The organism is Blastococcus sp. SYSU DS0552 (assembly GCF_054050815.1).
In genome coordinates, this window is the sequence record NZ_JBJHAB010000027.1 from 1 (window position 1) to 42,197 (window position 42,197).

Annotated in this window: 34 protein-coding genes and 1 pseudogene; 24 read left to right on the forward strand and 11 right to left on the reverse strand. The window is 74.0% G+C overall.

The window, feature by feature from the left end:
* The first annotated feature begins 355 nt into the window (after positions 1-355).
* From ACI8AG_RS19205 to ACI8AG_RS19250, 10 genes are all read left to right on the forward strand, one after another.
* Positions 356-1,930: an ABC transporter ATP-binding protein gene (locus tag ACI8AG_RS19205; protein WP_456590669.1), complete on the forward strand. Its 1,575-nt coding sequence runs from the start codon at positions 356-358 to the stop codon at positions 1,928-1,930.
* Positions 1,927-3,147, forward strand: a complete 1,221-nt coding sequence (locus ACI8AG_RS19210) for an ABC transporter permease (RefSeq protein ID WP_456598291.1) — start codon at positions 1,927-1,929, stop codon at positions 3,145-3,147. Before ACI8AG_RS19205 ends, ACI8AG_RS19210 begins: the two co-directional genes overlap by 4 nt.
* The gene (locus ACI8AG_RS19215) at positions 3,144-4,430 is read left to right on the forward strand and encodes an ABC transporter permease (protein WP_456598292.1); all 1,287 of its coding nucleotides are present in this window, start codon (positions 3,144-3,146) and stop codon (positions 4,428-4,430) included. The genes ACI8AG_RS19210 and ACI8AG_RS19215 overlap by 4 nt, the downstream gene beginning before the upstream one ends.
* Complete coding sequence (locus ACI8AG_RS19220; RefSeq protein ID WP_456598293.1) at positions 4,430-4,855, forward strand: cytidine deaminase; 426 nt, start codon at positions 4,430-4,432, stop codon at positions 4,853-4,855. Before ACI8AG_RS19215 ends, ACI8AG_RS19220 begins: the two co-directional genes overlap by 1 nt.
* Complete coding sequence (locus ACI8AG_RS19225; RefSeq protein WP_456598294.1) at positions 4,855-6,141, forward strand: thymidine phosphorylase; 1,287 nt, start codon at positions 4,855-4,857, stop codon at positions 6,139-6,141. The genes ACI8AG_RS19220 and ACI8AG_RS19225 overlap by 1 nt, the downstream gene beginning before the upstream one ends.
* Positions 6,142-6,157: 16 nt before the next feature.
* A complete protein-coding gene (locus ACI8AG_RS19230; protein ID WP_456590664.1) occupies positions 6,158-7,069 on the forward strand; it encodes an ABC transporter ATP-binding protein in 912 nt (303 codons plus the stop codon).
* A complete protein-coding gene (locus ACI8AG_RS19235; protein WP_456590663.1) occupies positions 7,066-7,887 on the forward strand; it encodes an ABC transporter permease in 822 nt (273 codons plus the stop codon). The genes ACI8AG_RS19230 and ACI8AG_RS19235 overlap by 4 nt, the downstream gene beginning before the upstream one ends.
* A 13-nt stretch (positions 7,888-7,900) precedes the next feature.
* Positions 7,901-8,974: an adenosine deaminase gene (locus tag ACI8AG_RS19240; protein WP_456598295.1), complete on the forward strand. Its 1,074-nt coding sequence runs from the start codon at positions 7,901-7,903 to the stop codon at positions 8,972-8,974.
* A 5-nt stretch (positions 8,975-8,979) separates the two neighbouring features.
* Positions 8,980-9,675, forward strand: a complete 696-nt coding sequence (locus ACI8AG_RS19245; protein WP_456590661.1) for an MgtC/SapB family protein — start codon at positions 8,980-8,982, stop codon at positions 9,673-9,675.
* 264 nt (positions 9,676-9,939) lie between these two features.
* Positions 9,940-11,436, forward strand: a complete 1,497-nt coding sequence (locus ACI8AG_RS19250; protein WP_456590660.1) for a DEAD/DEAH box helicase — start codon at positions 9,940-9,942, stop codon at positions 11,434-11,436.
* Positions 11,437-11,532: 96 nt separating this feature from the next.
* Here ACI8AG_RS19250 and ACI8AG_RS19255 read toward each other — a convergent pair whose 3' ends face one another.
* From ACI8AG_RS19255 to deoC, 4 genes are all read right to left on the reverse strand, one after another.
* A complete protein-coding gene (locus ACI8AG_RS19255) occupies positions 11,533-12,897 on the reverse strand; it encodes a hypothetical protein (RefSeq protein ID WP_456598296.1) in 1,365 nt (454 codons plus the stop codon).
* Positions 12,898-13,005: 108 nt separating this feature from the next.
* Positions 13,006-13,875: an aldehyde dehydrogenase family protein gene (locus ACI8AG_RS19260; RefSeq protein ID WP_456598297.1), complete on the reverse strand. Its 870-nt coding sequence runs from the start codon at positions 13,873-13,875 to the stop codon at positions 13,006-13,008.
* Positions 13,872-15,317 carry an aldehyde dehydrogenase family protein gene (locus tag ACI8AG_RS19265; protein WP_456590657.1) on the reverse strand — a complete coding sequence of 482 codons (1,446 nt, stop codon included), beginning with the start codon at positions 15,315-15,317 and terminating at the stop codon, positions 13,872-13,874. Before ACI8AG_RS19265 ends, ACI8AG_RS19260 begins: the two co-directional genes overlap by 4 nt.
* Positions 15,318-15,322: 5 nt before the next feature.
* Positions 15,323-16,318 (reverse strand): deoxyribose-phosphate aldolase, encoded by a 996-nt coding sequence (deoC, locus tag ACI8AG_RS19270; protein WP_456590656.1) that lies wholly within the window; start codon positions 16,316-16,318, stop codon positions 15,323-15,325.
* 337 nt (positions 16,319-16,655) lie between these two features.
* Here deoC and ACI8AG_RS19275 point away from each other — a divergent pair, with 337 nt between their 5' ends.
* Positions 16,656-19,373, forward strand: a complete 2,718-nt coding sequence (locus ACI8AG_RS19275) for a PIN-like domain-containing protein (RefSeq protein ID WP_456598298.1) — start codon at positions 16,656-16,658, stop codon at positions 19,371-19,373.
* A 335-nt stretch (positions 19,374-19,708) separates the two neighbouring features.
* The gene (locus ACI8AG_RS19280) at positions 19,709-20,029 is read left to right on the forward strand and encodes a hypothetical protein (RefSeq protein WP_456598299.1); all 321 of its coding nucleotides are present in this window, start codon (positions 19,709-19,711) and stop codon (positions 20,027-20,029) included.
* A 449-nt stretch (positions 20,030-20,478) separates the two neighbouring features.
* Here ACI8AG_RS19280 and ACI8AG_RS19285 read toward each other — a convergent pair whose 3' ends face one another.
* The gene (locus ACI8AG_RS19285) at positions 20,479-21,876 is read right to left on the reverse strand and encodes a recombinase family protein (protein ID WP_456598300.1); all 1,398 of its coding nucleotides are present in this window, start codon (positions 21,874-21,876) and stop codon (positions 20,479-20,481) included.
* Positions 21,877-21,907: 31 nt separating this feature from the next.
* On the opposite strand from ACI8AG_RS19285, the gene ACI8AG_RS19290 reads away from it, so the two are divergent.
* The 4 genes from ACI8AG_RS19290 to ACI8AG_RS19305 all read left to right on the forward strand — a co-directional run bounded on the left by ACI8AG_RS19290 (position 21,908) and on the right by ACI8AG_RS19305 (position 24,355).
* Positions 21,908-22,348, forward strand: a complete 441-nt coding sequence (locus ACI8AG_RS19290) for a hypothetical protein (protein ID WP_456598301.1) — start codon at positions 21,908-21,910, stop codon at positions 22,346-22,348.
* Positions 22,349-22,416: 68 nt separating this feature from the next.
* Complete coding sequence (upp, locus tag ACI8AG_RS19295; RefSeq protein ID WP_456590654.1) at positions 22,417-23,040, forward strand: uracil phosphoribosyltransferase; 624 nt, start codon at positions 22,417-22,419, stop codon at positions 23,038-23,040.
* A 2-nt stretch (positions 23,041-23,042) separates the two neighbouring features.
* A complete protein-coding gene (locus tag ACI8AG_RS19300) occupies positions 23,043-23,933 on the forward strand; it encodes a Gfo/Idh/MocA family protein (protein ID WP_456598302.1) in 891 nt (296 codons plus the stop codon).
* Positions 23,930-24,355, forward strand: coding sequence for a DUF805 domain-containing protein (locus tag ACI8AG_RS19305; RefSeq protein ID WP_456598303.1), 426 nt, complete (start codon positions 23,930-23,932; stop codon positions 24,353-24,355). The genes ACI8AG_RS19300 and ACI8AG_RS19305 overlap by 4 nt, the downstream gene beginning before the upstream one ends.
* A 19-nt stretch (positions 24,356-24,374) precedes the next feature.
* Here ACI8AG_RS19305 and ACI8AG_RS19310 read toward each other — a convergent pair whose 3' ends face one another.
* From ACI8AG_RS19310 to ACI8AG_RS19325, 4 genes are all read right to left on the reverse strand, one after another.
* Positions 24,375-24,668, reverse strand: coding sequence for a dihydrofolate reductase family protein (locus tag ACI8AG_RS19310; RefSeq protein WP_456598304.1), 294 nt, complete (start codon positions 24,666-24,668; stop codon positions 24,375-24,377).
* 67 nt (positions 24,669-24,735) lie between these two features.
* On the reverse strand, positions 24,736-26,367 hold the full coding sequence (locus ACI8AG_RS19315) for a phospho-sugar mutase (protein WP_456598305.1): 1,632 nt from the start codon (positions 26,365-26,367) through the stop codon (positions 24,736-24,738).
* Positions 26,364-27,182 carry an NAD-dependent epimerase/dehydratase family protein gene (locus ACI8AG_RS19320; protein ID WP_456598306.1) on the reverse strand — a complete coding sequence of 273 codons (819 nt, stop codon included), beginning with the start codon at positions 27,180-27,182 and terminating at the stop codon, positions 26,364-26,366. The genes ACI8AG_RS19315 and ACI8AG_RS19320 overlap by 4 nt, the downstream gene beginning before the upstream one ends.
* Positions 27,179-27,988: a purine-nucleoside phosphorylase gene (locus ACI8AG_RS19325; protein WP_456598307.1), complete on the reverse strand. Its 810-nt coding sequence runs from the start codon at positions 27,986-27,988 to the stop codon at positions 27,179-27,181. Before ACI8AG_RS19325 ends, ACI8AG_RS19320 begins: the two co-directional genes overlap by 4 nt.
* 115 nt (positions 27,989-28,103) lie before the next feature.
* On the opposite strand from ACI8AG_RS19325, the gene ACI8AG_RS19330 reads away from it, so the two are divergent.
* The 5 genes from ACI8AG_RS19330 to meaB are packed head-to-tail and all read left to right on the forward strand — an operon-like array spanning position 28,104 to position 35,736.
* The gene (locus ACI8AG_RS19330) at positions 28,104-29,309 is read left to right on the forward strand and encodes a glutamate--cysteine ligase (RefSeq protein WP_456598308.1); all 1,206 of its coding nucleotides are present in this window, start codon (positions 28,104-28,106) and stop codon (positions 29,307-29,309) included.
* Entirely contained in the window at positions 29,306-30,649 is a 1,344-nt protein-coding gene (locus ACI8AG_RS19335; RefSeq protein ID WP_456590645.1) for an amidohydrolase, read from the forward strand. The genes ACI8AG_RS19330 and ACI8AG_RS19335 overlap by 4 nt, the downstream gene beginning before the upstream one ends.
* A complete protein-coding gene (locus tag ACI8AG_RS19340; RefSeq protein WP_456598309.1) occupies positions 30,597-32,546 on the forward strand; it encodes a methylmalonyl-CoA mutase subunit beta in 1,950 nt (649 codons plus the stop codon). The genes ACI8AG_RS19335 and ACI8AG_RS19340 overlap by 53 nt, the downstream gene beginning before the upstream one ends.
* Positions 32,543-34,750, forward strand: coding sequence for a methylmalonyl-CoA mutase (gene scpA, locus ACI8AG_RS19345; protein ID WP_456598310.1), 2,208 nt, complete (start codon positions 32,543-32,545; stop codon positions 34,748-34,750). Before ACI8AG_RS19340 ends, scpA begins: the two co-directional genes overlap by 4 nt.
* Positions 34,750-35,736, forward strand: a complete 987-nt coding sequence (gene meaB / locus ACI8AG_RS19350) for a methylmalonyl Co-A mutase-associated GTPase MeaB (RefSeq protein WP_456598311.1) — start codon at positions 34,750-34,752, stop codon at positions 35,734-35,736. Before scpA ends, meaB begins: the two co-directional genes overlap by 1 nt.
* Positions 35,737-35,762: 26 nt before the next feature.
* Here the strand turns inward: meaB and ACI8AG_RS19355 are convergent, their stop codons facing one another.
* Both ACI8AG_RS19355 and ACI8AG_RS19360 read right to left on the reverse strand, forming a co-directional pair.
* The gene (locus ACI8AG_RS19355) at positions 35,763-35,897 is read right to left on the reverse strand and encodes a hypothetical protein (protein ID WP_456598315.1); all 135 of its coding nucleotides are present in this window, start codon (positions 35,895-35,897) and stop codon (positions 35,763-35,765) included.
* A gap of 77 nt (positions 35,898-35,974) precedes the next feature.
* Positions 35,975-36,361: pseudogene (locus ACI8AG_RS19360) on the reverse strand (hypothetical protein); the annotation flags it as partial.
* On the opposite strand from ACI8AG_RS19360, the gene ACI8AG_RS19365 reads away from it, so the two are divergent.
* The 3 genes from ACI8AG_RS19365 (at position 36,342) to ACI8AG_RS19375 (ending at position 42,093) form a co-directional block, all read left to right on the forward strand.
* The gene (locus tag ACI8AG_RS19365; protein ID WP_456598312.1) at positions 36,342-37,745 is read left to right on the forward strand and encodes an NAD(P)H-quinone dehydrogenase; all 1,404 of its coding nucleotides are present in this window, start codon (positions 36,342-36,344) and stop codon (positions 37,743-37,745) included. The pseudogene ACI8AG_RS19360 and the gene ACI8AG_RS19365 overlap by 20 nt on opposite strands.
* A 109-nt stretch (positions 37,746-37,854) precedes the next feature.
* A complete protein-coding gene (locus tag ACI8AG_RS19370; RefSeq protein WP_456598313.1) occupies positions 37,855-39,594 on the forward strand; it encodes a reprolysin-like metallopeptidase in 1,740 nt (579 codons plus the stop codon).
* A gap of 129 nt (positions 39,595-39,723) precedes the next feature.
* Entirely contained in the window at positions 39,724-42,093 is a 2,370-nt protein-coding gene (locus tag ACI8AG_RS19375) for a reprolysin-like metallopeptidase (protein ID WP_456598314.1), read from the forward strand.
* The last annotated feature ends 104 nt before the right edge of the window (positions 42,094-42,197 follow it).

Genomic DNA, 42,197 nt, shown 5'->3' on the forward strand with positions numbered 1-42,197 from the left:
CCCCCCCCCCCCCCCCCCCCCCCCCCCCCCCCCCCCCCCCCCCCCCCCCCCCCCCCCCCCCCCCCCCCCCCCCCCCCCCCCCCCCCCCCCCCCCCCGGAGCGACCCTCCGACGGCGGGTCCGGGCATCCCGCCCGGGCCCGCCGTCGTGGCGAGCGGGCCCCGACCCCGCGCGGGGGGCGCGGTCCCGGTCGCCGCGAGGGTGCGACATCATGCGCAGGGCGGGTGCCCGCACCCCGGTCACCCCGCCCGACCACCGGTCATCCGGGGGACGACGACCCGACCGGCGTCGTCACCGGTGCGCCGGATCGAGACCAGCGCCGCCCGCGCGGCGCACCGTCAGAGAGAGGCCCACCCATGGCCCAGGCTCCAGCCGCCGGCGCCACGTCCGGCGACGAGGCGGCCCGATCGCCCTACGCGGTCCAGCTGCGCGGCATCACCAAGCGCTTCCCCGGCGTCGTGGCGAACAAGGACATCGAGCTGGCGGTCCGCCGCGGCGAGGTGCACGCCATCGTCGGGGAGAACGGGGCCGGCAAGTCCACGCTGATGAAGACGCTGTACGGGGAGCACCGGCCGGACGAGGGCACGATCCTCGTCGACGGACGCCCTGTGCAGTTCCGCAGCCCGGCCGACGCCATCGCGGCGGGGATCGGCATGGTCCACCAGCACTTCATGCTGGCGGACAACTTCACGGTCCTGGAGAACGTGGTGCTGGGCAGCGAGCCCACGAAGGGCGGCCGGCTGGACCGGGACGGTGCCCGCCGCCGGATCGAGGAGATCTCCGACCGCTACGGCCTCGGGCTGCGCCCCGACGCGCTGGTGGAGGAGCTCGGCGTCGGTGACCGCCAGCGGGTCGAGATCGCGAAGGTGCTCTACCGCAACGCCCGCACTCTCATCCTCGACGAGCCGACTGCCGTCCTGGTGCCCCAGGAGGTCGACGAGCTCTTCGGCAACCTCGCGGAGCTCAAGCGCGAGGGCCTCACCGTCATCTTCATCTCGCACAAGCTCGACGAGGTACGCAAGGTCGCCGACACGATCACCGTGATCCGCCGGGGCACCACGGTGGGGGAGGCCGATCCGCGCACGACCACGGCCAAGCAGCTCGCCGAGATGATGGTCGGCGCCGAGCTGCCCACGCCGGAGCTCCGCAGCTCCACCGTGCGCGAGGTCCCGGTGCTCCGGCTGTCGGGCGTCACCGTGGCCTCGGACATGGGGCGGCCGCTGGTCGACTCCGTCGACCTGACCGTCCGCGAGGGCGAGGTCGTGGGCATCGCCGGGGTCGAGGGCAACGGCCAGGCCGAGCTGGTCGACGCGATCATGGGCCTGCGCCCGCTCGCCGCCGGCAGGGTCCGGCTCGGCGAGGACGACGTCACCGGGTGGAGCACGCGGGCCCGCCGCGAGGCCGGCATCGGCTTCATCCCGGAGGACCGCCACCGGCAGGGGATGCTGCTCGACGCCCCGCTCTGGGAGAATCGGATCCTGGGCCACCAGACCCGGCCGCCGGCGGCCCGGGGCCCGTTCATCGACCGGAAGGCGGCCCGCGCCGACACCGAGCGGATCATGCGCGAGTACGACGTCCGCGCGCCCGGCCCCGAGACGCTGGCCGCCGCGCTCTCCGGCGGCAACCAGCAGAAGCTCATCGTCGGCCGCGAGATGAGCGCCGGCCCGCGGCTGCTGATCGCCGCCCATCCCACCCGAGGGGTCGACGTCGGCGCCCAATCGGTCATCTGGGAGCTGCTCAAGGACGCCCGCGGCGAAGGGATGGGGATCGTGCTGGTCTCTGCCGACCTCGACGAGCTGATCGGGCTCTCCGACACCCTCCACGTCATGTTCCGCGGCCGCCTCGTGGCCACCGTGGACCCCCGCCAGGTCACCCCCGAGGAGCTCGGCGGGTACATGACCGGCGCCCGGACCGCGGCGGGCGCCGCGTGAACCGCCTGCGCCGCACCGGCCTGACGCTGCTGGGCCCGGTGCTCGCCGTCCTCGTGGCGCTGGTGATCTCCGCCCTCGTCATCGCCCTCATCGGGGAGAACCCGTTGCGGGCGCTGCAGGTCATGGTCGACCTGGGCGAGCGGCCCTCGCAGCAGGTGCAGTCGATCGTGGTGATCCTCAACCGCGCTGTCCCGCTGTTCCTGGCCGGGCTCGCCGTCTCCATCGCCTTCCGCATGGGGCTGTTCAACATCGGCGTCGAGGGCCAGTACCGGCTGGCCACCGTCGTCGCCGCCGCCGTCGGTGCGGCCGTGGCGCTGCCCGGCCCGCTGCACGTCCTGCTGGTCATCGTCGTGGCCATGGTGGTCGGCGCCTTCTGGGCCGGCATCGTGGGCGTGCTCAAGGTGACCCGCGGTGTCAGCGAGGTCATCAGCTCCATCATGCTGAACTTCATCGCGCTCGGGCTGGCGTCCTTCCTGCTCACCGGCCCGTTCCGGGGCAGCCCGGAGGGCGCGTCGATCATCACCACGACGCCGCTGCCGGAGTCGGCGTGGTTCCCGGGGCTGGGCGGGGTGCTCGGCGCCTTCGGGCTGGCCGAGCCGCGCACGGAGCTGTTCGGCTTCCTCGTCGTGGCCGTCGTGGTGGGGATCGTGATCGCGGTGCTCGTCCAGCGCACCCGGTTCGGCTTCGACCTGCGGGCCACCGGCATCTCGGCGTCCGCCGCCACCGCCAGCGGTGTCGACGCCCGCAGCATGGTCGTCACGACCATGCTGCTCTCCGGTGCCGTCGCGGGGCTCATCGGGTTGCCCGACCTGCTCGGCGAGACGCGCGCCTTCGGCACCGAGTTCACCGCCGGGCTCGGTTTCCTGGGCATCGCCGTGGCCCTGCTCGGGAGGAACAACGTCCTCGGCATCGCGTTGGCGGCGCTGCTGTTCGCGTTCCTCGACCGTGCGGCGCTGCCGCTGCAGTTCGCCGACATCCCCGCGTCGGTGGTGACGATCATCCAGGGGACGATCGTGCTCGCCGTCGTGATCGCCAACGAGGTCGCCCGCCGGCTGGCCCTGCGCTCGGCCGAGCGGTCCGCTGCCGAGGCGACCGGCGCACCGCCGGACCCGGGTGGCGGTGCGGGCCCCGGTGGTCCCGGCCCCGGCGCCGGTCCGGACGGCGGGCACCGGGTCCGCACCGGAGTCCCGGGCTCTTCCGAGGAGGCGCGCGCATGACCACCGCGACCCCGGCCGGCGGCAGCACCGCGACCCGGCCCAGCCGTGGCCCGCTCACCGACCGGCTCACCGGCGGGAGCCGGGGCAGCAGGATACTGTGGCTGGTCGTCGGCCTGCTGTTCGTCTTCTCCGTCACCCGGGCGGTCTCCGGCGAGGAGGCGCTGACCTCGTCGTCGACGATGCGGGCTGCGCTGCTGCTGGCGGTGCCGATCGGGCTCGCGGCGCTGGGTGGCCTCTACTCCGAGCGCGCCGGCGTGGTCAACATCGGCCTCGAGGGGATGCTGATCCTCGGCACCTGGGGCGCCGGCTGGGCCGGCTGGCAGTGGGGCTGGGTCGGCGCGATCATCGGCGGCACCGTGCTCGGGGCCATCGGCGGCCTGCTGCACGCCATCGCGACGGTGACCTTCGGCGTCGACCACGTCATCTCCGGGGTGGCGATCAACATCCTCGCCGCGGGTGTCGTCCGCTTCCTGTCGGAACTGGTCTACGTCCAGGGCACCGGGGGCGGCCCGACGCAGTCGCCGTCGGTGGGCGGCGACCCGCCGAGCTTCTCGATCCCGGTGCTCTCCTCCGGGCCCGACCTGCTGGGCGACCTGGAGGACACCGGCTGGTTCCTGCTGAGCGACCTCGCCGGGGTGCTCCGCGGGCTCACCAGCGGGCTCGGTGTGGTCACCCTGCTGGCGATCCTGCTCATCCCGATCTCGTACGTGATCCTCTGGCGGACGGCGTTCGGGCTGCGGCTGCGGTCGTGCGGCGAGAACCCCGCGGCGGCGGACTCGCTCGGCGTCCCAGTCTACCGGATGAAGTACATCGCGGTGATCATCTCCGGCGCGCTGGCCGGGCTCGGCGGCGTCTTCCTCGTGTTCGTGGCCGGCATCTACCGCGAAGGGCAGACCGGTGGCCGCGGCTTCATCGGCCTGGCCGCGCTGATCTTCGGCAACTGGCGGCCGGGAGGCCTGGCCGCCGGCGCCGGGCTGTTCGGCTTCTCCGACGCCCTGCAGCTGCGCAGCCGGACGGCGGTCGTCGCGCTGCTGCTCCTGGTCGCCCTGCTGCTCGTCGGCGTGGCCGTGTACCAGGCGCTGCGCCGCCGCTGGGTGCCCGCGGGCCTCGCCGTGGTGTTCGCCGCCGTCGCGCTGGTCGGCTTCCTGACCATCGACGAGCTGCCCGACGGCATTGTCTTCTTCACCCCGCACCTGACCACGCTGCTGGTCCTCTCGCTGGCCTCCCAACGGCTGCGGATGCCCAAGGCGGACGGCCTGGTGTACCGACGAGGGGAGCACTAGTGCCCGACCTGCTCGAGCCCGACTGGGACGCCCTCCGGACCGCGGCCCGCGAGGCCATGACCCACGCCTACGCCCCCTACTCGAGGTTCCCGGTCGGGGTCGCCGGGCTGGTCGACGACGGCCGCGTCGTCACCGGGTGCAACGTGGAGAACGCCTCGTACGGGCTGGGCCTGTGCGCCGAGTGCGGGATGGTCAGCGACCTGGCCCGCACCGGAGGCGGCCGGCTGGTCGCGGTGGCCTGCGTCGGCGGGGACGGTCAGCCGCTCATGCCGTGCGGCCGCTGCCGGCAGCTGCTCTGGGAGCACGGCGGCGCCGACATGCTGATCGAGACGGTGTCCCTCGGCATCGTGCCGATGAGCGAGGTGCTGCCCGACGCCTTCGGTCCCGAGGCCCTGACGGCTGCCGCCGAGCGGGGCCAGGGCTGATGGCCGGTCACGACGCCATCGACGTCATCCGCGCCAAGCGGGACGGCGTGCCGCTCACCGCGGAGCAGATCCGCTGGGTGATCGGGGCCTACACCGCCGGTCAGGTCCCCGACGAGCAGATGAGCGCGCTGCTCATGGCGGTGTTCTTCCGCGGGATGACCGCCGACGAGCTCGCGTCCTGGACCCAGGCGATGATCGACTCCGGCGAGCGCAAGGACCTGTCGTCCCTCGGCCGGCCGACCGCCGACAAGCACTCCACCGGTGGCGTCGGCGACAAGATCACCCTTCCGCTGGCGCCGCTCGTCGCCGCCTGCGGGGTGGCCGTGCCGCAGCTCTCCGGCCGGGGCCTCGGCCACACCGGCGGCACGCTGGACAAGCTCGAGGCGATCCCCGGGTGGCGCGCCGACGTGCACGAGGAGGCCTACCTGGCGCAGCTGCGTGACGTGGGCGCGGTCATCTGCGCCGCCGGCCACGACCTGGCGCCGGCCGACAAGCTGCTCTACGCGCTGCGCGACGTCACGGGCACCGTCGAGTCGATCCCGCTGATCGCCAGCTCCATCATGAGCAAGAAGATCGCCGAGGGCGCCGACGCGCTGGTCCTGGACGTCAAGACGGGCTCCGGGGCGTTCATGAAGGACCCCGCCGCGTCGCGCGAGCTGGCCCGCACCATGGTCGGGCTCGGGGAGGCGGCCGGGGTGCGCACCGTCGCCCTGGTGACGGCGATGGACCGGCCACTGGGCCGCGCCGCGGGCAACGCCGTGGAGGTCGCGGAGTCGGTGGAGGTGCTCGCCGGTGGCGGCCCGGCCGACGTCGTCGAGCTGACCCTGGCGCTGGCGCGGGAGATGCTGGCCGGTGCCGGGCGCGACGACGTCGACCCCGCCGAGGCGCTGGCCGACGGGCGGGCCATGGACGTGTGGCGGCGGATGATCGCCGCGCAGGGCGGCGACCCCGACGCCCCGCTGCCGCGCCCGGCCGAGACGCACGTGGTGACCGCGCCGGCCACCGGCACGCTGACCCGCCTGGACGCCTACGCGCTCGGCGTCGCCGCCTGGCGGCTGGGCGCCGGCCGGGCCCGCAAGGAGGACCCGGTGTCGGCCGCCGCGGGCATCACCTGGACGGCCGGCGTGGGGGAGCAGGTGACCGCCGGCCGGCCGCTGCTGGAGCTGCACACCGACGACGCCGCGCGCATCCCGCGGGCGCTCGCGGCGCTCGAGGGGGCCATCGGCGTCGACACCGGTGACGAGCCGCTCCCGCTGGTCCTCGACCGCATCACCGCAGGCTCGTAGGGGACACTGGTCTCTCGTGCAGAAGGACTCCCTCCTCCCCACCACTCGCACGCTCGCGGCGGGCCCCGAGAGGGAGCCGTTGAACCCGGACGCAGCCATCTCCATCCGCGGCCTGGTCAAGCGGTACGGCGACCGCGCGGCCGTCGACGGCCTGGACCTCGACATCCACCGTGGGGAGATCTTCGCCCTGCTGGGTCCCAACGGCGCGGGGAAGACGACGACCGTCGAGATCTGCGAGGGCTACCGCGATCGCGACGGTGGTGAGGTGCGCGTGCTCGGGGTCGACCCGGCGCGCGGCGGGCGCCGCTGGAAGGCCGAGCTCGGAATCGTGCTGCAATCCGGTGCGGGGGACAGCCAGCTCTCGGTGCGCGAGCTGCTGTCGGCGCAGGCGTCCTACTACGCCGATCCCCGCGACCCCGACGAGGTGCTCGAGCTCGTCGGTCTCACGGAGAAGGCGGGCGCCCGCGGCCGCACGCTCTCGGGTGGGCAGCGGCGCCGGCTGGACGTGGCGCTGGGCATCGTGGGCCGGCCCCGGCTGCTGTTCCTGGACGAGCCCACCACCGGGTTCGACCCCGAGGCCCGCCGCCAGTTCTGGGCGCTGATCCGGTCGCTGCGCGAGCTGGGCACCACCATGCTCCTGACCACCCACTACCTCGACGAGGCCGAGGAGCTGGCCGACCGGGTCGGGGTCATCGCTCACGGGCAGCTGGCCGAGGTCGCCGTCCCCACCGCGCTCGGCGGCCGCGGCACCGCGCCGGCCGTCGTCAGCTGGACCGAGGCCGGCGCCCGGCGCACCGCCGAGACCGCCACGCCGACCGCCTTCGTCTCCGAGCTCGCCGCGCGCTTCCCGGGCGAGGTGCCCGACCTCGCCGTCAGCCGGCCGACGCTCGAGGACGTGTACCTGAAGATGATCGGGGACCGCTCGTGACCACCACCGCCCCAGGGCGCGCCGCGCTGCCCTCGGTCGCCCGGGTCTCCCGCACCCGGGCGGGGGTCGAGCTCAAGGAGTTCTTCCGCCAGCGCGAGTCGGTGGTCTTCACGCTGCTGTTCCCGGTCATCCTGCTGCTGGGGCTCGGCGCGGTCCTGGACTACGACCTGGGCTCCGGCGTGGACTTCCCGCAGTACTTCATGGCGGGCGTCATCGCCGCGGGGATCGTCGGGGCGAGCCTGCAGAACATGGCGATCCACATCGCCGGCGAGCGCTCCGACGGCACCCTCAAGGCGCTGGCCGGCAGCCCCATGCCGAAGACCGCCTACTTCGTCGGCAAGGTCGCGCAGGTCGTCGCCGTGACGATCGCGACGATCCTCGCGCTGCTGGTCGTCGGCGTGCTCGTGTTCGGCATCGACCTGCCGACCGGGGCGGACTGGCTGACCTTCGCCTGGGTGACAGTGCTGGGCGCGGCGGCCTGCACGCTGCTCGGCATCGCCGTCTCATCCCTCGCCCGCAACGCGCGGTCGGCCTCGGCGACGGTCACCCCGATCGCGCTGGTGCTGGAGTTCGTCTCCGGCGTCTTCATGCCGTTCGACCAGGTGCCCGGCTGGCTGCAGGACGTCGCCTCGGTCTTCCCGGTGAAGTGGCTGGCACAGGGACTGCGGTCGGTGTTCCTGCCCGACTCCCTCGCCGCCCGGGAGCCGGCGGGCTCCTGGGAGCTCGGCACCGTCGCGCTGGTGCTCGGGATCTGGTGCGTCCTGGGCCTGCTGCTGTGCGTGCGCACCTTCCGCTGGCAGGACCGGGACGGCCGGTAGGTAGCGTTCTCCCGTGCCCGCTCCGCTCACCGCCGACGACGTCCGCCGCGCCCCGAAGGTCCTGCTGCACGACCACCTCGACGGCGGGCTGCGGCCGCAGACGGTGCTCGACCTGGCCGACGAGCTCGGCTACCGCGATCTGCCCGCGGGCGATGCCGACTCCCTCGGCCGGTGGTTCCGCGAGGCCGCGGACTCCGGCTCCCTCGTGCAGTACCTGGAGACGTTCGCGCACACCGTCGCCGTGATGCAGACGCCGGACGCCGTGGCGCGGGTCGCCCGGGAGTGCGCGCTCGACCTCGCCGCGGACGGCGTGGTGTACGCCGAGGTCCGGATGGCGCCCGAGCTGCTCACCACCGGGATGCCGATGGACGCGGCCGTCGAGGCGATGCTCGACGGGTATGCGCAGGGGAGCCGGGAGGCCGCCGCCGCGGGCACGCCGATCCGGATCGGCACGCTGCTGTGCGGGATGCGGCAGAACGACCGCTGGGAGGAGGTAGCCGACCTCGTCGTCCGCTACCGGGACGCCGGTGTCGTCGGCTTCGACCTCGCCGGCCCGGAGATCGGCTTCCCGCCGGACCGCATCCCCGCCGCCATCGCCCTGCTGGACCGCGCGGGGGCGCACCGGACGGTGCACGCGGGGGAGGCCGCCGGCATCCCCAGCATCGAGGCAGCGCTGGACGGCGCCGGTGCCGAACGGCTCGGCCACGGCGTGCGGATCGCCGACGAGGTCGCCGCGGACGGCGCCCTCGGCCCCGTGGCCCGGCGGGTGCGCGACGCGCAGGTGACGCTGGAGGTGGCGCCCTCCTCGAACGTGCAGACCGGCGCCTACCCCTCGCTGGCCGAGCACCCGGTGGACCGGCTGCACCGGCTCGGCTTCGCCGTCACGCTCAACACCGACAACCGGCTGATGAGCGGCGTCTCGGTCACCAGCGAGGTCACAGCGGTGGCGACGACGTTCGGCTGGACGTGGGACGACGTGCAGACGGTGACCGAGCGCGCGCTGGCCGGCGCCTTCCTGCCCGCGGAGGAGCGGCAGCGGCTTCTCGACGACGTGGTCCGCCCGGGCTACGCCGCGCTGCGGGGCTGACGGCGGTGGACGTCCTGCTCGCCGAGGCGGCCGGGCAGTCCTGGGACCGGTTGGGCGACCTGGGGGTGGCCTTCCTCCTCTCGGCGCTCATCGGGTTCGAGCGGGAGCTGCGGCAGAAGGCGGCCGGGCTGCGGACGCTGACCATCGTCGGGTTCGCCGCGGCGCTGTTCATGGTGATCAGCCGGGCTGAGTTCGGCGACTCGCGCGTCGCCGCGCAGGTGGTCTCCGGGCTGGGGTTCATCGGCGGCGGCCTGATCTTCGTCCGGCGCGACGCCGTCCGCGGGCTCACCACCGCGGCCGTCGTATGGCTGACCGCGGCCGTCGGCATGGCCGCCGGCGCGGGGCTGTGGCTGTACGCCGTCGTCGCGACCGCCGGCCACCTCCTGGTGGCCTACGCCTTCACCCCGCTGGCCCGCCGCCTGTCGGGGCGGGCAGCGCACTCCTACTCCCTGGTGCTGACCTACCGGGACGGCGAGGGCGTGCTGCGCCGGGCCCTGGCCGAGTGCACGCAGCAGGGCTTCACCGTGCGTCACCTCGACACGGCGGTCGAGGCCGAGCGGCGGGGCGGCGCCGGCCCGCAGGCCACGGTGCGGATGACGATGGAGGGGGCGGGGTCGGTCACCGCGCTCGCCGCCCGGCTGGCCGACCTCGAGGGGGTGCTGGCGGTGTCGGCCGGGCACCAGGACGAGGACCGCGACTGACCGCCGGCGCGCACGGGCCGGCCGCGGGTGGGGGGCGTCACTCCGGCCTGCGGGAATCGCGTCGTGATCTCCGCTGCTACGGTAAGTGCACCGGCACAAGGCCGGTCATCCTCCCGGACGGTTTGTCCGGGCACGAGCGCATCCGTGCAGATCCAGCGTTCCATCCCTGGGCGCAGACGATCGCCAAGTGAGGACGCCGGTACGTCACGGTGCTCCTCCTCTTTCACGGGACGCGCTCCGAGCAGTATCGGAGCCCCACCCCGCATGACTTTGGTCCACCCTGCCGCGTTCGAGTCGTCCACGACCGAGAACGCTGTCGAGAACACCACCGAGAACACCATCGTGAACACCACCGGCAACACGGCCGAGGACGCCGCGGCGGAGACCGTCGCCGAGACCCCGGCCGGCCCCACCTTCGGTCAGCTGGGTCTGCCCCAGCAGCTGGTGACCGCGCTCGAGCGGCGCGGCATCCACCGCCCGTTCGCCATCCAGACCTCGGCCCTGCCGGACGCCCTCGCCGGGCGTGACGTGCTGGGCAAGGCCGCCACCGGCTCGGGCAAGACGCTCGCGTTCGGGCTGCCGCTGCTCGCCCGCATCGGCGCCGAGGTCAAGAACGGTCGTCGGGCCCCCCGCGGGCTGGTCCTCGTGCCCACCCGCGAGCTCGCCCAGCAGGTGCACGACAACCTGGCGCCGCTGGGCCAGGCGACCGGCGTGCAGCTGGCCACCGTCTACGGCGGCGCACCCATGTACCGCCAGATCCAGCAGCTGCGCCGCGGCGTGGACGTCATCATCGCCACGCCGGGCCGGCTGCAGGACCTGATCAGCCAGGGCGAGGCCACCCTCGCCGAGGTGGTCGTCACGGTGCTGGACGAGGCCGACTTCATGGCCGACCTGGGCTTCCTCCCGGTCGTCAAGGAGCTGCTCGACCAGACCGACCGGAACGCCCAGCGGCTGCTGTTCTCGGCCACGCTGGACGGCGAGGTCGACTCCCTGGTCCGCCGCTACCTCAAGGACCCGGCCCGGCACGAGGTCAAGCGGGCCGGCGACGACGCCCCGCCGGCCGAGCACCTCGCCTTCAGCCTCGCCTTCCGCGACAAGCTGCAGGTGGCCACGGAGCTGGCTGCTCGTCCCGGCCGCACGATCATCTTCGCCCGCACCCAGCTGGGCGTGGACCGGCTGGCCGAGAACCTGAAGGCCGCCGGGATCAAGGCCGAGGCCATCCACGGCGGGCTGCCGCAGTCGGCGCGCAAGCGTGCGCTGGAGGAGTTCACCGACGCCCGCTCGCCGGTGCTGGTGGCCACGGACGTCGCCGCGCGCGGCATCCACGTCGACGACGTCTCGCTGGTCCTGCACTACGACCCGCCGACGGACGCGAAGACCTACCTGCACCGCTCGGGCCGGACGGCCCGCGCCGGCGCCGCGGGTGTGGTCGTCTCGCTGCTCCTCCCCGACCAGGTGGGACAGGCCAAGCGCCGGTTCCGCACCGCGAAGGTGGACCCGCCCCTGGACCGCACGCGGCCCGGTGACCGGCCGATCCTCGAGCTGGTGGCCTCCGGCATCCCCGTGGAGCCCAAGGAGCGCACCCAGCGCGACATGCGCCGCGGTGGCGGTGGCCCCGGTGGCCGTCCGCGTCGCGAGGGTGACCGCCCCGGCGGTTCCCGTGGTGGCCCCCGTCGCTCGTACGGCGACCGCAACCGCTCCGGTGGCGGCGACCGCCGCTTCGGCGGCGAGCGCTCGGGCCGTCCCCCGCGCCAGGGCTGAACGAGGACCCCGTCCCCCTCACCGCTCGCGGTGAGCCTCCGGACGGGGGCGACGACGGCGGCCCGTCCCGGTTTCCCGGGGCGGGCCGCCGTCGTCTCAGTCGCGGAAGACCAGGGCGCCGCTCACGGCGGTGACGACCTCGTCCCAGGCGGGGCGCAGCTGCCCGGCCTCGGCCGCGTCCAGGGGCTCGTCGGGCTGCCGGTCGGCGCGGGCCACCGCCCGGCCCAGCGGGGAGGTGGGGGCGAGCAGCTCGTCGACCCGGGTGAGCCGGGCGTACTCGGCGAGGTCGCGCACCCCTTCGGCCGGCTGCACGAGCGCCCGGTGGGGGACCAGACCGGCGGCGCCATCGGCGACCTCGGCCAGCACCTCCGAGACCTCGGTGAGGTCGTAGCGGTCCTGCTCGGCGGGCAGCGGCAGCGTGTCCGTGTCGGCGACCTCGGGCCAGGTGGCGATCTCGACGAGGTCGTGCTGTTCGTTGCCGGCGCAGAAGCGGGCCAGGTCGGCCGGGGTGTCGAAGACGAACACCTCTCCGTCGCGGCCGAGGAAGCGGGCGACCTCCTCGACGTAGCAGCGCAGGGTCACCCCGGCGCCCTCGGGGACCACGATCTCGACCGGCAGGATGCCGACCGCCTCCCAGAACTCGGCGGCGGCGGCGACCGCGGCGGGGGAGGCGGTGACCCGGCTCCCGCGTGCGATGGTGCTCACGCCCGGCCGGCCGGCCACCGAGGTGGCGGTCGCACCGGCGGGCGCGCCGGCGGCCGTCTCCGCCTGCTCGGGCAGGTCCTCGTCGGCGAGGGCGCCGAGCTGGTCGTCCGCGGACTCGGCGGCCGAGGGGTACTCCTCGATCGTGGCGGTGCCCCCGCCGGTCCAGTCGAAGTGGTCCGAGAGCTCCTCGACGACGTCCTCCCACAGCTCGTCGAAGACCGTGCCGACGCCGATCCACGCGTCCTCGCCGGAGCGCCCGGCGAAGGCCTCGACGCCGAGGCCGAGGGAGCCGATCTCCGGCTTGGCGGCGAGCTCGGCGACGGCCTCGAACTGCTCCTCGTCGTCGTCCTCGGTGGTGTCCAGGCACTCGGCGAGCCGGCTGACGATGTCGACGGTCGCGGCGAGCTCCTCCACCGCCCACCGGTCGGGGTCCTCGGCAGCGACGTCGTACACCCCGTCGAGGTCGTACCGGTGGTCCTCGTCCGGGGTGAGGTCCGCTGCGTCCAGACCGGCGACGACCGGCCACACCGGGTGGTCGGCCAGGTCGTGGTCGGTGCGGGTGCGGCAGAAGGCGGCGAGCTTCTCCGGCGACGGGAAGAGGTGCACCGTGGCGCGCCCGCCCGTCCCGTCACCCTCGGTCGTGCCGAGGAACGCCTGCCACTCCTCGCCGTCCTCCTCCCACGGCGGAGCCCACAGGGTGTATCCGGTGCGGTCGTCGAGGGTCAGTGCGATGGGGACGATGCTGGGCCTGGCCACCGCACCATCCTGCCTTGTCGGCTCGGAGTTGCACCTCCGGGCCGCGCGGCGGGACCCCGAGGTTGATCATGTGGCCGGCGCGGCCGTGGATCGCCTCCTGCGGCCTGCTCAGATCCCCATCGGGTGCCACACCGTCTTGGTCTCGAGGAACGGGATCATCCGGGACAGCCCGGGGTCGACGGTCCAGTCCGGCTCGGTGGCCGGCGGGCGGACGACGCGCTTGATCGTGCCGGCGGCCTCGCGCTCGAGCTCCATCGCGCGGTCGGCCGGAGCGCCGGTGAGGTCGATGGCGTCGACGTCGGCGTGCTCGGCCAGCCACGGGCCCAGCTCCCCGGCGTCGCCGGTGAGCAGGTTGACCACCCCGCCGGGTACGTCGCTGGTGGCGAGCACCTCGCCCAGGGTGACGGCCGGGATCGGCCGCTCCTTGGAGGTGACGACGACGGCGGTGCTGCCGGTCGCGAGCACCGGGGCGAGAACGCTCACCAGTCCGAGCAGCGACGACTGCTGGGGCGCGAGGACGGCGACCACACCGGTGGGCTCGGGCAGGCTGAAGTCGAAGTACGGCCCGGCGACGGGGTTCGCGCCGCCGAGGACGGCGGCCAACTTGTCGGTCCAGCCGGCGTACCAGACCCAGCGGTCGATGGCGGCGTCGACGGCGGCCCGCGCCTTGGACGCCGACAGGCCCTCGGCCGCGCCGACCTCCTCGCAGAACTGGACGTGCCGGCCCTCCATCACCTCGGCCACCCGGTAGAGGACCTGGCCGCGGTTGTAGGCGGTCGCGCCCGACCACTTCGCGAAGGCGCCGCGGGCGGCGACGACGGCGTCGCGGGCATCCTTGCGGCTCGCCCACGCGACGTTGGCGAGGAAGTGGCCCCTGGCGTCGGTGACCTCGTAGGTGCGGCCGGACTCCGAGCGCGGGAAGGCGCCGCCCACGTACAGCTTGTAGGTCTTGCGGACGGCGAGACGATCGCTGCTCACTGCTCGGCACCCTTCAGGTATGCGGCCAGACCGTGCCGGCCGCCCTCTCGCCCGTAGCCGGACTGCTTGTAGCCGCCGAACGGCGACGTCGGGTCGAACTTGTTGAACGTGTTGGCCCACACCACGCCGGCGCGCAGCTGGTCGGCGATCTTCAGGATCCGTGACCCCTTCTCGCTCCAGATGCCGGCCGACAGCCCGTAGGTGGAGTTGTTGGCCTTGGCGACCGCCTCGTCCGGCGTCCGGAAGGTGAGCACCGAGAGCACGGGGCCGAAGACCTCGTCGCGGGCGATGCGGTGCGCGGGGGAGACGTCGGTGAACACCGTGGGCGGGAACCAGTAGCCGCGCTCGGGCAGCTCGCAGGCGGGCTGCCAGCGCTGCGCGCCCTCGGCCTCGCCGATGTCCGACAGCTCGCGGATGCGGGCGAGCTGCTCGGCGCTGTTGATCGCGCCGATGTCGGTGTTCTTGTCCAGCGGGTCACCCACCCGCAGCGTGCCGATCCGCCGCTGCAGGCTGGCGATGACCTCGTCGTGGATCGACTCCTGCACCAGCAGCCGCGAGCCCGCGCAGCAGACGTGGCCCTGGTTGAAGAAGATGCCCTGCACGATGCCCTCGACGGCCTGGTCGATCGGGGCGTCGTCGAAGACGATGTTCGCCGCCTTGCCGCCGAGCTCCAGCGTCAGCTTCTTGCGGGTGCCGGCGACCGCACGGGCGATCTGCCGGCCGACGTCCGTGGACCCGGTGAAAGCCACCTTGTCGACGTCGTCGTGCTCGACGACCGCGCGGCCGGTGTCGCCGGCGCCGGTCACGATGTTCACCACGCCCGGCGGCAGGTCGGCCTGGCGGCAGACCTCGGCGAACAGCAGCGCGGTGAGCGGGGTGGTCTCGGCGGGCTTGAGGACGACGGTGTTGCCGGTCGCGAGCGCCGGGGCGACCTTCCACGCGAGCATCAGCAGCGGGAAGTTCCACGGGATGACCTGGCCGGCGACGCCCAGCGGCTTCGGTCCCGGCCCGAGGCCCGCCCAGTCCAGCTTGTCGGCCCAGCCCGCGTGGTAGAAGAAGTGCGCCGCGGCCAGCGGGACGTCGACGTCGCGGGACTCCCGGATCGGCTTGCCGTTGTCCAGCGACTCGAGGACGGCGAACTCCCGTGCTCGCTCCTGCAGCAGCCGGGCGATGCGGAACAGGTACTTGCCGCGGTCGGCGGGGCGCATCGGGCCCCAGGTCCTCTCGAACGCCTTCCGGGCGGCGCGCACCGCGCGGTCGACGTCGGCGGTGGTGCCGGTGGCGACCTCGGCGAGCACCTCCTCGGTGGCCGGGTTCACCGTCTTCAGCGGCTCGCCGGAGCCGTCGACGAACTCGCCGTCGACGAACAGGCCGTACGAGGGGGCGATGGTGACGATCGACCGCGACTCGGGCGCGGGGGCGTACTCGAAAACGCTGGTCATCGCTGTCAGTCCACCGTGACGTAGTCGGGGCCGGAGTAGTGGCCGGTGCGCAGCTTCTGCCGCTGCAGCAGGAGGTCGTTCAGCAGGCTGGAGGCGCCGAAGCGGAACCAGTCGGGGTCCAGCCAGTCGGGGCCCACGGTCTCGTTGATCAGCACGAGGTGCTTGATCGCGTCCTTCGTCGTCCGGATGCCGCCGGCGGGCTTGAAGCCGACCTGCCGGCCGGTGGCGAGGCGGAAGTCGCGGACCGCTTCCAGCATCACCAGGGCGACGGGCAGTGTGGCGGCAGGGCTCACCTTGCCGGTGGAGGTCTTGATGAAGTCGCCGCCGGCGAGCATGGCGATCCAGCTCGCGCGCCGGACGTTGTCCAGCGTCATCAGCTCGCCGGTCTCGAGGATGACCTTGAGGTGTGCGTCCCCGCAGGCCTCCTTCACCGCGACGATCTCCTCGTAGACGTCGAGGTAGCGGCCGGCCAGGAACGCGCCGCGGTCGATGACCATGTCGATCTCGTCGGCGCCGTTCGACACGGCGTCCCGGACGTCGGCCAGCTTCACCGCACGGCTCGCGCGGCCGCTGGGGAAGGCGGTGGCGACGGCGGCCACGTGGATCCCGGTGCCGGCCAGCACCTCCCGCGCGACGCCGGCGAGGTCGCCGTAGACGCAGACGGCGGCGACCTGCGGCGTCGTCGGGTCCGACGGGTCGGGCTGCTTGGCCTTGGCGGCCAGGCTGCGCACCTTGCCGGGGGTGTCGGCGCCCTCGAGCGTGGTCAGGTCGACCATCGAGATGGCGGTGTCGATCGCCCACGCCTTCGAGGTGGTCTTGATCGACCGGGTGCCCAGCTGCGCGACGCGCGCCTCGGCGCCCACCTGGTCGACGCCGGGCAGGCCGTGCAGGAAGGCGCGGAAGGCCGAGTCGGAGCGGGTCACGTCGTCGTACGGCGGCGACGGCGCGTGCACCGCGGGGGTCGCCCCGGGCAGCGCGTCGGGGTCGAGCACGTGGGTCATGCCGGCCATTCTCCCCTGCCGGGGGACCGGTCCCCGAACGCGCTCACCCGCAGGGGCGGTCCTGACCCGCAGCCGAGCTCGTGACGTTCCCGCGGGAACGTGCTCGGGGCCTTCGGATCGCGAGTGACCGACCCACCGGTGGGCGTTCCCGCGGGAACGCGCTCGGCCCCCTCGGACCCGGGTGGCGGACCCCCCCGGTCGGGCGTTCCCGCGGGAACGTCCCCTTGCTGGGGGTGGCGCCCCGTCCGTCGGGCGCTCCCGCGCGGGAACGTGCCTGCTGGGCCGGAGATGTCACCCCCCGCTCCTACGCTTCGATCGCACGTTCGAAGGAGGCGTCGTGGTGGAGAAGTCCGTGCCGGAACTGGCACGCGAGATCGCGTCCGGCGCGGTGCGGCTGGCCGCTGCCACCGCCGCGTGGCTGCGGCTCGTGGCCGAGTTCGATCGGCGGGAGGGCTGGCGCGCGGTCGGGATCCTGTCGTGCGCCCACTGGCTGGCCTGGCAGTGCGGCATGGCCCCGGGCACGGCCCGGGAGCACGTCCGGGTCGCCCGGGGTCTCGGTGCGCTGCCGTTGATCTCCGCCGCCTTCGCCGAGGGGCGGTTGTCCTACTCCAAGGTCCGGGCGTTGACCCGCGTCGCGGAGCCCGACACCGAGCGGGAGCTGCTGGAGACGGCGATCGAGGCCACGGCCTCGCAGGTGGACCGCCTGGTCCGCTCGTGGCGGCGGGCGGACCGCGCCGACGAGGGGACCATCGCACTGAAGCGGCAGTTCCAGCACTGGTGGGACGACGACGGCATGCTCGTCGTACGGATGCGCCTTGCGCCCGAGGAAGGTGCGGACTTCCTCGCGGCGGTCGACTCGCTGGCCGAACGCGAAGCCCGTCGGGACCGCGCCGCGGCGAAGCGGGCAGCCGCGGAGCGGGAAGCGGGCGTGGCCGGAGGCCTGGAGCGGGACGAGGACCTGGAACGGGAGGAGGACCTGGAGCGGGAGGAGACCGCGTGCGCCCGGGAGCGGACCGCGGCCCGGCGCTGCACGGCGGTCGCCCGGCTCGCCGGGGCCGCCCACCACGCCGACCGGCGGCCGGGTGACCCACCCCGGCGCGAGGTCGTGGTGCACGTCGACGCCGCCGTCCTCGCCGACGACGCTGCCGCCGGGCAGGCCTACCTCGAGGGCGGCCCGGCGCTGCACGCGACCGAGGTCCGGCGGATGCTCTGCGAGGCGACCGTCGTGACCATGCTGGAGTGCGGGCGGGAGGTCCTCGGCGTGGGCCGGAAGCGCCGGCTGGCCACCCGCGCGCAGCGGCGTGCGCTGCTGCGCCGGGACGGGGGCTGCGCCCGGCCGGGGTGCACCGAGACGCGGATCGAACGGCTGCACGCCCACCACATGCGGCACTGGCTGTTCGGTGGTGGGACGGACGGACCTCGACAACTTCGCTCATCACGGGGACATCCCCCGAGGCGGTCCACGGGCGGCTCGGCGGGGCAGTATGTCCATATGAGGGACGACTTCGCCGAGTGGTACGCGCCATCGTCAATTGCACTGCAGGAGATTGCCGAGAGTGCCGACATCGTTCTTGACGCAAATGTGCTGCTTTCCCTCTATCGCATAAGCGCCGCCGAACGGGAAGAGGTTCTAACTGTTCTGCGACGAGTCGGCGAGCGGCTTTGGCTCCCCTACCAAGTGGGACTTGAGTTCCAGCGGAACAGGCTAACGGTCGTGCACCAGCAGGGTCGCATCTATGAGCTCCTGAGACAAAAGTTCAATCAGGCCGTCGAGGGTCTGCGCCAAACTCTCAAAGATCAGCGGGCTCATCAGGATCTTGCGCAGGCGTTTGGAAATCTCCTCGAACGACTTGCCTCAGAGTATGAAGATGAAGTGCGCACACTGGAGGAGCAGCACGCCCTGACGGTAGATGAAGTAGTACGCAACGACCCAGTGAGAGATGCCCTAGACGACCTGTTCCTTGGCAAGGTAGGCGCCAGACCTGCACCGGAAGAACTCGCCCGTCGGGTACGTGAGGCGGAGAGGAGGCTTCGCGAGTCGATACCTCCGGGATACAAGGATGCAAAGAAGGATGGCGCCGGCGGGGGTGTTGGGGACTATCTCATTTGGCGCGAGATTCTGGACCGCGCTGCGGACTCTGATCGACCAGTCTTGTTTATTACCAACGACCAAAAGGATGACTGGTTCTTCTCTGTCGCAGGGAGGACGGTTGGCCCGCGACCTGAACTAGTGGCCGAATTCCGGGAAGTGAGTCATCAGCCCTATCATCAGCAGACGCTCCGCCGCTTCTTGCAATTTGCGGGCGAGTACCTCGATACGCCGGTGACAACCGAAACTATCGACAAGGTCACCACGACTGGGCAGTACGGCGGTTTCGATAGCTTAAGGGAGGCGGTGGAGCACAAAGTCCAAGGCCCTCCCGGCGTGGGAGGACTGAACAGGCTGCAGGAGGCGATTCGGGAGTATGCCGCCGCGTCCGAGGCCATGCGTGCGGCGGGGCGCTTCAACGCGTGGCAGGAGGTGATCGAGCAGAACTCGGCCGCGTCCGAGGCCATGCGTGCGGCGGGGCGCTTCAACGCGTGGCAGGAGGTGATCGAGCAGAACTCGGCCGCGTCCGAGGCCATGCGTGCGGCGGGGCGCTTCAACGGGTTACAGGAGGTGATCGAGCGGAACTCGGCCGCGTCCGAGGCCATGCGTGCGGCGGGGCGCTTCAACGGGTTACAGGAGGTGATCGAGCGGAACTCGGCCGCGTCCGAGGCCATGCGTGCGGCGGGGCGCTTCAACGGGTTACAGGAGGTGATCGAGCAGAACTCGGCCGCGTCCGAGGCCATGCGTGCGGCGGGGCGCTTCAACGGGTTACAGGAGGTGATCGAGCGGAACTCGGCCGCGTCTGGAGCCATGCGTGCGGCGGGGATCTACGGCGGCATACCTGAATATGCGCGGCGGGATGACAGCCTGCCTGATTCGCCTATCGCCCGAGACGCCGTCGGTGCGGGCGACCCAGAAGAGCTCCCATCGGTTCAGGATGCCGCCGACGGGCATGCTGACGCCTAATGGTCGCTTGGACCGGTAGCGGGCGCCTTCTCGCCGCGACCGCTTGGGCGGTGGGGGGTTCGGGGGCGTTCTTCCCCCCGGACCCACAGCTGCCTGTGGCGGTCGCTCCCCTTCGCTGACCGCAGTGTGGAGGCGGTCCAGGGTGGCCGTAGGTCACCGCGTAGCGGCGCGGAGCGCCCTTGACGGCCGCGTGCCTGAGTGGGGGACGGGCAGGGCGCCGGAGGCGCCCCTTGGTAAAGCCTGCGATTAGGTACTCCACCGCAGGTCAGAGCCCTGGTCGCTAGCCGGGGCATGACAAGGTGGGTTCACGCCTGCGACAAGGTAGGTTCACGGCTGTGAGTCGTGCGCAGAGGCGTGCCGCGCAGCGGCGCGCAGCCAAGGCGGGCCCGAAGGTCGCCGTCGCCCGCGAGTTGCCGCGATCGGCGGCGCAGCCGCCGGTCGCGGCAACAGCGGTGTCCCCTGCTAAGTCGCCGAAGGTCCGCGAGCTGGACCTGCTCCTGCGGCTGCGGCGGGCTGCCGAGGGCCGCGCGGCGGCGGACCGGGAACTGGTCGCGGCGATGCAGCAGGCGCGTGAACACGGCATGTCTTTCGCCCGCATCGGTGGCGCGCTGGATGTGTCGGCACAAGCGGTCCGACAGCGGCTGCTCCGCGCCTGAGCGGTAGGGCGACTTTCGGACTTGTCGCATCCGTGCGGCAGACTGCGGGCAGCACGGAAGCGCCGTCGGGTCACCCACTCGGGCCCGGCGGTGGGTAGGACCCCAATCCTCCGTGGCTTCGATCCAATCGAGTCGGTGGGCGGCAGGCTGCTGATGCCGGAGCAGTAACTGAGCCGAGGGCGTAGGCGCCGGGGTCGATCCCTACTGGATCGATGCCTCGGAGCGCGTCGTGCACCGCACTTGTTCTTCCACGTCCCCGGCGGGGTCGGCGTGGCCAAGCTGACCCCCGCGCAGGTGGCCGAGTGGCTGGCCGCCTCCTGTGCCGCCCAGGGCGTGCCGGTGCGGGTGACCGATCCGCAGGTGCTGGCGCAGGTGGCGGCGCTGCTGCCGCCACCGGTGGCCGGGTCCGGAACCGCGCGAAGCGCGGGACGGGACGGCCCCGGTCGGCGTCATCCTCGCCAGACCGCCCGCACCCGCGATGGGTCCAACGATCGGGCGCCGGACTGACCGGCCTCGATCACCGCATGGTCGAGCACCGCTGCGACGATCGCGGCCTGCCGCGACAGGCTCACGGTGTCCCACTGCTCCCGCAGGTGCCCACCCGTTCCCGGTAGCCCGATCAGCGCGTCAGTGCGGGTGAGCGTTGCCAGCTGTCGCTGGCGGTCGGCCATGCGCCGCTCGATCGGCTCGCGCGCTGCGCGCCACTCTCGGGCGCTGATCTCCTGCTTGCCGAACATCACCGCGAGCTCGTCGAGCTGGGCCTGGTCGCCGGCGAGAGCGTCGGAAAGCTTCGCGGCCGCGGTGTCGTGGCGCCGGCCGGCCAGCACCTCGGCCAGCTCGGGGCCGTCGAGGCGCTGCAGCACGGCCTCGACCAGGAGCGCCTCGAGCGGCTCCGCGACGACGGTGAGCCGTCCGCAGCCGCCGTGGTCGGGGCCGCGCAGGCAGACGTAGCGGCGGGAGTTCTCGCGCGGGGAGGCGTACAGCTTGCCGCCGCACTTTCCACAACGCAGCAGCCCGGACAGCACGTAGCGGCGGGGGGTGCGCCGTCCGCTGGCCACGCGCTCGGCCATCCGGGCCAGCACCCGGTCCCGGTCGGCGGGGTCGATGATCGCGGGCCACTGCGCCGGGCCGACGACCTCGCCCAGGTGCTCGCGCAGCCCAGCGATTCGTCCCGACCGCAGCAGGCCGCGCAGCGTCGGTGAGCGCCACTCCCGGCCGGTCACGGTGGACACGCCCTGCTCGGTGAGCCAGGTGCACAGCGACCGCAGGCTCTCCCCGGCCAGGTAGCGGGCGACCAGCGCCCGGATCACCTCGGCCTCGTCCGGGCGCACGGTCACCCGGTCGGCCTCGTAGCCGAACGGGCGAACGCTGCCGCCGTGCGGCACGCCGGAGGCGGCGTTCTGCTCCCACTTGCGCCGCATGCGGCGACTCTTGGCCGCTGACTCGTTCGCTGCCACCGCCGCCATGATCCTTCCGATCAGCAGCCCGTCCCCGGTGCCCAGGTCCATGTCCCCGGACACGAACCGGACTTTGCGCACTCCGGCGGCGTCCACCGTGGCGACGAACTGCTCCAACTCCACCGGACGGCGGGTCAGCCGGTCAACGTGGTAGCAGATCACCGCGTCCCGCAGGCCATCGGCCAGGTCGGTGAGCATCTGCTGATAGGCCGGGCGGCGCTTGCCGGAGTAGGCGGACAGGTCGTTGTCGACGTACTCCTGCGCGATGGGCCAGCCCATCTGGGCGGCCAGGCGGCGGCAGTCCTCCAGCTGGCGGGTGACACCGAGGGCCTTGCCCTCGGTGTCACTGCTGATCCGCGCGTAGACCGCCGCTGCTCTGACCCCTGCCATGGGGGCAGATTAGCGAAGCGCCAGAAACCTGGTGCTGCTCTGCGACGTCGACCACGGATCGGTGCACGAGCTGGACCTGGTGCTGACCCGGCGCGACGGCCGGTTGGTCGCGCTCGCCCCCGACGGGCGGCGGGTGTGGGGCGCCGCGGACGCCGCCTTCACCCACGGTCTGGCGGGTCTGGCCGGGAGCCCCGAGGTCCCCGCCGAGGCGGCCTTCGTCGGCGTGCAGCCGGTCGACGAGCTGGCCGCCCGCCGCCCGGAGCCTCGGCCGACCCCGCGACCGGCGGCCGGTGCCCCCTGTGCGTCGGCGGACCCGTTGTTCCCGGACGGGAAGCCGCCGCTGCCCGACGCGATGCGCCCGGGCGGCGAGCGCATGGACATGGCCTGGGCCGTGGGTGTCCTGATGGGGAACCGGGACCTGCGGCGTCGCCTGGCCGCCGAGGCCCGTGGCAACCCGTTGGTGGCCGCCTGAGCGCCAGGTCGGAAGGCGCCCCCAGCGACCGGGCGAACGCAGCGCCGGGTGCCGATACGGTGTCCGGCGTGCAGCTCACCGTCGTCGACCACCCGCTCGCCCGTGCCCGCCTCTCCCGGATGCGGGACGAGCGCACGGACAACGCCATGTTCCGCGCCGCCCTGCGCGAGCTCACGCAGATGCTGGTCTACGAGGCCACCCGCGACCTCGCGGTGGCCGAGGAGCCGATCACCACCCCCGTCACCACGACGACCGGCTACCGGCTGGCCGCCCCGCCGCTCATCGTCCCGGTGCTGCGGGCGGGCCTCGGCATGGCCGACACCGCGCACGGGATGCTGCCGGAGTCGCAGATGGGCTTCGTCGGGCTCGCGCGCAACGAGGAGACCTTCCAGCCGGAGGCCTACATGGCCTCGCTGCCGGAGTCGCTCGTCGGCCGCGACGTCTTCGTCCTCGACCCGATGCTGGCCACCGGCGGATCCCTCGTGCACTGCTGCCAGCTGCTCACCGCGCGCGGCACGACCTCGATCACGGTGCTGTGCGCGCTCGCCGCTCCGGACGGCATCCGCCGGCTGGAGGAGAGCGGGCTGCCGCTGCGCGTCTTCACCGCCAGCATCGACGAGGGGCTCAACGACAAGGCCTACATCGTGCCCGGCCTGGGTGACGCCGGCGACCGCCAGTTCGGCGCGGTCTGACCGTGCGCTTCGGAATCCTCGGCACCGGTCACTGGGCGCGTGCCGTGCACGCGACCGCCCTCGCCGGCCACCCGTCGGCCGAGCTGGTGGGCGTGTGGGGCCGCGACCTCGCCAAGGCGAAGGCGCTCGGCGCGGAGTTCGAGGTCCCCGGCCACGGCGACGTCGAGGCGCTGCTGGCCGAGGTCGACGCCGTGGCGATCGCGCTGCCGCCGGACGTGCAGGCGCCGCTCGCGGTGCGCGCCGCCGAGGTGGGCAAGCACCTGCTGCTGGAGAAGCCGATCGCGCTCGACGTGGCCGGCGCCGACCGTGTCGTCGACGCGGTGCGCGCCGCCGGGGTCGCCTCCGTCGTCTTCTTCACCTTCCGCTTCCAGACGGCGACCTCCACCTGGCTCACCCAGGCCGCGCGCACCCGCCTGGCCGGCGGAGCCGGCTCCTGGCTCTCCTCGCTGGCCGGCACGCCCTTCGCCACCTCGCCGTGGCGGCAGGAGCACGGGGCGCTGTGGGACATCGGCCCGCACGCGCTGTCGGTGCTCGTGCCCGCGCTGGGGCCGGTCGTCGCCGTGCAGGCCGGCCCGGGGCTCCGGGACACCGTCCACCTGGTGCTCACGCACGAGTCGGGGACGGCGTCGACCGTGACGCTCTCGCACACGGTGGCGTCCATGTCGACCGGCATCGAGTTCTTCGTGCACGGGGACGCCGGCCGGCTCGTCCTCCTGCCCGACGTCGAGGCCCCGGTGGAGGCGTTCTCCGTCGCCGTCGACGAGCTGACCTCCGCCGCGATCGCCGGCGGCACCCACCCCTGCGACGTGGGGTTCGGCCGGGACGTCGTCGCCGTGCTGGCGACGGCCGCCCGGGCGCTCGACTCCGGCTGCCGCGAACCCGTCCGCGGATGACCAGCGCCCCGCCGGCGCGGCGGTCGTGGACGCCGTTGGACTGGTACCTGCCCACCGGGCGGATCCGGCGGCGGGACTGGTGGCTGCGCTACGTGCTGGTGTTCGCCGTGCTCGGGGTGGTCGCCACCTCGATCGACGCGACCTGGTTCCCGGACAGCTACCCGCGCATCAGCCGCGACGGGGAGTTCGACCTGCTCTGGCCGTTCCCGGACCAGGGCGGACCGGTGACGGCGATCTCGGCGCTGGTGCTGCTCGTGCCGAACATCGCCGCGATGGTCACGCGACTGCACGACCGGGACCACTCCGCCTGGTGGCTGCTGTGGCACCTGCTGCCCGGCATCGGCTGGCTGGTCCTGCTGGTGACCGTCGGCTTCCTCGGCACCCAGCCGCGGCACAACCGGTACGGCCCGCCACCGCTCTGAATCGCGGCCGGCAGCCGCCTCAGCGGCCTGCCACCCCGTAGCGGAGCATGCCGACCCCGTTGCCGAACCGGTGGGTCTCCAGCAGCTCCAGGCCGGTGCGGCCGGCTGCGGGGAGGTCCGGGTTCTGGTCCGCGGTCGGCCGGACCGCCTCCATCAGCTCGTAGGTGACCCGGCCCTCGATGAAGGTGCTCATGGCCGAGAGCTGCTCGTGCGCGTGCAGCTCGTCGTCCACGAGGTGCCAGCTCAGGTCGTGGTCCGAGCCCTCGAAGAAGCCGTCCACCGACACCGTCATGTGCACGACGATCTTCCGCACCCGACCCTCCGCTCGTGGCTGCCTCGTCGTGGAGGAGGACGGTCCCGGACGGAGGAACTGATCGGTGTCAGACGCCGAGCGCCGCCGACATCTCCGCGCGCAGCTGGTCCAGCTCGTCGGCGCCGCGGCCGCGGGCGGCGATCAGGCCGGCGTCGTCGTGCACGGGGACGACCGTCTCCAGGTAGGCCTTCAGCTTCGGCTCGGTGCCGCTGGGCCGCACGATCACCCGCACCCCGTCACCGAGCAGCCGGACCGCGTCCACCGGCGGCGACCCCTCGGCGAGATCGGCGAACTCCACCGACCGGCCCAGCAGGGTGGCCGGTGGCGCCGAGCGCAGCCGCGCCATCGCCCCGGAGATGACCGAGAGGTCCTCCACCCGCACCGACAACTGCCCGGTGACGAACAGGCCGTGCTCGGTGGCCAGCTCGTCCAGCCGGTCCAGGACGGTCCGCCCGTCGGCCTTGAGCTCCGCCGCCAGCAGAGCGACGGCGAGCGCGGCGGAGATGCCGTCCTTGTCCCGCACCACCGACGGCGCCACCGAGTAACCCAGCGCCTCCTCGTACCCGTACACCAGCGGCGCCGCCTCCGACCCGGCCCGCATGATCCACTTGAACCCGGTCGGCGTCTCCTCCGACGGGGCGCCGTGCGCCTCGGCGACGGCGTGCATCAGCGAGCCGCTCACCAGCGATGACGCGTACGTGCCGCGCACGCCGCGGCGCAGCAGCCAGTCGGCGAGCAGCGCACCCACCTCGTCACCGGTCAGCTGCCGCCCGCCGCACACCACCGAGCAGCGGTCGGCGTCGGGGTCCTCGGCGATCGCCACGTCGGCGCCCACCCGCTCGGCCAGCGCCAGCAGCAGGTCCACCGCCCCGGGCTCCTCCGGGTTGGGGAAGGCGACGGTCGGGAACGCGGGGTCGGGGGCGTCCTGCTCCGCCACGCTCACCGGCGCCGGCAGCCCCGCGGCCGCGAAGACCGCGCGCGTCGTCCCCGCACCCACGCCGTGCATCGCCGTGTAGGCCACGGTCAGTGTCGCGCGCAGTTCCGCCGGCACCCGGCCGGGGTCGACCGCCCGGGCGATGGCGTCGACGTAGTCGGTCTGGATGCCGTCGTCGAGGGTCACCCAGTCGTCGGACCGGGGCACCTCGCGGGCCGGTCCGACCGCGCCGATCGCGGCCTCGATCTCCCGGTCGGCCGGCGGCACCAGCTGCGCGCCGTCGCCGAGGTACACCTTGTAGCCGTTGTCGTCGGGCGGGTTGTGGCTGGCGGTCACCATGATCCCGGCCGCGCACCCCAGGTGGCGGACGGCGAAGGCCAGCACCGGCGTCGGCAGCGGGCGGGGCATGACCTGCACGGCGAAGCCCGCCCCGGCCAGCACCTCGGCGGAGATGCGGGCGAACTCGTCGGACCGGCGGCGTGCGTCGAACCCGATCACCACGCCGCCGCCCGCGTGCCCGGACGCCGTCAGCCAGGAGGCCAGCCCCGCGGCAGCACGGGTGACGACGGCGGCGTTCATCCCGGCCGGCCCGGCGCGCAGCGGTCCGCGCAGCCCCGCCGTCCCGAAGGTCAGCGGACCGGCGAAGCGGCGGGCCAGCTCGGCGGTGTCGCCGGCGTCGACCAGCGCCGCGATCTCGGCGCGGTCGCCCTCGTGCGGGTCCGCCTCGGCCCAGGCGCGTGCGGTGTCGAGCAGGTCCTGCGTCATCCCGTGAAGTTCTCCGCGTCGAAGTCGGCGGTCGTGTACTCGCCCCCGACCCGGTGGTGCACCGGATCGGCGGGGTCGGGCTCGCCGTGGGCGCCGATCAGCGCCCCGGCGTACCCCTCGGCGTCGTCGGTGGACCGGTAGCCCAGGGCCTCCGCGGCGGAGAGGTCCCACCAGCGGCGGGTGTTGTCGGAGACCCCCCACACCACGCGGAACCCCGGCGACGGCGCGGTGAGCGCGGCCTCGACCAGGGCGACGGTGTCGGCGGGGGAGAGCCAGGTGGAGAGCTGGCGGGTCGTGGTCGGCTCGGCGAAGGCGCTGCCGATCCGCAGGCAGACGACGTCGAGGCCGTAGCGGTCCACGTACAGCGAGCCCAGGGCCTCCATCGCCACCTTCGAGACGCCGTAGTACGTGTCCGGACGCGGCGGCGCGTCCTCCTCGCGGAGCAGGCCGTCGGCCGGACGCTCGGTGTACCCGGACGCGTGGTTGCTGCTGGCCAGCACCACGCGCTGGACCCCGGCCCGCCGGGCCGCCTCGAGCGCGCAGTAGGTGCCCTCGATGTTGGCGTGCGCGATCGCCGCCCACGTCGACTCGCCCGAGATGCCTGCGAGGTGGACGACGGCCGCCGCGCCGCGGGCGGCGTCGGTCATCGCCGCCAGGTCGGTGACGTCGGCGACGAGGTGCTCCTCGCCCGGGCGCGGCTCGGGCACCGGCACGACGTCGAGGCTGCGCACCGCCCACCCGCGCTCGGGCAGCCCGCCGCGCAGGACCGTGCCGATCCGGCCGGCGGCCCCCGTCACGAGGACCGGCCCGGTCACGGGAGCCGCTCGATGAGCTGCACCAGGAACTGCCCCAGCCGCCCGGCGGCGGCCTTGCCCGCCGCGAGGACCTCCTCGTGGTTCAGCGCCTCGCCGGTGATGCCGGCCGCGGCGTTGGTGACCATCGACAGGCCGAACACCTCGACCCCCGCGGCGCGGGCGGCGATGGCCTCCAGCGCGGTGGACATGCCGACCAGGTCCGCGCCGAGGGTGCGCAGCATGCGGATCTCGGCCGGCGTCTCGAAGTGCGGGCCGGGCAGCTGGGCGTAGACGCCCTCGAGCAGTGACGGGTCCAGCTCCCGGGCCAGGGCGCGGAGCCGGCCGGAGTAGAGGTCGGTGAGGTCGACGAAGTTCGCGCCGACCAGCGGCGACCGGGCGGTCAGGTTCAGGTGGTCGGAGATGACCACCGCCTGGCCCACCCGGTGCTCGGGAGCCAGCCCGCCGGCGGCGTTGGTCAGGACGATCGTCCGCACGCCCGCGGCCGCGGCGGTGCGCACACCGTGTACGACCGGTTCCACCCCGCGGCCCTCGTAGTAGTGGGTGCGGCCCAGGAACAGCAGCACCCTGCGCTCGCCCACCCGGACCGAGCGGATCTCGCCGCCGTGCCCGACGACGGTCGGGGCCGCGAAACCGGGCAGGTCGCCGATGGCGACCGATCCGGCGGTCTCGCCGAACGCGTCGGCCGCCGGTGCCCAGCCGGAGCCCATGACGACGGCGACGTCGTGCGGACCCCCGAGCGCGGTGGTCAGGGCGTCGGCTGCCTGCGCGGCCAGGGCGGTGGGATCGGTCGCGGGGTGCTCGCTCACGCAGGGACGCTAACGCAACCGGCGCAGGCGACGTGCTGGAGCGGCCTGCCTGCAGGGCCCCGCACCGAGCGGAGCGAGGGACGGGGAGCAGGCAGGTCCTTCTAGACTTCCGGAGGTGGAGATCCCTTTCCGTAGCTCGGAACGCGCCAGCCTCGGGGTGGAGTGGGAGCTGCAGCTCGTCGACCGGGAGACCCGGGAGCTTTCCTCCGGCGCCAACGAGGTCCTGGAGGCGCTGCGTCCCGACGGGGCCGACGAGCACCCCAAGGCCAAGCACGAGCTGCTGCAGTCGACCGTCGAGATCATCACCGGCGTCTGCACCACGGTGAACGAGGCGAAGGCCGACCTCGCCGGCACCCTCGCCGAGGTGGTCGCCCAGGCCGACCGGCGGGGGCTGGGGGTGCTGTGCGCCGGCACCCACCCCTTCACCGACTGGCAGTCCCAGGAGATCTCGCCCAAGGAGCGCTACCAGCAGCTGGTCGAGCGCATGCAGTGGCTGGCCCGCCGCATGCAGATCTTCGGCGTCCACGTGCACGTCGGCGTCCGCGCCCCGGAGAAGGTCATCCCGATCGTCAACGCGCTGTGCCAGTACGTGCCGCACTTCCTGGCGCTGTCGTCGTCCTCGCCGTTCTGGGTCGGCTGCGACACCGGCCTGGCCTCGGCCCGGACCAAGGTCTTCGAGGGCATGCCGACCGCGGGGCTGCCCTTCCAGCTCGACGGCTGGGGCGAGTTCGAGGAGTACATGGAGACGCTGATCTCCACGAAGAGCATCGAGAGCGTCCGCGAGGTCTGGTGGGACATCCGCCCGCACCCCGACTTCGGCACCGTCGAGCTGCGCATCTGCGACGGCCTCCCGACCCTCGACGAGGTCGGCGCCGTCGCCGCGCTCGCGCAGTGCCTGGTCGAGCAGTTCGACACCCAGCTCGACCGCGGCTACACCCTGCCCCGCCCCGAGGAGTGGGTGGTCCGCGAGAACAAGTGGCGGGCGTCCCGGTACGGCCTGGACGCCGAGATCGTCGTCGACGAGCAGTACGCGGTCCGGCCGGTGCGCGAGGCCATCGCCGAACTGGTGGAGGAGCTGATGCCCACCGCCAGGCGCCTGGAGTGCGAGGCCGAGCTGGCCGACGTGCTGCGCATCCTGGAGGTCGGCGCCTCCTACCAGCGGCAGCGGGCCGTGGCCCTGGAGCACGACGGCGAGCTGGTCCCCGTCGTCGACAGCCTGCTCGCCGAACTGCGCGACGGCCTGCCGGCGAGCGGTCCGGTGGGGCGCCCCGACGGCCCGGTGCCCGGGCCGGCCGAGTGCGCGGATGGGCACGCGGCGTGACCCCCGTCGTGGAGAAGCTGGGTGCCGCGGTCGACGAGTGGACCACCGCCAACGCGCCCGCGCTGTCGGCCACCCGGCGGCACCTGCACGCCCACCCCGAACTCGGCTACGCGGAGTTCGAGACCACCTCCTTCCTCGAGGAGCGGCTGCGCCACCACGGGCTCACACCGCGCCGGCTGCCCACCGGCACGGGGCTCACCGTCGACGTCGGAACGGGCGAGGGCCCGGTCGTCGTGCTGCGCGCCGACATCGACGCGCTGCCCCTGAAGGACCTCAAGGACGTCCCGTACGCCTCCACCCGCGAGGGGCTGGCCCACGCCTGCGGCCACGACGTGCACACGACGGTGGTGCTCGGCGTGGCCATCGCGCTCGCGTCCCTGGACGGCATCCCCGGCACGGTCCGCTGCGTCTTCCAGCCCGCCGAGGAGACCGTGCCCGGCGGCGCCACGGAGGTCGTCGCCTCCGGCGTCCTCGACGGGGCGTCCCGCGCCTTCGCCCTGCACTGCGACCCGTCGATCCCGGCCGGGAAGGTCGGCCTGCGCACGGGTCCGATCACCGCCGCCTGCGACCGGATGGACATCACGCTCACCGGGCCCGGCGGGCACACCGCCCGCCCGCAGCTCACCGTCGACCTGGTCGACGCCCTCGGCCGGCTGATCACCGACCTGCCCTCGCTGCTCTCCCGGCAGGTCGATCCCCGGGCGGGGATGTCGCTGGTCTGGGGCGCGGTGAACGCCGGGGTCGCGGCCAACGCCATCCCGCAGCGCGGCACGCTCCGCGGCACGGTCCGGGTGCTCGACCGGGAGGCCTGGAAGGACGCGGAGGACCTGCTGCGCTCCCTGGTGGAGCGGGTCGTCGCCACGACCGGCGCGCAGGTCGACGTGGACTACATCCGCGGTGTGCCACCGGTGGTGAACGACCCGCGGGCGGTCGCCCTGCTGCGCACGGCGGCGCTGGGCACCGTGGGCGCCGACAGCCTGGTCCTGTCGCCGCAGAGCATGGGCGGGGAGGACTTCGGCTGGTTCGCCGACGTCATGCCGATCGCGCTGGCCCGGCTGGGCACCCACGGCGGCGGCGCCCCGCTCGACCTGCACCGGGGCACCTTCGACGTCGACGAGCGGGCCCTCGGCGTCGGCGTGCGGCTGCTCGCCCGTACGGCGCTGCTGGCGCTGGAGGCCGACGCCGAGCCCGCGGCGACCGGCGTCCAGGCACCCCCTCGCACGCGCCGACCCGCGCCCGGAGACACTTCTGCCCGACGAGCCCTGGACGAGAGGCGGGAACCCGAGGATGAGTTCCACCGACCAGCAGACCAGCAGCGGTCCGGGAAGCGCACCGGCTGACGCCGACGTGCCGGCCGAGCACGCGGTCCCCGACGACCTGGTGCTCGCGGGCGACTTCGACGCGGTGACCCGCGAGCAGTGGCGCGAACTGGTCGCCGGCGTGCTGCGCAAGGCCGGCCGCGAGGACCTCCCCGACCCGGTCGAGGACGCGTTGCGCCGCCCGGTGGCCCCGGGTGTGACGGTGGCGCCGCTCTACACCGCCGAAGACGCCGGCGACCTCCCCGCGGGCGTCGGGGTGCCGGGCCTGCCGCCGTTCGTTCGCGGAGCCCGCCCCGCCGGCGGGCCGGCCGGGTCGACCGGGGTCACCGCGTCCGGCGGCGCCGAGGGTGGCGCGTCCGGCGGGTGGGACATCCGGCAGCGGCACGCCCACCCCGACGTCGCCGTCACCCGGGAGGCGATCGCCGCCGACCTGGAGAACGGCGTCACCTCGCTGTGGCTGGTCGTGGGCGAGGGCGCCGTTCCCGTCGACTCCCTCGGCGACGTCCTCTCCGACGTCTACCTGGACCTGGCACCGGTGAGCGTGCAGGGTGGACCGGCCGCTGCCGCGGCCTTCCTCGACCTCGTCGAGGGCCGCACGGACCTCGCGCCCGGCGGCTCACTGGGCCTCGACCCGCTCGGGGTGCACGCCGCCTCGGGCGAGGAGCAGGACCTCTCCGGGCTGGCCGACGTCGCCCGCCGCGCCGCGGCCCATCCCGGCCTGCGCGCGATCGTCGTCGACGGCACGGTCTTCCACGACGCCGGCGCCTCGGTGGTCGAGGAGCTCGGCTGCTCGCTGGCCGCCGGGGTGGCCTACCTCCGGGCGCTGACCGACGGCGGGCTGGGCGTCGACGACGCGATCGCCCAGCTCGAGTTCCGCTACGCCGCCTCGGCCGACCAGTTCACGACCATCGCCGCACTCCGCGCCGCCCGGCGGCTGTGGGACCGGGTCGGCGAGGTCAGCGGCGCCTCGCCCGCGGCGCGCGCACAGCGCCAGCACGCGGTCACCTCCTCGGTGATGACGACGAAGCGCGACCCGTGGGTCAACATGCTGCGCACCACCGTGGCCTGCTTCGCCGCCGGGGTCGGCGGCGCGGACGTCGTCACCGTGCAGCCGTTCGACGCCGCGCTCGGGCTGCCCGACGCCTTCTCCCGCAGGATCGCGCGGAACACGCAGAACCTGCTCGTGGAGGAGGGGCACCTCGGCCGGGTGCTCGACCCCGCCGGTGGGTCCTGGTACGTGGAGTCGCTCACCGACGAGCTGGCCCGGGCGGCCTGGGCCTGGTTCACCGAGATCGAGCGGGCCGGCGGGCTGGCGGCGGCGCTCTCCTCGGGGCTCGTCCGTGACCGGATCGCGCAGGCGTGGGACGCGCGCGCGAAGCGGCTGGCGACGCGGGCGGACGCGATCACCGGCGTCAGCGAGTTCCCCAACCTCACCGAGAAGCTGCCCGAGCGCCGGCCGGCCGCCGAGGTGCTGCCGGCCACCGGCGGGCTGCCCCGGGTGCGGGCCGCTCAGGAGTTCGAGGAGCTGCGCGACGCCGCCGACGCGGCGGCGTCGGCGGGTGGGGAGCGGCCCGCCGTCTACCTCGCCACGCTCGGCCCGATCGCCCGGCACACCGCGCGCGCCACGTTCGCGGCGAACCTGTTCCAGGCCGGTGGGCTCGCCACGCCGGCCGCCGACGGGGCATCGGGCCTGGCGGAGGCGGGCACCACCGTGGCCTGCATCTGCGGCACCGACAAGGACTACGCCGAGACCGCGGCCTCGCTGGCCGGGGAGCTCAAGCAGGCCGGCGCCACGCAGGTGTGGCTGGCCGGCAAGCCCGATCTGGCCGTCGACGGCGTCGACGGGTACGTCTTCACCGGATGCGACGCCCTCGCGGCGCTCCGGACGGTCCACGAGCAGCTGGAGGTCCGAGCATGAGCGCGATCCCCGACTTCGGCGACGTCGAGCTGGGCACCCCGTCGGCGGGCACCTCGGCGGACGACTGGGCCAAGGCCTTCGAGGAGGCGACCGGGCGCGGCGTGGCGGAGGCGACCTGGGAGACCCCCGAGGGCATCGCCGTCCCGCCGCTGTACACCCCCGCCGACCTGGGGGGCCTGGACTTCCTGGAGACCCTGCCCGGGCTGCCGCCGTTCCTGCGCGGCCCCTACCCGACGATGTACACGACGCAGCCGTGGACGGTCCGCCAGTACGCGGGCTTCTCCACCGCGGCGGAGTCCAACGCGTTCTACCGGCGCAACCTCGCCGCCGGGCAGAAGGGCCTGTCGATCGCCTTCGACCTGCCCACCCACCGCGGCTACGACTCCGACCACCCGCGCGTGGTCGGTGACGTGGGCATGGCGGGCGTCGCGATCGACTCGATCCTGGACATGCGCCAGCTGTTCGACGGCATCCCGCTGGACAAGATGAGCGTCTCGATGACGATGAACGGCGCCGTGCTGCCCGTGCTCGCGCTCTACATCGTCGCGGCCGAGGAGCAGGGCGTGGCGCCGGGGCAGCTGACCGGCACCATCCAGAACGACATCCTCAAAGAGTTCATGGTGCGGAACACCTACATCTACCCGCCCAAGCCCTCGATGCAGATCATCAGCGACATCTTCTCCTTCACCTCGAAGGAGATGCCGCGGTTCAACTCCATCTCGATCTCCGGCTACCACATCCAGGAGGCCGGGGCGACGGCCGACCTGGAGCTGGCCTACACCCTCGCCGACGGCGTGGAGTACCTGAAGGCCGGCCAGGCCGCCGGGATGGACGTCGACGCGTTCGCGCCGCGGTTGAGCTTCTTCTGGGCCATCGGCATGAACTTCTTCATGGAGGTGGCGAAGCTGCGGGCCGGGCGCCTGCTGTGGGCGAAGCTGGTGAAGGAGGCCGGCGCGACGAACCCCAAGTCGCTCTCGCTGCGCACCCACTCGCAGACCTCGGGCTGGTCGCTCACCGCGCAGGACGTCTACAACAACGTCGTCCGCACCTGCCTGGAGGCGATGGCCGCGACCCAGGGCCACACCCAGTCGCTGCACACCAACGCCCTGGACGAGGCGCTCGCGCTGCCCACCGACTTCTCCGCGCGCATCGCGCGCAACACCCAGCTGATGCTGCAGCAGGAGTCGGGGACCACCCGCGTCGTCGACCCGTGGGGCGGCTCGGCCTACGTCGAGAAGCTCACCTACGACCTGGCCCGCCGCGCCTGGGCGCACATCCAGGAGGTGGCCGAGCACGGCGGCATGGCGCAGGCCATCGACGACGGCATCCCGAAGCTGCGCATCGAGGAGGCCGCGGCTCGCACGCAGGCCCGCATCGACTCCGGCCGCCAGCCGGTCATCGGCGTGAACAAGTACCGGGTCGACGCCGACGAGGCGATCGAGGTCCTCAAGGTCGACAACGCCGACGTGCTCGCCCAGCAGAAGGCCAAGCTCGAGCAGCTGCGTGCCGACCGCGACGGCCGCGCCGTGACCGAGGCGCTGGGCCGGCTCACCGATGCCGCCCGCGCCGCCGCCGAGGGGCGCCGGGGCAACGACCTCGAGACCAACCTGCTGAAGCTCGCCGTGGACGCCGCGCGGGCCAAGGCGACCGTCGGGGAGATCTCCGACGCGCTGGAGGTCGTCTACGGCCGGCACGCCGGCCAGGTGCGCACCATCTCCGGCGTCTACCGCGACGAGGCAGGAGCATCGGGGCCGATGGAGGAGACGCGCCGGCTGGCCGAGGAGTTCGCCGAGGCCGAGGGCCGGCGGCCGCGCATCCTGGTGGCGAAGATGGGCCAGGACGGGCACGACCGCGGGCAGAAGGTCATCGCGACCGCCTTCGCCGACCTCGGCTTCGACGTCGACGTCGGCCCGCTGTTCCAGACCCCCGAGGAGGTCGCCCGGCAGGCGGTGGAGGCCGACGTCCACGTCGTCGGCGTCTCGTCGCTGGCCGCCGGTCACCTCACGCTGGTGCCCGCGCTGCGCGACGCGCTGGCCGCGCTCGGCGCGGACGACGTGCTGATCGTCGTGGGCGGGGTCATTCCGCCCGACGACGTGCCGGCGCTCCGGGAGATGGGCGCCGCCGCGGTCTTCCCGCCCGGCACGGTCATCGCCGAGGCGGCGCAGGAGCTGCTGCGGACGCTGTCCTCGCGTCTCGGCCACTGATGGCGAGAGAGGTCGACGTCCCGGCCCTCGTCGAGGGGGTGCTGGCCGGGGACCGCCGGGTGGTGGCGCGCGCCATCACCCTGGTCGAGAGCCGGCGTGCCGACCACCGGGAGAAGGCGCAGGAGCTGCTCGTCGAGCTGCTGCCGCACGCCGGGGGAGCGCGCCGCGTGGGCATCAGCGGCGTGCCCGGCGTGGGCAAGTCGACCTTCATCGACCAGCTCGGGGTGGACCTCACGGCCGGCGGATCGAAGGTCGCCGTGCTCGCCGTCGACCCGTCGTCGGCCCGCTCGGGTGGCTCGATCCTGGGCGACAAGACCCGCATGGCCCGGCTGGCGGTGGACGAGCACGCGTTCATCCGGCCCTCGCCCACCTCCGGCACGCTCGGCGGGGTCGCGCAGGCCACCCGCGAGTCGATGGTCGTCGTCGAGGCGGCGGGCTACGACGTCGTCCTCGTGGAGACCGTCGGCGTGGGGCAGTCGGAGATCACCGTCGCGGAGATGGTCGACTCCTTCCTCTTCCTGACCATCGCGCGCACCGGCGACCAGTTGCAGGGCATCAAGCGGGGCATCCTGGAGATCGCCGACGTCATCGCCGTCAACAAGGCCGACGGACCGGCGGCGGCCGACGCCCGGAAGGCCGCGCGCGAGCTGTCGCACGCCATCCGGCTGCTGCGCGGGCGCGGCTCCGGCTGGGACGTGCCGGTGCTCACCTGCGCCGGCCTCACCGGCGAGGGGCTCGACGAGGTGTGGGCCAAGCTGGTCGAGCACCAGGAGCGGGCCAAGGTCTCGGGGGAGTTCGACGCGCGCCGACGGGCCCAGCAGGTCCGCTGGACCTGGCAGCTGGTGCGCGACGGGCTGGAGCACTCGCTCCGGGCACACCCCGGCGTGCGCGCCGCCGTCCCCGACCTGGAGCGGGCGGTGCTCGCCGGCGAGCTCACCCCGGCCCTGGCCGCGCGGCGGATCCTGGACACCTTCCGCACCGCCTGAACAGGCGGCCCGGCGGAGCGGGCGGGTCAGAAGATGGAACGGCACTCGCGGGCGCGCCGCTCGCGGACGTAGTCGTCGGGTGCGCCGGCGGCCTCCGCCGCGTCGGCGATCGCCCCCAGGCGGCACGCCGAAGGCAGCCCGCCCCCGAACGCGTCGAGCACGTAGACGTAGGCGACGACATCGCCATCGAGGTGTGCACCCGCAGGTGCACCCGGCGGTAGAGGCCCGAGTCGGCGCCCTCCCAGGCGTCGAGCGCCCTCTCGTCGGCCTCGGTCAGGTCGTAGAGGGCGACGAACACGCCGGCCGTCTCCTCGCCCGGGCCGTCGTCCGCGGGCACCAGGGTGGCCAGGGCACCCTCCCAGCCCAGCTCTTCGCCGCCGAACGTCAGCCGCCAGCCGCGGATCCAGCCGGTGCCGGTGTGCGGGGACGACGGTACCGGCGCAGCATCTGGGCCGGCTCCATGTTCGACCCGTAGGCGGCGTAGAGGTCCACCCGGACGAGCCCAACCAGCCGATCCGCCCGGCCGGGAGCGGGCGGTGACGCCGAGCCGGGCCGCACCGGGGACAATGGCGGCGACGGACCGACCGGCAACGGAAGATGGACCCATGACCCGCATCGTCATCATCGGTGGTGGCCCAGCCGGCTACGAGGCTGCGCTGGTCGCCGCGCAGCTCGGCGCGCAGGTCACCGTGATCGAGCGCGACGGCATCGGCGGGGCCAGCGTGCTCACCGACTGCGTGCCCTCCAAGGCCCTCATCGCGGCAGCCGGCGCCATGACGTCGGTGCGCGACTCCGCCGTCCTCGGCGTGCACGGCGCGGAGCTCGCCACCGTGAGCCTGGACCTGCCCGCGGCCAACCAGCGGGTGAAGAACCTGTCGATGGCCCAGTCGGCCGACATCCACGCCCGGCTCGAGGCCGAAGGCGTCCGGATCGTCGCCGGGCAGGGCCGGCTCGCCGACGACGAACCCGGTCTGGCCGCCCACGAGGTCGAGGTCCTCGACCGGAACGGCAGGGTCGTGGACACGGTCGAGGGCGACGTGGTGCTCATCGCCACCGGCGCCGACCCTCGGGTGCTGCCCGGTGCGGAGCCCGACGGCGAGCGGATCCTGGACTGGCGCGACGTCTACGACCTCCAGGAGCCGCCGGAGCACCTGGTCGTCGTCGGGTCGGGCGTCACCGGGGCCGAGTTCGCCTCCGGCTACCTGGAGGCCGGCGTGCCGGTGACCCTCGTCTCCTCCCGCGACCGGGTGCTCCCGGGGGAGGACTCCGACGCCGCCGAGGTGCTCGAGCAGGTCTTCCAGTCCCGCGGCGGCCGCCTCGAGCGCGGCCGGGCCGCCGGCGTGCGGCGCACCGAGAAGGGCATCTCCGTCGAGCTCACCGACGGGCGCTGCGTCGAGGCCTCGCACGCGCTCATGACCGTCGGCACCGTGCCCAACACCGCCGGCCTCGGGCTCGAGCGGGCCGGCGTGCAGGTGACCGAGGCCGGGCACGTCGTCGTCGACCGGGTCTCCCGCACCTCGGTACCGGGCATCTACGCCGCCGGTGACGTCACCGGCGTCTTCCAGCTGGCCTCTGTGGCCGCCATGCAGGGCCGGATCGCGATGTGGCACGCGCTGGGCGAGGCCGTGGCGCCGATCAAGCTCAAGACGGTGGCCGCCAACGTCTTCACCCACCCCGAAATCGCCACCGTCGGCGTGCAGGAGAAGTCGCTCGCCGAGAACGCCGACGTCGAAGCGGTGCGGCTGCCGCTGGCGACCAACGCGCGGGCCAAGATGAGCGACCTGCACGACGGCTTCGTGAAGCTGTTCGCCCGGCGTTCCACCGGGGTGATCGTCGGCGGGGTCGTCGTCTCGCCGGGGGCGTCGGAGCTCGTCCTGCCGATCGCCCTGGCCGTGACCAAGGGGCTCACCGTCGACGACCTCGCGCAGACCTTCGCGATCTACCCGTCGCTGTCGGGTTCCATCACCGAGGCCGGGCGCCGTCTCATGGGGGCCGACGACCTGGCCTGAGCCGGTGCCCCGGGGGGACCCGGGGCACCTGCGGCGGGTGTGACGGGAGTTCGGCTCAACATCCGGCGATCCGTGCCGATCCGGCGCGCGGCCGCCGATTCAGGAGTCGATGTCTCCTGACCACGACCTCCGCCGCGGCCGCCGCTCCTCCCGCCTCCTCGGGCTGGCCGGCGCCCTGCTCGTCGCCGCCCTCGGCGCCGTGGCCGCGCCGGCCGTCGCCGCTGCCGACAGCGGCACGACCACCCTCGTCGGTGAGCTCGTGCACGTGTGGGCGGAGGGCCAGGAGGGCCACCACGGCGGGGGGGCCGACGACGGCACGCGGCTGAGCTGGGTCGCCACCGCCCAGGGCGCGGTCCGGGTCCCCGCCGACCAGGTCGCCGGGGTGCCGGCGGGCGCCACCGTGGCGCTCACCGTGGGGGGCGCGGTCGAGGACCAGGCCAGCGCGGACGGCCACGAGCCCGCCCGCACCGTGCTGGAGAGCGACGTCCTCGCCCCGCCCCCGGTGACGGCGCCCGAACCGCTGCCCGCGCCGCGGGGCGGCCTGACCAACGAGGTCACGGTCGTGCTGGTGGCGCCGGCCGGGACCACGCCCGACGGGACGCGGCTCCGCGACGTCGTCACGACGGTCGACGGACCGGTGTCCCGCTTCTGGGCCGAGCAGACCGGTGGCGCCGTGACCCTCGGCGTCACCGCTCGGCACGACTGGCTGAGCACGACCGCCGGCTGCGCGAACCCGGAGGCGCTCTGGGACGAGGTCGCCCGGAAGGTCGGGTTCGTCGGTGGCCCCGGCAAGCACCTGCTGCTCCGGCTCAGCGGCGAGACCGCAACGCAGTCGGCGTGCTCGTACGCCCTCGCCCAGGTCGGTGCGTCCCCCGCGTCCGGCGGGCGGCTCTACGTGCGCGACAACGGGGCCGCGGTCATCGCCCACGAGCTCGGGCACAACTTCGGCCTCGGCCACTCCTCGGCGGCGCAGTGCGACGGCGCGGTGGAGGAGGGGGTCTGCCGCACCGCCGGGTACCGCGACTTCTACGACGTCATGGGCGCCTCCTGGGCCCAGCTCGGCTCGCTCAACGCCGTCCAGGCCGCCGCGCTGGGCGTCCTCCCGGCCGCGGCGCAGCGCACCGTCGCCGTGGGTGACGCGGCGACGTCCGTGACGCTCGCCCCGTGGGCCGGGGGAGCGGGGCCGCGTGCCGTCCGGCTGCTGGATGCCGAGGGCGTGAGCTACTGGGTGGAGTTCCGCGCCGCGACCGGCCGGGACCGCTGGCTGGCCGGCCGGGACAACGTGTACCGCCTGGACGCCGGGGTGCTGGTGCGGCGGGCCGGCCAGTTCCCCGACACGTCCCTGCTCCTGGACGGGACGCCCAGCCCGGCCGACCGCTGGGACGCCGACCTGCAGTCCGCCCTCCCGGTGGGGACGGCCGTGGCCCTCTCCGGGGGAGACCTCACGGTCACGGTGCGGCAGGTGGGCGATGACGGCGCGGTGCTGGACGTCGTGCCAGGTCCCCGCCCCGCTGGCAGCACCGACGGGCCGGCGGCGGACCTGCCCCAGGGGACGACGATGCCGGCGGATGCCGCGGACGCCGCGGACGCGGTCGCCACCACGCCGCGGGCGGGCACGCCCCCGGTGGCCGCGCCGCAGCCCGCCGTCGCACCGGCCCCGGAGGCCTTCCGGGCGCCCGAGGCCCGGATCCCCTCGTCGACCCGTCCGACCGCCCTGGACCCGGTGGCCGACGCCTCCGATTCGCCCGGCGCGCTGTCGCTGCCCCTCGTCGCCGCTGTCGCCGCCGTGCTGCTGCCCGCGACGCTGCTGCTCGTGCGCACCCTCCGGCGCGACCCGCGGCGTCGCTGACCCGCGTCGCGGGGCGCGCCGGCGGTCCGGGACCCGGTCACCTGGACGGGGCCGGGAGCGCGACCCCGCTTCAGAACGGGGGGTGGGCTGCCGATGACAGCTCGACTGCCCCTCGACGAGGAGAGAGCCTTGTCCTCCGCTGCCCGCTCGTGGTTCCCACGGCTGCTCGCCCCGGTCGCTGCGGCCGTCGTCCTCGGTCCGCTGCTGGTGGCCCTCCCCGCCGTCGCGGAGGAGGGGTCCACCGACACCGTCGTGGGCGAGCTCGTCCGCGCCTGGGCGGACCCCGAGCACGTCGAGCCGGCGTCGGGGCTGACCGATCCGCACGCCGAGCACGGCGAGGACGGGCTGCTGAGCTGGATCGAGGTGCCGGACGGCGGATCGGTCCGCGTCCCCACCGGGGACCTGGCCCACCTCGACGTGGGGACGACCGTCGCGGTCACGGTGGGGGAGCACATCGCCGACGAGGCGACCGTGGAGCACGGGCTGGAACGCGCTCGCGAGGTCGTCGGGACCGAGGTGCTGGCCGCCGCCACCGCCCCTGCAGAGACGGTCGTGCCCACCCAGGCGGTCACCGTCGTGATGGTCCAGCCGGCGGGCGCGCCGCGGGACAGCCGGCAGCTGGCCGACGTCGTCGCCGCCGTCGACGGACCGGTGCGGCAGTTCTGGCACGAGCAGAGCAACGGCGCCGTCACCGTCGCGGTGACCGGCAGCCGCGACTGGATCAGCACGGCGGCGGGCTGCAGCGCGCCGCTGGACATGTGGAGGCAGGCGGCCGCAGCGATCGGCTGGACCACCGGTGCCGGGAAGCACCTCCTGCTCTACGTCCCACGCGGCACGGCGAACTGCTCCTACGGTCTCGGCACGGTGGGCTCGGGCCTGGGCTCGGGTGGATACGCGTACGTGCAGGACACGGCGACGTCGGTGATGGCCCACGAGCTCGGGCACAACTTCGGCCTCGGCCACGCGTCGGCGCGCCAGTGCGACGCGACCCCCGAGGCAGCCCCCTGCCGCACGGTCGCCTACCACGACCTGTACGACGTCATGGGCGCCTCGTGGCACCAGGTGGGCAGCCTCAACGCCCCGCACGCCGCACGGTTGGGGTTCCTGCCGTCGTCGGCCGCGCAGGTGGTGCCCGCCTCCGGCAGCGGCGGCACGTTCACGCTCACCCCGATGGGCGGCCGCAGCGGACTCCGGGTGCTGGCGCTGGACACCGGGAGCGGCCGCTACTGGGTCGAGTACCGCGCCGCGGTCGGGCGGGACGCCTGGCTCGCCGACCCCGCGGCGAACTTCGACCTCCGCCCCGGGGTCCTGGTCCGCGTCGACGGACCGGGGCCGACCAGCGACACCTCGCTGTTGCTGGACGCCACGCCGACGGCGCAGTCCTCGTGGGACCAGGACCAGCAGACGGTGCTGACGCCCGGCGGATCGATCACGCTGGGCGGCGGCGTCACTGTCGGCCTGACGGAGGCCACGGACTCGGGCGCGACGGTCACCGTCTGGACGGCCGCCGACGGACCGGTCGGCGAGGGGCCCATCACGACCAAGCACCAGTCGCTCGGCGGGTCGGCCGGCCGGCTCGGCGAGCCGACCAGCGCCGTGCGCTGCGGGCTGCGCGACGGCGGCTGTCTGCAGCACTTCCAGGGTGGGTCGATCTACTGGACGCCGTTCGCCGGTGCCCGGGCGATCGACGGTGACATCCGTACGCGGTGGGGGCAGCTGGGCTGGGAGCTGGGGCGCTACGGCTATCCGGTGACCGATGCCCGCTGCGGGCTGCGCGACGGTGGGTGCCTGCAGCACTTCCAGGGTGGGTCGATCTACTGGACGCCGTTCGCCGGTGCCCGGGCGATCGACGGTGACATCCGTACGCGGTGGGGGCAGCTGGGCTGGGAGCTGGGGCGCTACGGCTATCCGGTGGCCGATGCCCGCTGCGGGCTGCGCAACGGTGGGTGCCTGCAGCACTTCCAGGGTGGGTCGATCTACTGGACGCCGTTCGCCGGTGCCCGGGCGATCGACGGTGACATTCGCACGCGGTGGGGGCAGCTGGGCTGGGAGCTGGGGTACTACGGCTATCCGGTGGCCGATGCCCGCTGCGGGCTGCGCAACGGTGGGTGCCTGCAGCACTTCCAGGGTGGGTCGATCTACTGGACGCCGTTCGCCGGTGCCCGGGCGATCGACGGTGACATTCGCACGCGGTGGGGGCAGCTGGGCTGGGAGCTGGGGTACTACGGCTATCCGGTGGCCGATGCCCGCTGCGGGCTGCGCAACGGTGGGTGCCTGCAGCACTTCCAGGGTGGGTCGATCTACTGGACGCCGTTCACCGGGGCCCAGGCCATCGACGGAGCCATCCGCGCCCGGTGGGGACAGCTGGGCTGGGAGAACGGGTACCTCGGCTACCCGGTCGCCCCGGCGGTCCGCGCGCCCGACGGCGACGCATCGCAGCGGTTCCAGGGCGGGACCCTGCACTGGTCGATGCGGACCGGGCAGGTGCGCGCCTCCTGAGCCGGACGTGATCGGGGCCCGTCACCAGCGGGGGTCGGGCCCCGGTCGACCCGGGGTCCTACTCGGCGTCGGCGCTGGTGCAGATGACCGCGCCCCTGGTGTCC

What these genes read in the sequence shown, in the direction of transcription:
- ACI8AG_RS19205 (WP_456590669.1), top strand. Translation starts at nt 356, where the DNA reads ATGGCCCAGGCTCCAGCCGCCGGCGCCACGTCCGGCGACGAGGCGGCC.
- ACI8AG_RS19215 (WP_456598292.1), top strand. Translation starts at nt 3,144, where the DNA reads ATGACCACCGCGACCCCGGCCGGCGGCAGCACCGCGACCCGGCCCAGC.
- ACI8AG_RS19225 (WP_456598294.1), top strand. Translation starts at nt 4,855, where the DNA reads ATGGCCGGTCACGACGCCATCGACGTCATCCGCGCCAAGCGGGACGGC.
- ACI8AG_RS19250 (WP_456590660.1), top strand. Translation starts at nt 9,940, where the DNA reads ATGACTTTGGTCCACCCTGCCGCGTTCGAGTCGTCCACGACCGAGAAC.
- ACI8AG_RS19265 (WP_456590657.1), bottom strand. Translation starts at nt 15,317, where the DNA reads ATGACCAGCGTTTTCGAGTACGCCCCCGCGCCCGAGTCGCGGTCGATC.
- deoC (WP_456590656.1), bottom strand. Translation starts at nt 16,318, where the DNA reads ATGACCCACGTGCTCGACCCCGACGCGCTGCCCGGGGCGACCCCCGCG.
- ACI8AG_RS19285 (WP_456598300.1), bottom strand. Translation starts at nt 21,876, where the DNA reads ATGGCAGGGGTCAGAGCAGCGGCGGTCTACGCGCGGATCAGCAGTGAC.
- ACI8AG_RS19305 (WP_456598303.1), top strand. Translation starts at nt 23,930, where the DNA reads ATGACCAGCGCCCCGCCGGCGCGGCGGTCGTGGACGCCGTTGGACTGG.
- ACI8AG_RS19315 (WP_456598305.1), bottom strand. Translation starts at nt 26,367, where the DNA reads ATGACGCAGGACCTGCTCGACACCGCACGCGCCTGGGCCGAGGCGGAC.
- ACI8AG_RS19340 (WP_456598309.1), top strand. Translation starts at nt 30,597, where the DNA reads ATGAGTTCCACCGACCAGCAGACCAGCAGCGGTCCGGGAAGCGCACCG.
- scpA (WP_456598310.1), top strand. Translation starts at nt 32,543, where the DNA reads ATGAGCGCGATCCCCGACTTCGGCGACGTCGAGCTGGGCACCCCGTCG.
- meaB (WP_456598311.1), top strand. Translation starts at nt 34,750, where the DNA reads ATGGCGAGAGAGGTCGACGTCCCGGCCCTCGTCGAGGGGGTGCTGGCC.
- ACI8AG_RS19365 (WP_456598312.1), top strand. Translation starts at nt 36,342, where the DNA reads ATGACCCGCATCGTCATCATCGGTGGTGGCCCAGCCGGCTACGAGGCT.
- ACI8AG_RS19370 (WP_456598313.1), top strand. Translation starts at nt 37,855, where the DNA reads ATGTCTCCTGACCACGACCTCCGCCGCGGCCGCCGCTCCTCCCGCCTC.